The organism is Streptomyces sp. NPDC047049 (genome assembly GCF_040643995.1).
In the GTDB taxonomy this organism is placed as follows: domain Bacteria; phylum Actinomycetota; class Actinomycetes; order Streptomycetales; family Streptomycetaceae; genus Streptomyces; species Streptomyces mooreae.
Genome location: NZ_JBEYVM010000029.1, coordinates 1 through 57671, shown reverse-complemented (window position 1 = coordinate 57671; position 57671 = coordinate 1). Strand labels below are relative to the sequence as shown.

Genomic DNA, 57671 nt, shown 5'->3' with positions numbered 1-57671 from the left:
GTTCCCCGAAGCGCTGGGGCGAGCGCACCCTCCAGCGCTCCGTAGCACATCCGGGATGACCGCCGGCTGTGTGGCGGGCCGGCGGAGAGGGCCGGGTGGCCCGGCCCTCTCCGCCCGGCTCTGTTACGGCCAGCCCTGCTTCACCTCGGCGGGGGCGGTGTTCCAGCTCTTGGGTATAAACGTGATGACGTAGGCTCCGCGGTCGAAGTCCGCGTACCCCGCAGACCAGTTCCGGAACTTGCTCTCGTATACGTTCATGGGGCCCATGCCGCCATTGGGCGCGTGATAGTGGTTGGCGTGGGTCCATACGGTTTTGTCGGCATCCGCTTCTGCCTGAGCCCCGAACCAGCCGTAGTCGAAATTGACCCAACTTTCGCCAGGTTTGGCGGGACTGCGCGGAATGTTCCTGTCCCTCGACATGTCTACCAGGCCTGTGCCCTGGTCGGGGCGGAAGGCGTCCGGGTCGCCGTACTTTCTCTTGTCGGAGGAGCCCCGCTGGTCCTGCCCGCTCCAGAAGTGCTTCGAGTAGACCACCGCCTTCATCTTGGATGGGTCGTAGTTACCTCCATCCCTTTCCTTGAACGACGGCGTATTCCTCAGCGCCGAGTAAAAGCTCGAGCGGCTGTCCTCGTAGAGCAGAGCGTCGTTTTTGTTCACGAGCTCTGTCTTGAGGTGGTCGATGTAAGTCCCCTCGTCGTGCGCGTTATCCAGGGCCGCGTTCATGACGGACGCCACCTCACGCGCCCGCTTGAAACCCTTCCCCTCATCGAAACTGTCCTTGGCGATGCGCCCCTCAAACTCCGCCTGCGTCTCGTTGGGTTGCGGTCTGCTGTTTTCCAGATCGTTCTTGTACTTGTTCTCGTCGAAGAACGCGAACGCCAGTTTGTTCGTCGGGTAGGGGCCTGCATTGACCCAGGTGACGCCGACGCAGCCGTAGGACAGCTGCTCTCGCTGCTCTTCTGTCATTTGCTGTTGGTTGCCGCCGCGTTGACTGTAGACCTGCTGCCACTTGCGTATGTAGTTGTTGACGACCGTAGTGGCCCTGCCTCCGTAGGCCCGGTACGCGTCAGGCATCCGGTTGAGCGGCTCGGCGGGAGGGGTCACCCTGTCATCGACGGAGTCGGGGGCCCGGAAGAGCGCACTGGCACCCGGCGGCAATTCCGCCGGGGAATTTCCAGGTTGACCCGCAGTCAGAGCTCTTTTGTTCAGTGCGTTGATGTTCTTGACATCCTCCGCCGTCAGGCCGTGCGTTTCGGCGTAGGACCCCTCCCATTCCCCGTCGCCGCCGCTGGCGGCATGGCTGACCGACGGCATGACTCCGGCGGTGCATATCACCGCACCCACAGTGGCGAAGGCGAGCAAACTCCGGCGTTTGTACATGAAAATCAGTAACTCCCTTGTGGTGGATTCTCGTGAAACGAGGCATGCGAGCGAACGACGCAATGAGGGGTTTGCGGTAAGCAGCCGCGCTGTCCTGGGTCGCTGCGCCGGCGACAGGATGGAACGCCGCCACGAGGCGGAAGGAGATGCGGCAAAGGCGGGAGATGGCGGTGGCGGTGCGGTCGTCGCCGGCCATGACCTGGCGGCCGGCGAGCCGCCCGGGTCGGGCGGCACCGGTGCCTCGCTACATCAGCGTCGCCGCCGAGGGGACGCCGCGGGCCCGCTCCGAAGGGCCGGGGCCGCCGTAGCGGACCTCGACGCGCGGGTGGGAGCGGATGAAGTCCGTGCCGACCAGGCGGACCTGGCTGGGATGGCCGACAGCGGCGGTCGCCAGGGCGACGAGGGTCGGGACGGCCGCCTGAGCTCCCTGGGCGAGGGGCAGGGCAGGGGCCGCGGTGACGGCGACGGCAGGGAGAGTACGGAAAGCGGTGGGGCGTATCACGTGTCGGCTCCTGGATGAGTGATCAGGTTGATACGAGCAGTGATCATGTCCCCGCGCCGGCTCCCCCGGCAATGTCGCGGTCTTAAAGTCGGCCAATCTGCCACGTAGGCCTTATCTGGCCATGCATCCGAGCCGGCCCGTGGGGAGGCGATGCGGCGGCGTTTCCCCTGCTCGTGGCGTGTGGTAAGCGGCGAGGCGCGTACCGATGTCGTCGGGAATCCCACGGTGCGGTGGAAGCCGTCCTCGCCGACCGGGACGAAAAGCAGGGACATTCAGCGGGCTCAACCGGCTGCGGGGACTCCGTCAACACGCTCCGGGCCGCAGTCGAACGGGCCATCGCCCACCTGAAGTACTGGAAGATCTTCGCCACCCGCTACCGGCGGCCCCCTCGCCCGTTTGGGGTCACCGTCCCGCAGTGCTTCGCGCTCGGCCCGGGTCAGCGAGAACGGCGGAGATACGGTCCTTGCAGCTCTCGTCTGATGCACTGCGCTGCCGACCTGCGAACCGTGCAAGTAGGCGTGTGTCGGGCCGCAGGGGGATGTCGGAGTCACGCTCCAGCTTGCGGTCAATCGATGTGGCGCGGACCAGTACGTCGCGTTGGAACGTGTAGGGATGCCACAGTCCGATCTCGCTGCTGTAGAAGGGCTTTCGCTTCATCAAGAGGGCCTGGTCCCGATGGTCCGCGACCGGTTTCCATGTGACGCGGACGGTGTCCGCGTCGAGGCGGTGGACAGACGTCATCGCCGGTCCCTTGGGAATCACCGAGGTGGCGGCGGGCTTGAGGGCATCGCTGTGGATCGTCCGCGGTACGGACGGATCATAGTGCTCCGGGTTCTCCAGCTTTCCTGTGACGCGGAGCGTGGTGGGGCGCTGGCCCTGCTCGCCCGCGCACGCATCGGCTTGGGTGACCTTGCACCAGACGCCGGAGACGCTCACGTCGTCCTACGCTTGGATCTTCAGCTCGCGCGTGCCGCCGCCGACGGCCCCGATCACGGAGTAGGCGTAGCGGGAGTCGTGGGAGCGGACTATCTGGTAGCTGCACCGGTCGAGGGCCGCGCCGCGCGCGCCGGGGTCGCGAACATCGATGATGAGGCGGTGTTTGCCGCGATCATCTACGTCCTGGTCAGCGGCTGTGCCTGGCGGTCGTTGCCGCCGTGCTCCGGAGCGTCGAAGTCGGCCGTGCACCACCGCTTCGCCATCTGGTCTCGTGCCGGGGTCTGGGGCCGACCGCATCAGAAGGTTCTCCAACTCCTGGATGAGCAGGACCTGGTCGACCTGTCCGTGCGGTCCTCGATTCCGCCCACGTGAGGGCTAAAAAAGGGGGGGCGAACTTGCAGGTCCGAGCCCCGTGGACCGAGGTGAGCCCGGTTCCAGGATGCATGTCCTGTCCGACGCGAACGGACTGCCCCTACGGGTTGCGCTCTCCGCGGCCAACATCCACGACAGCCTCGCTCTGAAGCCGATGCCGTCCCATTTCCACATGGGACACGCATCCCACGCGGCCCACGCCAAACCCGCGCGCCTTCCTGCAGACAAGGCATACGACATCCCTCACCTGCCGCGTTGGCTGTCGGACAAACGCATCGGCATCCGCATCGCCCGCAAGGGCACCGACTCCAGCGAGCGGCTCGGCCGTCGCAGGTAAGTCATCGAACGCACCATGTCCTGGCCGACCGGCTACCGCCGCCTCAACCACCGCTACGAGCAGAAACCAGGCAACTACCTGGCCCTTAGCGGACTGGCATCCGCTCTCTGCTGCTACAAGCGGTTCCTCAAACTGACCATGTAGGACACGGTCTGAAGGGAGAGGAAGGAGGCCGTCACACGGCTACGCCGTGCTCTTCTATCTGGGAAGACCCAGCCCACGGAAGTGAGAGTCAGCACTCCGAGGAGACCCTCGCGTTCGCGTTTCCGCCCATCGGCACCGAGACACCCTGCTCCATCCTGGTCAGCGACGGCACGGCCGAGTGCAAGGTCATCGAACCGGCACCCCTTCTCGTGGCCGCCGGCTTCGTTCAAACGCTCGCGTCGCCGTCCATTCGAGGGGTGCGGGGCGGATTGTGCGGCAGCTTCCCGGCCAGCCGCAGGATGATCACCTATGGCGCAGCGTGGCTCGGCTGGCGGGACCCGGGGGTCCCACCTGGCGCTGCGGACTCACATTCATCGCCGGATCCGGGAAGGCCGTGAGCATTTGACTCCCCGAGTACAAGTACACCGGCTCGCCTCACGTGCGTCGGCCCAGAGGCGTTCTGGCTGCCTTCGTTGAGCCGGGGTCACCGGGGCCAGAGACGCCATAACCACCGTCGAGGAGCATGGATGCACCTGATTCCGTCGGAGCAGGAAAAGCTGCTGTTGTGCGTGGCGGGGATGCTCGCCAGCTACCGCAAAGAGCGTGGCATCAAGCTGAACTACCCCGAGGCTGTGGCCTACATCAGCTGTTGGGTCATCGAGGAGGCCCGGGCGGGCAACTACACCGTCGACCAGATGATGAGCGACGCCAGCGTTCCCCTGGAACAGCGGAAGGGCGACACCCAGGGCGCGGGCGAGAGCGTCCTCACGACAGCCCACGTCATGGAGGGCGTCGCCGAGGTGCTCCACGTCCTCCAGATCGAGGCGACCTTCCCCGACGGCCGCAAGCTCGTCACCCTCTACAACCCGATCCGCGCCCCGAAGGCCGACCCGACGCCCGCCCCGATCCGCTGAGGACGAACCCGTGCCCTACTTTCAGCCGCTGGCAGCGAAGCTCACGCCGATCGTGTGTCCGGGCGCGCGGCCTGACCGCCCTGCCCCTCCCGAGTCCCTGCCGCCCTCCGAGCTCGATCCGGGCCAGGTCCACGACTTCTCCCGGTACGAGGTGGGCGGAGTGTGGGTCAAGGCCCCGACCGCGGAGCACGTTCTCAACTCCGAAGAGGGCAAGACGACGGTCTACGTGGTCAACGTCGGTGACCGCGACATCCAGATCGGTTCGCACATCCACCTGGCCGACGTCAACGAGGACCTGCTGTTCTTCACCGACCTGGACACCGCCACCGAGGCCGAGGCCGTGCTGACCGACCCTGAGCGTGTGCGGTCCGAACAGATCGCCGCCGCCCGCGAGTTGGCGCACGACCGCTCGAAGACGCCGGGAGTGGCCCCTTGGGGTTACCGCCTCGACGTCGCTCCCGGGGACTCCATGCGGTTCAGCCCGGAGTACGCGCCCAGCGACGCGATCGAGGTCGTACCGATCGGCGGGCATCGACGTGTTCCGGGCCTGCGCAAGGACAAGCAGGCCGACGACGTCGATCTCGGCTGACCGGGCCCTCTTAAACCCAGCTGGAGTAGAGCAATGGCGAACATCACCCGGAAGCAGTACGCGAAGTCCTACGGCCCTACCGTGGGCGACCAGGTCCGCCTGGGCGACACCAACCTCTGGATCGAGGTCACCGACGACCTGACCTTCGGCGGGGACGAGGCGATCTTCGGCGGCGGCAAGACCATCCGCGAGTCGATGTTGCAGGGCACCACCACCAGCGCGCAGGGCGCCCCCGACACGGTGATCACCAACGTGGTCATCCTGGATGTCGCTCCCGCCCAGGAGCGGGGAAACAGTTACGCCGTCGTGCGTGCCGACGTCGGGATCAAGGACGGTCTCATCGTCGCGATCGGCAAGGCCGGCAACAGCGACGTCATGGACGGGGTCACCGACGGGCTGGAGATCGGCCCCTCCACGGACGTGATCTCCGGCGAGGGCAAGATTCTCACCGCCGGTGCCGTCGACACCCACGTGCACTACATCTCCCCATCGGCCGTCAGGGAGGCCGTGGCCACCGGCACCACCACGCTGATCGGCGGCGGCGTGGGCCCCTCCGAGGGGTCCAAGGCGACCACCGTGACCCCCGGCCCGCAGCACCTGGTGAACCTCCACCGCAGCTTCGACGACCTGCCGGTCAACGTCATGCTGCTGGGCAAGGGCAACACTGTCAGCAAGGACGGCCTGGACGAGCAGGCGCTGGCGGGCGCCGGCGGCTACAAGATCCACGAGGACTGGGGAGCCACCCCGGCGGCTCTGGACGCCGCACTGAAGGCCGGAGAGGAGTGGGGCGTGCAGGTCACCCTGCACGCCGACTCCCTCAACGAGGCCGGCTTCGTCGAGACCACCCTCGATGCCATCGGCGGGCGCGGCGTTCACGTCTTCCACGCCGAGGGCGCCGGCGGCGGGCACGCCCCCGACATCCTGAAGGTGGCCGCCGAGAAGAACGTTCTGCCCGCCTCTACGAACCCGACGCTGCCGTACACCAGGAACACCGTGGCCGAGCACATCGACATGCTGGCCTCCGCCCACCACCTCGACCTCAGCAACAAGAACGACCAGGCGTTCGCCGACTCCCGGATCCGCTCCACCACCATGTTCGCCGAGGACGTACTGCACGACATGGGCGCGATGTCCATCACCTCCTCCGACGCCCAGGCCATGGGCCGTATCGGTGAGGTCGTCACCCGCACCTGGCAGGTCGCGCACGTCATGAAGGAGTGGAGTCACAAGACCTTCCAGGACGCGAACTTCTTCTACCGGTCCCACCAGGGAACGGGTGACAACGCCCGCGCCCTGCGCTACGTGGCCAAGTACACGATCAACCCCGCCATCGCACACGGCATCGACGCGTACGTCGGTTCGGTGAAGGAGGGCAAGCTGGCCGACCTGGTGCTGTGGGACCCGCGGTTCTTCGCCGTACGACCCGAGATCGTCATCAAGGGCGGCGCCATGGTGCTCGGCAACCTGGGCGACCCCAACGGTTCGGTGTCGACACCTCAACCGACAATCCTGCGCCCTGCGATGGCCCACGCGATCGCCTCACAGCTGTCCTACTCGTTCGTCTCGGACAAGGTCCTCAACCCGCCCCCCGGCACCGACCCGTACGACCCGGTGAGGGGCAAGGGCGTGTTCAAGGACTCCCTGCGCGCCACCCTCGGACTACGGCGTGAACTGAAGGGCGCCAAGCCCGTCAAGGACGTCGAGAAGGCGGACATGGTCTTCAACGCCGAGCGATTCGGCATCGACATCGACCCGAGTACGTTCAAGATCGCGGTGGAGATCCCGGAGCTCGCCACGGCACAGAATCACAGTCTCACCAAGCACAAGAGCCGAGCTGGATTCTGGTATCTCGACCAGCCGAATCCGCCGAAGAACCTGCCACTCGCCCAGCGCTATCTGATGTTCTGAGGCGCCGGTGAGCACCTCCTCGCTCCTGCTCGCCCTGCTGGGCGACGCCCGGCTCCCGTCCGGGGGCCACGCGCAGTCCGCAGGTCTGGAACCGGCGTTGCGGGCCGGCATGCCATCGGCCCAGGTGCCGGCCTATCTGCGTGCCCGCCTCCGTACGGTCACGCGTGTGGAGGCGGGGGCCGCCGTGGTCGCCCGTGCGGTGGCAGCGGACGGCGGCGACCTTGCCGAGGTCGAGGCCGCCTGGGCCGCCCGGACCCCCAGCCAGGCGCTTCGGGCCAACGGACGGCGCCTGGGGCGCGGCTACCTGCGCGTCCTGCAGATGCTGTGGCCCGGCCCCGTCGACACGCGCGCACGCACATGGTCGCGCCCGGTCGTGCTGGGACTGCTCGCCCACCGCGCCGGGATGGGCCCCGTCGACCTGGCCCGCCTGGTCGGGTACGACGACGCCCAGACCGTAACGGCGGCCCTGCTCAAACTCGAGCCACAGGACCCGCTGCTCATCGCCGCGTGGGTGAAGGACCTGCTGCCCGACATCGACGGAATGGCCGCTCAGGTCGCCCACCTGCACACCCCCGAACAGATCCCGGCCCACGGCGCCCCCCTCATCGAGCGCTGGGCCGAGACCCACGACACCACCACAGAAAGACTCTTCAGTGCCTGAGAACACCACCCCCACCCGCGCCATGCGTCTGGGCGTAGCCGGTCCCGTCGGCACCGGCAAGAGCTCGCTGATCGCGACACTGTGCCGGGCACTCTCCGGCGAACTGCGCCTGGGTGTCATCACGAACGACATCTACACCGACGAGGACGCACGCTTCCTCAAGAGCGCCGGGGTGCTGGACCCCGAACGGATCCGCCCGGTGGAGACGGGCGCGTGCCCGCACACCGCGATCCGCGACGACGTGACCGCCAACCTGCTGGCGGCCGAGGACATGGAGGCCGACTTCGGCCCGCTGGACCTGGTCATCATCGAGTCCGGCGGCGACAACCTCACCGCGACCTTCTCCCCGGCCCTGGTGGACGCCCAACTGTTCGTCCTGGACGTCGCCGGCGGCGGCGACGTCGTACGCAAGGGCGGCCCCGGCATCGCCCGCGCCGACCTGCTCGTGATCAACAAGACCGACCTGGGCCAGTACGTAGGCGTGGACGTCGAGCGTATGGCCCGAGAGGGCCGCGAAGCCCGCCAAGATGCCCCGGTGGTGGCGCTGTCCCGACACGACGAGGCGTCCATCCGGATGCTGACCGGCTGGGTCCGTGACACCCTCGCCCGCTACCGCACCGGCGACCACACCCCCGTCGACCCCGGCCCCATGGCACCGCACTCCCACGCCGGCCGGGACGGCGAGGGCGGTCACACGCACACCCACGCCGACGGCGCCACCCACGCGCACAACCAAGCACCAGCGCATTCCGGACAGAGCGTGTGACCGGCCCGACCCGCTTGAGCGTCGCCCCCACGAGAAGCCGCAGCCGCGTCCACCACACGACCGGGCACCTGACGGTGCGGGTCATGGACCAGGACGCGGGCGGAGCCAGGGTGGGCCTGCTCGCCACCCAGGCACTGCTGCTGTCCGGCGACGACGTCCGCATCGAGGTGGACGTCGCTCCCGGCGCCTGGCTCGACGTCGTGGAGACGACCGGCACAGTCGCCTACGGAGGCGAGGCACCGTCGTCCTGGACAGTCGACGCAACCGTGGGCGACGGAGCCGTCCTGACCTGGGCAGGCAAGCCGTTCGTGGTCTCGGACGAGATCGCCACCCACCGTCACACCCGGATCCGGCTGCACGGCACCGGCAAGGCACTGATGCAGGAGAAGGTCGTACTGGGGCGTGCCGGGCAGTTGGGCGGAGACCTGAGCATGTCCCTGGAGGCGCGCGACGACACCGGGCCGCTGCAGGTGGAAAGCCTGGACCTGGGACAGCAGGCCCGTCAGATGCCTGGCGTCCTCGGAAACCTGCGCTCCATGGACACCGTCACCGCCCTGGGATGGAAACCTGAACCGACCGGTGAACCAGAGGCCGGCACCACCGGCCCCGGGGAAACCTACTTCCCCCTGGACCGGTCCGGAGCCGCACTGCGCTGGATGGGAATCGGCCGATTTCGTGACCAGCTGTGCGACGCCACCTTCGCCGCCTGGCACGAGGAAGCCATGCGCGACTACCGGCACCGACACGCCACACAGCACCTGAGTCACGCAGAGGAGGAGAGCGGCCTCGGAGAAGTTGATCGTGGCTCGGCCGCCCACGCCGTGGCAGCCATGGGCGGGCGGCCCCGTGCCGGTACCTGCGGCGCTCCCTAACAGGCCAAGGAGAGTACCGTCACGCCAAGCGCGTCCTGACGAACGTACACGCGATGGCACACCGATGGGCCAACCTGCTAATTCCCCCTGGAGATCACCTGATGGACGACACTCCCGCCGTCGACGCCCAGGGAACCGAAACAGCCGGGGAACGTACCGGCGGCTGCCTGTGCGGTCGCATCCGTTTCACCACCCGAGGTCCGGCCGTGTTCCCCCACACCTGTGTTTGCCGCCACTGCCAGAAGCTCGGCGGCACACCAGTGATGTGGTGGGTGGGATTCGAGACCGTCATCTGGACCGGCGAGGGCGGAGAGCCGACCTGGTACGAGACCTTCGAAGGCGAGGCGAAGCGCGGCTTCTGCCCGACCTGTGGCAGCCGCGTCGCGGCGATCGACAGCGATATCCAGGAGATCGGCATCAACGCCACCGCCCTTGACGACACCAGCGGCACAGACCTTGTGCCTATCCACGCGTCCTTCCGCGACAACGCCGCGTAGTGGCTGCCCCTGGTGCCGGAGACCGAGCAGAGTGCGGCCGGCTGACCGCCTGCCCGCTCGTCGGCGACTTCCCTCCTGGGTCTCCTTCCCGCTGAACGGTCTGGACTGGAACGGGGAGGGCGGCGAGCCGGCCTGGCATTACACGTGGCCCGACTCCCGGCGCGGATTCTGCCCGGACTGCGGAAGTCAGCTGTGCGCGCTTGACGACGGCGCCAGCAGTATCGCGATCACCTTCCCGGCGCTGGATGACGCCTCCGGCCTCGTGCCGGTCAACCAGGGCTTCCGCGAGGGCGCTGTCACCTGGCTGCCCCCGGTTCCGGACGCCCAGCACAGCAGCATCACCTGACCCACCCCGAGCACCGTTCGGCACAAGCCGGGAGAGCCTCCTGCCGCCCCGGCTCGGCGTGGTCCGCCGGCCCACGGCTGGGATGACCAGCGGTGGAAGCGGAACCTGAAGAAGAGCCGAATGCGCCCGGGAAGGCCCAGGATTCGTTCATCATCCAGGCCGCGCGCGGCCTGTGCCCTGCCCGCCCCTCCCTGTGTCCCCATGGACGCCGCAGCAACCGGCCCGTACCTTCGGCGCATGGTTGATTTCCCGCGATTACCGTCGACCGGCTCCTACAACCTGTCGGCCAACGAGAACCCCTTCGCCCCGCTGCCAGGCGTGCTGGAGGCCGTGCAGGAAACGTCCGGCGAGTTGAACCGGTACCCCGACCCGGCGTGCACGGAACTCCGGGCCGAACTCGCTCGTGAGCTGCGGGTACCGGCCGAGCGGGTGGCCGTCGGCGCGGGGTCCGTCGCGCTGATACGGGACCTACTGGCGGAGTACGCCGCGGGGCCGGATGGTGAAGTGGTGTTCGCGTGGCGCTCCTACGAGGGGTACCGCGCGGCGTTGCAACTCGTGGGCTCCATGCCCGTGCCGGTCCCGCTGCGCGCGGACCGGCACGATCTGGCAGCGATGGCCGACGCGGTCAGCGAGCGGACCCGGCTGGTCATCGTGTGCGACCCCAACAACCCGACCGGTACGATCGTCGGCCGCGCCGAGCTGGAGCGGTTCCTCGACCGTGTGCCCGGGCACGTGCTCGTCGTGGTCGACGAGGCGTACCGGGATTTCGCCCTTGGGCCAGACGTCCCCGACGCGGTCGGCACGGCGGGACACCGGCCCAATGTGGTGGTCGTCCGAACCTTCTCCAAGGCGTGCGGGCTGGCTGGGCTGCGCGTCGGTTACGCCGTGGCGCACGAACCGGTGGCCGCCGCGCTGCGGACACGCGCACTGCCGTACGGAGTGAGCGCCGCGGCCCAGCGGGCGGCCGTTGCATCCTTGCGTGCGCGTGAGGCGCTGGGCCAGCGGGTGGCGGAGCTCGTTCGGCGCCGGAGCCTGCTCGTCGACGGGCTGCGCGGGGTGGGCCTGCACGTGCCCGAGAGCCACACCAACTTCGTGTGGCTCGGCCTCGGCGAGCACACCAGGGTGTTCGCCGACGCCTGCCAGGAGGCGGGAGTGCGGGTCAAAGCATTCCCTGGCGAGGGCGCGCGGATCACGGTGGGTGAGCCGGAGGCCGTCGAGCTGGTGATCGCCATCGCGTCCCGGCTGCCGCTCACGAGCGCACACCGTGCCGCAGCGGACGCATGCCCGCAGGAGCGGTGACGATCAGGAGTTGACCGCCATCGTCCGCAGCGTTGACGTCCCGTCAGGATGCCCCCGGCTCGTGGGGATGACCACGGCTCAGGGGGCCAACCGGCCCTTATGGGAACGCGAAATCGACGGGCAGTGCCGCCCGCCGGGCCGGTGTCGTCGGGTCAGGAGGCCGCCCGGCCGTCCCGGGGGCCGAACGTGCGGACCGCCTCCGCGTCCGTGGTAACCGCCCGGACGTAGTGCTCGGCCCAGGCGCGGCAGTCGTGGTATCCCGACTCCCTGGCTACCCGGTCCACGGCTCCGTCGACGTGGAATGGGGTGTGCCGCAGCTGCACCTGCCCGCGGTGCAGCAGGGCCCAGGAGCTGCCGGCCCTGCCGTACGGCATGCCGATGCTGCCGGAGTTGACGACAAGGCGCTCGTCGACGAGGCGCATGAACGGCATGTGGGTGTGCCCGCACACCATGGTCCGTACGTCGTCGGGAAGTTCGGCGAAGACCTCCGCCCAGCGTTCCAGTCGTGTGTCGACGAGGACGACCTCGTCGTCGTCGCGCGGTGTCCCGTGGCAGAAGACCACCTTGCCGAAGCCGTCGACCTCCATGGTCACCGGGTGAGGGAGATCCGCCAGGAACTTCACGTCCTCCTCCCGCAGTTGCTCGGCGGCCCACAGGTCGATTTCCCACGCCTGGTCGGCCGGGAACTCGCCCCGCGCCATCTCGGCGAGCTCCCGGTCGGCGTTGCCGCGGACCAGGACCGCCCTGTCGCCGAGCGCGCGCAGCCGGTCCAGTACCTCGACCGGCTGCGGACCGGCGGCGTGGTCACCGGTGACGACGATCAGGTCGGCCGCCATGACATCGGGCTCGTCCAGGACCGCCTCCAGGGCCGGCAGCACACCGTGGATATCGGACAGGACAGCGACACTTGCGACCATCGGGTGACCTCTCGAAGACATCGGGTATTCGGGCGGCCGTCAGCCATTCGTCCGAGCCGACGACTACAGGGATCTTAGGGGTGCACCTCGGCGACCTGCAGCCGGAAACGGGACAGTACTTCCGCCATTCGTTCCCGCACGACGCCCGAGTTCTCTCCCTCGACGTGCACATGGCCGCTGGAGGCGTTGGAGGCCCGCGGCGGGTCGAGCCGGTCGCCCACCGCGGCGGTGAGCGCACCAGAGACCACGCCAGGCAGGGCCGTCAGTTCCGCCAGGGACGAGATGTCCGAGACGATGCCACGGCGGACCGGCAGCAGCAGATGGCCCACCGAACGCTCGCGTGTGTACGCCAGTGCCGGACGGCGCTCCACATACACGTCGGCCGCCGCGGCCAGCATGTCGAATCCGCGGGAAAGTCCGTGGCTGGTGGGCAATTCGGCACCGCCGAGACGCGCCGCCATCTCTCCCATGACGAACGATCCGTCGTGGCCGATGAAGAACTCGGCGTGCAGATAACCAGCGCGGAATTCGAGCGCGTCGGCAATGCGCTGGGCCACCGCGCGCCCATTGACCGGTTCCGGCTCCGACGGGGCCAGCGTGATGTCGGCGTTCATCGCCCCGTCCAGGGTGTCCAGCACGGGTGCCGGGTTGACCGCGATGTAGGCGTCCTGTACCTGGCCCTCGTGCACCAGTGCGCACAGCTGGTGCTCGGTGCCGCGTACGTACTCCTCGGCGATCCACCGCTGGTCCGGGCGGCTCCTCAGCGCCAGGTCCACCGCGGCCAGCCGGTCGGCGTCCACCTTCCAGGTGTCCACCGCCGAGCCGGAGACAGCAGGCTTGACGACGATGGGCCACCCGTACCGGTCGGCGAACTCCTTCACCTCCGTGGCCGAGGTGACCGCGCGGAACCGTGCTGCCGGCAGGCCCGCGGCAGCGAACAGTTCCTTCATGGCGAGCTTGTCGGTGGCCAGCCACACCTGCCGCGGGGACAGGTGCGGAAGGCCTGCGGCCGCCGCGAACCGGTGCGCGAGGGGCTGCGCCGCCTCGTCGGGGTTGCAGAAGAACGCCGGACGCGGCAGGCCCAGGCCGGAGAGCCACCGCCGGTAGCGTGCGGCCTCCTCGTCCGCCGGGACACCGGCGCGCAGGCGGAACGCGGGCCTGCCGTCCGGCACTTCGACCGTGGACGTCTCCGGGCGCAGCAGGACCGTGTCGATGTCCGGCCGGTCCAGCACGTGCCGGGTGAAGCGGCGACGCCGGCTGACCACCAGCAGCAACGTGGGACGCCCTGAGCGGGGGCCGGGTGCGCTCATGCCGCGCCCTCGCTCACTTGGGAGTGCTCCTCCAGCAGCCGCGCCAGCGAGCGCACCACCTCCGGCCGCCCCGAGATGTCGATCCGGGTGCGCCTCGGCGACCGCCGGTGCACCACGGTCCGGCCGCTCGCGTGGACCAGGCCGTGGCCTGCGGCCGTGTCCCACCACGGGAGCGCCACCGAGACGTGGGCGTCCAGGGCGCCGGTGGCCACCCGCAGCAGGTCGCACGCCGCCGAGCCGGTGCGCGCCACTTCGTACCGCTGCCCCACCAGAGCGAGGATCGCCCGGGCCTCGACGAGCTGGGCTGCACCGTACGGGAAGGCGACGGCCACCCGCGCGCCGGTGGCCACGGCGGGCGGGTCCTGGGTGAAGTCGCCGTCGAGCGCGCCGTCGCGCAGGGCCATCCACTGTCCGTCGGCCGGCCGGACGATCGCGGCGGCCAGGCACCCCGAACCGGACACCGCCGCAACGCTCACCGCGTAGTGCGTCGAGGCGCGGACGAAGTTCGCCGTCCCGTCGAGCGGATCGACCACCCAGGTCACCCCGGTGCGGCCGGGGCGGTAGCCGGACTCCTCTGCGAGGACCGCGTCACCTGGCCGCGCCCTGCTCAGGATGTCCGTGATGACCGACTCTGCCCTGAGGTCCGCCTCGGTCAGTAGATCTTCCGCGCCGCTCTTCCGGCGCACGCCGTACCTCCGGCGGGCCGTGGCGCGGATCTCCGTCGCCGCGCGCCGCGCCATCGTGATCGCGAGCCGTTCGATCTCCGTCACGGTCACCTCACCCCCACTTCCCGCTCCTGCCGCGCAGCCTGTCCTGGAGCATGTCGATCACCTGGTCGAGACGGGACGTCACCTCGGCCTCGGACTGCCCTCGTACGGTGACCGTGGCCGCCGCCTGATTCCAGCCCGTGGGCCGCGGCATGACGTCACCCACCTGGAAACGCAGCTGGGTGTCGATGATCCAGTCGGTGGCGGGCGGCGTCAGGTCGGTCTCCAGACGGCCGGGCGGCGCGTACACCAGCGCGTACCCGGTGAGGTGGTCGGACGGGGGCGCAGGCCGGGCGATCTCCTCGCCCAGGTGCGCCCGGACGGCCATCTCGTCGAGGTTTACGCCGGTGCGCGAATGGAAACCGGGGATGATGCCGCCGCCGCCCGGACGGCCGCCGATCTCACAGAAGACCACCTCATCCTCGCTCAGGAATGCCTCGTGGTGGGTGACGCCGCTGAAGTGCGGCAGGCAGGCCAGCACCTCGCGGTTGAAGCGCAGGAGCCGGTCGAGCGTCTCCCCGGGTCCGACAGCGACGTCCCGGAAAGCGCCGAGGTGCCGGTAGGACGTCGTCTCCTCGATGCTCCGGCCAGCGGTCGCGGCGAGCGGCACGCCCTCGCTGACGACGCTGTCGATGTGGAAGAGGGTGCCGTCGATGCGCTCCTCCACCTCGTAGGCGTCGGGGGTGACGTCGGCGTGGGCCGCCCCGGCGAGGAATCGGCGCAGGTCGTCGGGGCTGTCCAGGAAGGCGATCCCGACGGAGCTCTCGCCACGGCGTGGTTTCGCCACCACCCTGCCGTGCCGGGCGAGGAGGCGCTGTGCGGCGCTCTCGGTGAAGGGCGCGTAGTCGGGAACGCGGATGCCGTGTTCCCTCAGCCGGTCCTTCATCGTGACCTTGTCGCGGTAGCCCAGGACGTGCTGTTCCGTGGGCCCCGGCACCCCCAGCTTGTCCCGCAGCCTTGCGGCGGCCAGCAGCAGGCCCTCGCTGATGGCCACGACGCGTTCCACAGGGTGACTGGAGGCGCCTTGGTGGAAGAGCGCCGCGGCTTCCAGCAGCGCGTCGTCACCACGGGGGATGCCTACGACCGCGGCCAGCTCGTCACCGCGCGCCTGGTCCAGTTTGCGGATGTCGGTGACGAGGTGGACGCGGTTCTCGTCCGCCGGCAGGAACTTCCGGCCGTCGGTGTCCTGGTAATAGTGGTAACCGATGTGGTCGATCACCAGCACGTGCCTCGCCCGGCCGCTCATCATGGGCAGCACTCCGCGTAGCGCGCGGCCAGCTCGTCGGCCGCCTCTTCCACGTCGGCGAGGGCCAACTGTTTGCAGTTGTAGCCGAGTTCCTCCCGCATGATTTCCACGGACTCGTCGGTAAACTCCACGAGCCCGTCCTCCGCGATCCGGGCGATCCCGTCGTAGCGCTGACCGTCGCGGTTGATCTCCGCGACGTCCCGTTCACCGAGCCGTGGCGGCAGGTCGAGCGCGGTCCCCTCCCGGGTGATCCGTACCGGGCAGCCGCCGGGCAGGCCGTGCCAGCCGGGTACGTGCGCGGTTGCCTCGGCACCGGTGGCCAGTGGTTCCAGCACACCGAGCGCGGAGGCCGCGGTCATCAGCTGTCCCTGACGGCCCCCGGTCCTGCGGTACTCGGTGCGCATCGAGTGGAACATGGTGTCCACCGGCAGCCGGTCGGTGACCTCCGTGCCGCCCTGCCAGAAGGTCAGGTCGTAGGCCGCGCCGCCGTTGTCGCCGGTACGGGAGATCCGGTGGCTGACGAAGTGGTGTGCCACGAAACGCGGCTGCACCTCGGCGGGCGCGCACCCGAGATGCCGAGCCGCGATCGTCCTGAGCGCGGGTACGGAGTTCGCCACGTTGCCGATGCCGAGCGCGGGGCTCAGGCCGGCCCCGGCGAGGGCGGGGTGCACCGCGTCCGGGTAGGCGGCGTTCACCACGACCGCGCCGGTACCCGAGGCGCGTACCGCCTTCATGAGCTTGAGTACCGGGTCCAGGTGCATGGGCAGCCAGGGCCCGAAGTGGGCGGCGCTGACACGTGCGAAGCGGTCGGCGGGGAGTTCGGAGATGACGTACCAGGACTGCCTGCTGGCCGCCGAGAAGATGATGTCGGGGTCGAACCGCGCGATGGCCTCCGCGGTGCCCGGCACGTCGGCGAGGTCCCGCACGAGAGGGTCGACCGGGCAGTCCCGGCCCAGCTGCGTCGCGGCGAGCGACACCATGTTCGCGGTGCGGACGACCACTTCCCCGTCGCGCCCGAGGAGTGCCAGGTGCCGGGGCTGCGAGGTGGCGGTCAGCCCGTGCAGGACACGCGCCGACAGGTCGCCGCAGCCCACGACGAGGATGCGGACGGGACGGCCGTGGTCCCGCCGTACGCGGTCGTTGGAACCCACCGTCAGCGCCGAGCTCATGACGTCGCCCCGGACAGGCCGGGGACGAACCTGACGGTGTTCGCGGCCAGTTTCTCCGGCGGGCAGAGGTCGGAGAAGCCCGCCAGCCAGTCGGCGGCCTCCACGGTGTCCCAGTGCGGGTAGTCGGAGCCGAACAGCACGGAGTCGGCGCCGAGCTGCCGCACGGCCCAGGCCACATGTTCCTCGTCGGGGTCGGGCACCACGGCGAAGTGCCGGCTGAAGATCTCGCTCGGGCTGGCCACGGTGCCGGTAAGCCGCCGGGTGTGGCTGGTCAGCCGCCCCAGCACACTGGGTATCCAGGCGATGCCGGACTCCAGCATGACAACGCGCAGGTCGTCGGGGAGTCCATCGTGCCGGGTGACCAGGTCGGCCAGGGCGATCATGTGCTCGCCCATGTGGCCGAAGGCGTGGGTCATGGCGTAGTCCTCGTAGGCGTCGGCCAGCGGGGACCATTGGAAGCAGCCGGTGCCCCCGTGGATGAACAGCGGCAGCCCCAGCCGCGCCGCTGTCCGCAGCAGCGGCGTCACCGCTGGGGAGTTGAGACGGACCGATGGGGTGCGGCCGGTCGGCCGGACCACCACGGCCACCAGGTTCTCGTCGCGCTCGTCCTCGGCGTACCTGAGCAGGGCCGCCTCGCTCCACCGCGGGTCCTCGACCGAGGCGAGGAAGGCCCACTTCAGCGAGAGGGGAGAGCGGGCGCAGGAGAGCGAGGCCAGCCGGTTGTAGCCGTCGAACAGCCGGAGCCTGGTCGTCTCGTCGTCGACGGCCTGCACCGACAGGCCGACGAAGCCGGGCTGGAGGACGGCGGCGGCAATGTTGTGCTTGGCCATGAAGACGGCCCGGTCCTCGTCCTCACCGGGGCCGATGAGGTGGCCGAGGCCCTTGGGGTTGCCATGCCCCGGGCCGCTCGGCCGGGGGAACAGCCGGTCGCCGAGCCTGAGCCGGGTGGTGCCGGCCTCGGTGACCACCTCGGGGGCCTCGGCTGGGGAGAAGCCGATCTCCGACCAGAGCTCGGGCAGGTGGTCGGTGAAGTGCGTGTCGCAGTCGTAGAGCTGAATGTCCGGCATGGTTGACGCCTTCCTTCTCGTTCTAGCAGTTGCCGATACGCGCGAGGTCCTGGCCTTGGCGGCCGGGGCCCATGTGCTCGCCCCTGGCGAGCCAGTCGAGTCCGTCGTCCACATCGACTTCCAGGTCGTCCGCGACCTGACGCACCACGGCCTCGGTCAGCCGGCCGGCAGACAGCCCGGCCAGGCGCTCGCGTGCCCTGGGGTCGATGACGCCGGCCTCGTCGAGCAGGCGTTTGGTGATGGGGTACCAGCGACCCCGTGAGATCAGCCTGGAGTGCGCGACCGAGGTGGCCGCGGCGAGCACGTGCTCCAGAGCGCCCAGCGGTTCGCCCGCTGCGACATGGTCGATCGCCAGCAGCAGGGCGCACGAGGCGCGCCCCCGCCACCACGGCCCCGCGGCGGTGACAAGCGCATCGGGGCAGGCCGGGGCACCCACGTCACCGTGGACGGGGGCCGAGAGCGCGGCCTCGCTCAGCAGGATGTACGAGGGCACGCCGCCGGCGGTCTTGGGATAGGAGTGCACGGTGAATGTCCCCCGGGCGGCCCGGCCCTCCTCCTGCCGCAGATGGACGAGCGGCCGGAGGCAGACGTCAATCCTGGGCGAGACCGGGACCGTGAACTCCGATTCCTGGAAGGGGTGCCCGGCGTTCGCGGTGTGCAGCTCGAACCGGTCCCCGGATCCGGCACCCGGCGGCAGCAGCCGCCGCAGCTCGCCGGAGGCCGGAAGCGTGTCCGTATAGGCGAGGATGTCCCAGTCGCTGTCGGGCCTGGTGGGTTTGCCTCGTGCGCGCGAGCCGGCGATACGGACCGACCGCACCGCGGGGAGCGCGGCCAGGCCGTCGACGACGTCACTGACCGTGGGGGGAAGGGCGGGGGCCTTCAGCTCGGCCGTGCTCATTTCTGCGCCTCCCAGACGTGGCGCTGTCCTGCCCCGGTGTGGTCCCGGGCTCGTACGGGGCCGTGCTCCACCTCGGCGCGGCCCTGTCCCGCCAGGTACTCGGCGGCCGTGTGGCCATGTGGGGCGGCGCCGAGCCCGCGCAGCAGGTCGGCGGAGCACTCGTCGAACCGGCTGAAGAGCGCGGGACCGGGCTCGGTGCCGTGGTCCAGGAGGTTCCCGGCCTCCTTGAACAGCCGTGACGGTCGAGCCCCGGCCGAGAGGACGGCGCCGATGGTGCGGCCCAGGTTCTTCACCTCGTGCAGGACGCGGCCCTCGGCGGCCAGCGCGCTGATGAGGAGGTGTTCGACGGCCAGCCGGAACAGAACCGAGGCGTCGAGCGGCAGCCGGTCGGCATGGGCCGTCATCGCCTTGCGGCGGAAATGGTCGGCCGTGAGGTAGGTGGTGGCACAGTGGAAGGCGGGCAGCCACCGCACGCCCGTACGCTGCCGCCATCGTTCCACCGTCTCTGGTCCGTGGAGCACCCGGCCGCCGCGGAGCCGGGAGAGGAAACGGATCTCCAGCACGTCGAGCACGGGGAGTTCCAGGTCGGGGGTGCCCGGGTCCTGTATCCGGGACATGCCGGAGGCGAGCTCGGCCAGGTCGCGCAGGGGGCGTGGCCGCAGGACGTCCATGTTGACCACGGGGTCGCCGGAGAAGAGGTGGTTGCGGGCCAGGCTCATCGGCCGCAGCACCGGCCCGGTGCCCTCGTGGTCCGGTGTCCAGTCATCGGGCGCGTCGAGTACCAGCACGTTCACGTTGGAACCGCGCATGGCCACGCCCTCGGTGGTGGACCCGGCCAGCAGGACGCCGCTCTCCTCCGGCCAGGGGAAGCGCCGTCCAAGCAGCGCGGCGACGTCGTCGGTGGCGGCGCCGGTGCCGCCACCCCGGGCGGCTGTGGTGATGTCAGTGTCGTCGTTCAAGGGTTCCTCATCTCCGGTATGCGCCGTGCCTGCCGGACGACCAGCACGGCCGGGACACAGATCAGCCCGCCCACGGCGGCCACCAGCAGCGTGGTGTCGGTGGAGGTGATCCCGGCGAACGTGCCGGTCAGCGAGTAGGAGATCGGCACCAGTACCTGGGACAGCGCCCAGTCGATCCCGAACATGCGCGCCACGTAGGCGCGTGACACGGCGCTCTGGAGGAGCGCCCCCCAGAGAACCGCGGAGACGGCGAGCGCCGCGTTGATCACGAAGCTCCCGATCAGTGCGGGCACGAGCGAGGCGTCGAAGGCGAACCCCACGAGCCCGCCCGCCATGCCGCCCCACGCCAGGTAGAGCCAGAGCAGCGTCCGCCGGTCCAGTGACCTCCCACCGACGAGGAGCGCGCCGCTGATCTGGCCGACCCCGCCGACGGCCAGCACCAGCCCGTAGGTCTCCGCGCCGTGCGCTGCGTCACCGTGGAGGATGAAGGGCACGAGAACGTTCCACGGCCCCATCACGCAGATCACGGTCACCGCTCCGGCGGCGAACGCGTAGAGCAGCCACTTGTGCCGCCACACGTAGCGGAAGCCGTCGAGGCTCTCCGCCAGCAGGCTCCTGGGCTCCTGTTGTTCCAGCGGCTCACGCTCGGCGCCCACCTTGAGCAGGAAGCCGAACGACACGGCGAAGGTCAGCGCGTCCGCCACGAACACCCAGTCGGCGCTGGACCTGGCGACCAGCACGCCGCCGAGGGCCGGCCCGATCAGCCGCCACATCAGGGGGCGGATGACCTGGTCAACGGAGTTGGCGCCGACCAGATGCTCCGCCGGCACCAGCGACTGCACCATGGTGTTGAACGCCGGTACGAAGGCGGCCTCCGAGGCGGAGAAGGCGGCCAGTCCCACGTACAGGTACCAGGGAGTGAGGAGGTCCGCCAAGCTCAGCAGCCCGATCGATGCCAGCACGACCGCGCGCAGCAGGTCCCCGGCGAGCATCACCCTGCGGGCCCCGTACTTGTTGACCCAGGCACCGGCGAGGAGAGCGGCGGGCAAGGCGGTCACCGCCATCACCACGCCGATCGCGGCCAGCGCCGTGGTGGTGTCGCTCAGCGACAGCACCAGCCACGGCAGGGCGACGAACATCATGCCATCACCGAAAAGTGAGACGGCGAACCCGGCCCACAGGTACCGGAAGTTCTTCTCCCTGAACGGCTCGAGCTGCGCCGGGCGCCCGATCCGCGCCAGCAGCGCCGACCGGCGTTCTCGCCTCACTCGGTCACCCCTGCCTCCCTGGACAGCTCGAACACGCAGTGCCAGTGGAACGATCCGGGGGCCGAGTGCTCCTCGTCGTGCGCCTGGAGCAGCGCAGCCGGCTCGTTGATCGCGATCAGCTCCGCGGCGTCGGAGTAGAAGTGTGGATGCACCTTGTCGTCGGTTGCCTCCGGCTGCACGAAGGCGCCCGGCCCGACCTCGATCCCCTTGCCGTGGTTGTGGTTGCGGCGCGAGAGCATGGTCAGCTGGTACAGACCCCCGGGACGCAGCACCCGGTGGATCTCACGTACGTGGCTCCGCACTGCGTCCCGGTCTCCGTGGTAGATCGCGTTGTAAGCCAGCACGTAGTCGAAGTAGTCATCCGGATAGGGCAACTGGTTCATCGGCCCGATTCGCAGGTCGACGTCCACGCCCGCCTCCTCGGCCGCCGCACGGCTCTGCTCGATCGCGGCGTCGCTCGCGTCGACCGCCCAGCTGGTGAAGCCGGACCGGGCGAAGAAGACGGCGTGCCGCCCGACCCCGCAGGCCAGGTCCAGCACGTCCCGTACCTTCCGGTCGCGCAGCAGGCCAAGGGTGTCCGCGACCCAGGGGTCGACCGTGGACCAGTCGGCGCGGCCGCCGCTGGTCTTCCAGACCTCGTCCCAGTGGCGGTGCGCCGTGGTGCTGCCGCTCATGTTCGGTGTGGTCATGCCTGCTCCCGTGAACCGGTCGGTACGTGACCCAGGTCGGTGACGGCGGGGGCCCCGAGGAGGGCCATGGTGTGGTCCAGCTCGGTCAGCAGGGAGGCGAGCGCCTTCCCGGCGCCTTCCCGGCCGCCCGACGCGAGACCCCACAGCACCGGTCTGCCGACGAGGACAGCGCTCGCGCCGAGGCTCAGCACGGACGCGATGTGCGCCCCGCTGCGCACGCCGGAGTCGAACAGGACGGGCACCCGGTCGCCCACCGCCGACACCACGGCGGGCAGCGCGTCCACCGACGCCACGTGCCGGTCGGACTGCCGACCGCCGTGCGTGGACACCTGTATCGCGTCGGCGCCCGCGTCCACGGCGCGTTCGGCGTCCGCCGGGTGCAGGATTCCCTTGACGACCAGCGGGAGACCGGTACGCGACCGCAGGCTCCCCAGGTCCGCCCAGGAGACGGCAGGGTCGGGAAAGAGCTCCGACACGAGGTCGGCCGCGGTGAGCGAGGGCGTGCGCTTCCTGCGGTGCTCGAGGAGGCCGAGGAAGGACGGGTCCCGCACGATGGCGGGCGGTGCCGTGTCGAACCGGCTGAACTTGTTGCGCGTATCCCGGCTGCGGCGGCCCACGACCGGCACGTCCACGGTGCAGACCACCGCGCCCGCCCCGGCTTCCTCGGCCCTGCGCAGCATCGACCAGCTGACCTCGCGCTCCCGCAGCAGGTAGATCTGCTGCCACAGGCCGGGGGCGGCCGGTGCGACGTCCTCGACGGGTCGCGAACTGAACATTGACAGGGTGAAGCCGAGGCCGAGCGAGTCGGCGGCCGCCGCGGTGGCCACCTCGGCGTCCGGGTGGCACAGGGCCTGGAGCCCCATGGGTGTCACCAGGACCGGCGCGGCCAGCCGCCTGTCGAACAGCTCGGTGGTGGTGCTCCGCTCCGAGACGTTACGCAGGACCCGCGGGGTGAGCGTGATGGCGTCCAGACGCTCCACGTTGCGCCGCATCCCCGCCTCGTCCCCCGCGCCGCCCGCGCAGTAGTCGAAGGCCGCCCCGGCCATCAGCGACCGGGCCCGCTCACGGTCGGTCGGCACGTCCGTCACGGCTTCGGCGCCGGGTACGGAGCCCTCCGCCGCGGTGACGGCGCCACCGGGCCGCCGCTCATCCGCCGCCGGACCGGCCTCGGGCCCCTGACCTTCCAGTGCCTGCCCGGCGGGCCTTTGTCCACCCGGTGCCTGTGCGCCGGGCGCCTGCCCGTCCGATGCCCGCGCGCCGGACCCCGGGCCGCGCCCGGCCACCCGGCCCCGCTCGGTCAGCTCGAACAGCCGCTCCACGCCGACGAGTTCCGACGAGACCGAGGTCAGCTGCCGGGAACTCATCACCTCCCGCAGCACTCGGGAGGCCCCCGCCACCAGGCTCCGCATGATCACATTGGCGAAGAGAACCGTCACCGGGCCGTACGCCGAGAACGCTTCGGCATCGGTGTCGGGTAGCACCGTAGGCGCCAGCACCATGGGACGCAGCGGCGCGATCTTCTCCACCACCGGGAGCAGCTGGTCGGCGCTCGCCCGGTTGGCCTGCGCGAACAGGGCATCCGCGCCGGCGGCCGCGTAACGATGCAGCCGCTCGACTGCCGCGTCCGTCCCGTGGCCGGCCACCAGCGCTTCGGTCCTGGCGATAACCTTCAGTGAGCGGCGGGCGGCCGCCATGGCGGAAATCCGACCGGCGAAGGCCTCCGGGTCCAGCAGCTCCCGGCCGCCAAAGCGGTCGTCGAGCGAATTCCGCTTGGGGAAGAGGTTGTCCTCCACGCAGATCGCATCGGCGCCCGCCTCCTCGTACAGCTTGGTCGCCAGGACGGCCAGTTCGTCGCTCCCCCGGCCGGTGTCGGCGTCGACGTAGATCGGCAGTGAGGTCACCGCCCGCACCGAGCGGACTATCCCGGCGATCTCGTGCGGATCCAGGACCTCCCGGTCCGGTACTCCGCGGCTGGTGGACATCTCCAGACTGCCGAGCCAGAGGACGTCGGCGCCGGCCTCCTCCGCCAGCAGCGCCGTGATGGGGCTGTGGACACCTACGCCCATGCGCAGGTCGTTCATAGGGTCACCTCGTTTCGTCAGGTGTCGCATGTGCGGTAGCGGGCGGTGAACCGGGCCGTGATGTCCGCCGGGTGGTACGGGACCCGGGGCGGTGGCGGCCCGGAGTGGGCTGCTGTGCGTACGTGAATGAAGCCGGGCTGCATTGCGCCGACCGCCTCCGAGAGCGCTTCGGAGAAGGCCTCGGGATCCGTCACCGACACCGCCGTCGCGTACCGGGCGGCCCGGGCGACCCCGACGAAGGAGAAGCCGGGCGCGGGCGACCGCTGACCACCGGTGCTCTCGTAGACCTGGTTGTCGAGGACGATGTGCACGAGCGGCCCGCGTGCGGCCGGGGCCAGCGCCATGGCGGACATTCCCATGAGGGTGTTCCCGTCGCCCTCGACCGCAAGCGCGGTCCTGCCCGACCGCCGGGAGAACCCGATGGCCAGGGGCAGCGCGAGGCCCATGCTGCCCATCATGTAGAAGTTCTCGTCGCGGTCGGCGATCGCGTGCAGCGCCCGCGGGTTGAGCCCGTTGCCGACGAACACCGCCGCATTCTCGACCCCGGCCGTGCGGGCGACCCGGGCGAGAGCATCGTCTCTGGTCAGCATCCGTTCTCACTCTCCTTCGGGCGCGCACAGCACCGCCACGGGACCGCGGACGAAGACCGCTTCCTTCAGCGCCGCGCGCAGTTGTTCCGCGATGTCCGCGGTGTCGCCGAACCGGCAGCGCAGGACCGGGATGCCGAGGGCTTGGAGCACGGCGGGGGCCGGCCGGCCGATCACGTTGTGATGGGGTACGTCGCGGCCGTCGTGTCCGGCCCAGGAGACCAGCAGCACCACCGGGACCCGGTAGACCAGCGCCAGGCTGGTCAGGGCGTCGACGCAGGTCCCGAGCCCCGCGCTCTTCATGAACACCAGCGGTGTCGCACCGGCGAGGTGAGCTCCCACCGCGAGTCCCACGCAGTTGTCCTCGCGTGTGCCGGGCAAGAAGCACTCGCCGGCCCGCTCGTGCGCGGCCAGCGCGCTCAGGAAACCGGCCAGACAGGAGTCCGGCACACCCGTGATGAAGTCGTATCCCGCTGCGAAGACTTCATCGATCAGCGCAGAGTTCTCAGCTGCTTGCTGTGTGGCCCTCACGTCCAAGACGACCTCTCCAGTCGGCCGGCGATGGCTTCGATGACCCGGCAGCGGTGTTCGCGCCGGCTGTCGGTGTTCCTTCCGAGCCGCCCCGGGCGGCGGGCTCCAACCAGCGGGTGAGGTCCCCGCCGAGGTCGGTGACCCAGATGTCGCGTGGCGCGCCGTGGCACCCCCGCCACTTCTTGCTCTTCTCGTAACCGAGGCCGTAGTCGATCACCCGGGCCCCCTCGGTCTGCGCGACGCGCACGGGCGAGTAGAACATCGCGTCGAAGTACGTCCTGCGCGATGCCGGGTTTTCGTAGTCGAACCCGCACCAGAACACGTGCCACTGATCGCCGTATGCGATGAAGAGGCTGAAGGCCACCACGTCTCCGTCGGCCGTGGTGCAGTGGAACAGGCGGAGGCGGTCCGCGGGGAAGAGCGCGACCAGCCGCTCCAGCCTGGATCGCTCCACGTCCCAGGCACTGTATTTCCCGTACTTGGCGACGAGGTTCATCCGTAGCTGTACCTCCGTGGCCCCGAGTCCGGCCGCGTCGGCGCGTATGGTGCGGACCCCGGCGCGCGCCAGGTCGCGCAGGTCCCAGCGCACCTTCTGGCGGCTGGTCTTCGGCAGCCCGGCGACGTAGTCGTCAAAGCCTCCCGCGGGTACGTCGAGGACGGACCGTACAGTGCCGCGCCGTCGGCGCCAGGCCGTGTCGGCGTCGAGCGCAGCGGGCAGCGCGGAACCGGCCGCGTAGAGCACGGCCGCGCAGACCGCGCCCGCCCGGCGCGCCCACCGGGTGACCTCGGCGAGGAGGCCACGGACCGTTTCCTCCGCAGACGGCACCCCGGTGACCACCTCGCAGTCGTAGCCGGGCTGCACGATCGCGAGGAAGGGGAAGAAGGCGGCCCGCTCCGGCACCCGGGTGGGCGGCCTCCCCTGGTCAGGGAAGACGGGAGGGTCTCGCCACAGCAGGTCGTGGATGTTGAACGACTCGTAGCAGTCGGGGTCCTTGATGAGGTAGCCGCTGGTCGCGGCGACGGTGACGCCGTCCTGTACGAGCCGGAAGAAGTAGCCGCGGCCGGGCGGCCGGTCTCCCATCATCTTCAGCCACGCGGGCGAGGTGAGGAAGGTGCAATCGGGCCACCGGTCTGGAAGTTCCTCGTCGACCAGGAGAACCGGGGCCTGGGCGCGGACGGTTGCCGTCTCCTGTTGTTTCACTGTTTCTCCCACTGGACAGGGCACTTTCCGCTCAGCGGTTGGCCGTCGACCTCGGGGAAATACTGTTTCCACTTCTCTGTGGTGGAGCCCTGACCGTCCCCGGCGTCCGCGAGCAGGGGCACGTCCTCGTACTCGGCGAGGCTCCGGCGGATACGCTTCTTTGCCACGCGCCCGGCCGCCGTGGAACCACTGATGGACTTGAAGACGCTTCTGCACTGCACGCCGATCACCAGGCATTCGCCGAGCGTCCGGCTGCGGCGCGGACCGTAGGGGGGACAGGTACCGAAGGTGAAGAGCGGTTCTCCCGCGAAGGTGAATTCCCACTTCGGGTCCTCCGGGTCGTCCGGTACACCGGCGGGCCACGGGTCCCGGTCGTGTTCATGCAGGGCGGAGAGTATGCGCCAGAACCAGCCCCGGTACCAGGCGAAATCCCTGTCTGCCCGGGGCGGTCCGGCCATGATGAGGAGCGAAAGACGCTCTTTTGGCAGAGCGCGCTGTATCCCGACGAACGCCCCGAGATCACGCGCCACCGCCTCCGCCTCGCTCGCGGAATTCTGACGCAGATCCCAGTAGGTGTAGTGGTTGGTGCCCCTGTTCTCACCAATGGCCCCGAAGTGGCAGGGATACGGGGCGGGGTGGGCACCGAGGAGGGTGCCGCGCACCTGTCGCCGTTCTTCCACGGCCCATCGCGGGGTGCCGTGTGGGGCCGCCTCCTCCCCGCCGGCCCAGAGCCGTGCTGTCGCCGTCTCAGCCATGAGCGGCGGGCTCCGTGCCGGAGTGGGCGAGCCGCGGAGCATCCACGGGGGGCGCGGAGTCCCGCGGGTCCTCGGCGTGGGTGAGGGGCGGGAAGTACTGGCAGGTCGTGAGCACGGCGCGGGCCCAGGGGTCGACCGTGATGCCGTGGCCCTTCAGCGTCCGCCACAGTCTGCCCGTGTCCAGGGGCGGTTCATCGGGGGTGAAGGACGCGGTGAGTGCCCGCCGGAGCAGGAGATCGGCGGCTCCGTCCAGGCTCTTCGCCATCCGGGAGACGAATTCGCCGCTCAGCGGGGCACTGTCGAGCGCGGCCAGGCGCCGGGCCATGGGGGCGGCCTCCGCGTGTGGCAGGAGTTCCCACAGGTGCGCCACGAGACCGCGCCTGAGCTGGTCGCGCACCTGGAGGAATCCCCGGCTCTCCCCGGTGCCGGGCGGGCTGTCGAGGAGGCCGGCGAGCACGCGCGCGCCAGGGGTGCCCAGGCGGGTGGGGGACCCGGGCAGCTCGCTGGGGCCCGGGTTGTTCCAGTCCCTGACGAAGAAAGTCTTCCAGTCGAGTTCGGCCTCTTCGGGGCTGTCCGAGACGTGCAGGAGCCCCAGGATCGTGTTGACGGCGGCGAACCGGAGCCGGAGGGAAGCACGGGAGGCTTTCTCCAGTGGACCGGACCCCTTGAGCTCGGTGAAGTGCTGATGGATACCGGGCGAGCCCCGCAGGAGGAGCGCCAACGAGGGGCCGAGACCGTAGAGGGCGTCGATGGCGCGGTACCGGTACGTGCCGAAATATATTCGTTTCCGGGCGAGATCGTCGTAAATGGTGTCCAGCAGCAGACTGCCTGGTTGCACGACCCGGGCCGCGATTTCTTCGCAGCCGGAGATCAGCACTTCGTCCACGATGCGGCGGCCCACACCGCGAATGAAGGAGTCTGGGCTCACCACCACCACTACGCTGCGGGACCAGTCCACGGTCTTTCACATCCTTTCACACTTGCGTGAACGACTTGCGATAGCGCGTACTCTGCTGACAGATTTGACTGGCAGGTGCAGTCGAGGACGTAGGTACGGTCCGTATCGAATACAGATCGGTGTTACGGAGGAACGGTGTCCGGTGCTGGCTCGTGGCACCTGGGGCAGCCGTCGAGCACATGGCAAATATGACGCTTATCCTCTGGCGATGCCTGGTTATTTCGCCTTATCGGCATCCGCTTTGCAGTGGATGCGTCACGCACCGAAGTACACGAAGCCCTGTGGCTTGCTCAGCTTTCACCGTCAAGGTGGCGGCTCGCCGTTCCGCGTCGGACCCATCCGCGCAGCGCCGGCGCGGCCAGTGCAGCATCCACAACACTCATCAACTCCGCGGGCGAGAAGTTCCCAGGCAGACTGACTTCGAGCGTGGCGGTGTTCCCAGTGCAGTCGAGCAGGGAGGCACCCCAGCGCGTGGGGAGGCTGGCAATTAACCGCACTGCGGCAGTCTCGGGCACGGCTCCGGAAGATCCGCTGATCTGCACTAGATACGTGGTGGACAATGGTGGATTCCTCAATGCATCACCAGGGGCTCGAGGCATCTATCACGCCAGTCATCTTGACTGGAAGGTGTGCCGGTGGGCGTAGGGCATCGCGACGGTGCGCCCCACAGGGCTCGGACTCAGCCCCAGTCGTTGACGTCGCCCGTGGAAACCACGGCCGGTGTGGGCCTCTGAGCCTCAGGCATGCCGGCGCGCACCGCGCCCGTACTGAGGGGTGTGCGGCAAGCCGCTTCCAGAATCGAAGTAACAGCGAGGGGAATTACCTTGCCTGTGCGTTGCATAGAGGAACAAGCCAGCCTTTGCATCATGACTCCGTCTCTCGGTTATTCACTGCTCCTTGCTCTTGCCTCGAGGACAACCCTGCCTCCGATCAAGCCGCTGATCGATAGGCCCGCAACTCATCTTCCTGTACCCCTATGAAGCCACTTACTGCACATTGCAACGTCGACGTGATCTTGTGAGTGTGCTGGCTACGCGCAGGACAGGCTGGTGACCCACCCGCCTTCGCGGACGCAATAGCTTGCCTGCGTCCTCTGCCGCTCGCTCACACCGGAGTTCAAGGATGAGATCGTCGAACTGCGCCCGCACGGTGAGCGCGCTCGATGGGCCAGGAATTCGACCTGACGGGACTTCGGCATGGTTCTGGGTCAGCCAGGCCGAAGCCAACGCAGGTCGCGGCCCGGAGTGACCGGCAGGGCATGGGAGGAACTGCCCGCCTGCGACGGGAGAACCGGAGCCTGCGGGAGGACGTGGAGATCCTCAAGCAGGCCACGGCTTTCGTCCCCAGAAGAACCGATGAACGTGCACCCGTTCATCAAGACGGAGAAGCAGGACGGCCATAGCGTCAAACACGCCTATGAGCTGCGAACTCCCAAGCCGCCTTTTATGCCTGCCGCGCCGGCGCCTCCCGACCCCGTGTGGTGCCCGATGCGCCGATGACCACGCCTGATGCCGAAGGCCGCCTTGTGGGTAGCAGCCTCCGACGGGCTTGTCCCAGAAGACCTGCGCGCCACCTCAGATCCATCCCCGTTCGCGGGCCAGCAGGGCAGCCTGGAAGCGGTTAGAGGCACCTAAACGCCGCATGATCGACGCTACGTGTTTTCGATATGTACGGACGGCAATGCCGAGCTCACGCGCCCCGGTCTCGTCCTTTTCCGCCGCGTAGAGAGAGCGGAGGATCTGCTGCTGGAAGGAGTTGGCGAAGCCGGTTGTCGTGGCCTCGCCGTCGTCAGACGAGGGGAGGTCGCGCCCCGTCTGCCACATGCGCTCGAACAGCGAGACAAGGGCAGCTACCAGGCCCGGGTCACGGGTGAGGATTGCCCCCTTGGGGGTGTTGGCAGGGTCGATGGGTGTAAGTGCGGCGGCTCGGTCGCAGATGATGAGGCGCTCGAGAGGTTCGTAGGAGATCCGTATGTGCGCCCCTTTTGAGACGAGCTCACGCAAATAGTTCATTGTGGTGGGATCCTCAAGTGCTCGCGCAGCCATGAGAGTCCGCATGTGTACATTGCGGCGGAGGATTCGGCTGTCCAACAGCCGTGCATGATCGATGCTTTCCTCGCTGAGGACACCGGTTGGGCTGGTTGTCAGGCTCTCCGCCCGAGTGAAGAACGTGAGCTCGTCAATAGCGGCTCGTACGGAGGCCATGCCCTCGATGTGCTGGGTTGTGCTGTTGCTGTTGGGGGCTTGAGCTCCACCGTCCAAAGACTTTCCATGCTCGGCGAGCAGCCTGTCGACGATTCTCCTGCTGGTGGCTGCCTCCTCCAACTGATGTCGGAGGCAGTCCACTTTGCTCTCCACGAGTCCCTCCACGGCCTTGGCCGGCGAGACAGGCGCCAGGACCCCGTCTGAAGTCTCGGTGGCCAGCCCGGTTTCCGTCAGTCGACGGTAGATGGCCTGCGAGTCTTGTACGACGTCTTCGTCTTGTACGTCGTCGGCCAGGTGGCGTGCCAGTTCCACCTGGCTGAAGCCTCCGCGGCGCAGCAAGAGTCTGTAGATCTCTTCAACATCGGGATCAACACCCAGGAATCGGAGGGTCGCTTGCGTCACTGTTCCTCCTTACTGCTGGCGAGTCCCCGCCTCGTCCGCGCGAGCGGATATGTGCGGCCGACCCGCAGCGCTCGCCAGACAGGCGTGTTGCCGTAGAGCCCGTTCGCCTTTCCTCGGACGTCAGCAGTGGACCGGGACATAAAGGTGTGGGAGCTGCGCAGGGAGGGAGGGACCGAGTAGTCGATCTGGGACTCGGAGACGCCCAGCCGGCGTCCCAACTCGCCTGCCTGGCCAGCTGCGTGGTCTGTAGCGGCACTGGCCTTGTCGGCCAGGAAGACCGCGGTCAGTCGCGTCGCATCAGACTGGTCGACCAGAGGCGCGTCATGGAGCAGGGCAAAGACAGCGGTACGCAGACGATGACGCATGCCCAGCCCCAGCAGCGGGGGATTCCCGGGCCGTAGCTTGACCGCCGCCGGTGTGTCCGCCCGGAGGGGACGGTGGGCGCTCCCGGCCTGGTGTGTCGTACGCCCGGCCGCGATGCTCATCGCGCCCTCCCGTTGGCCGCCCCTACTCCTGGCAACCGCACGGCACTCGACGGGGTATAACAGGTGCTTTGGGATCCTTCGAAGAGGGGTGAGCTGACAAACGTCAGGGCAATGCTGCTGCTCCCCCGAGGCTTGATGGACTGGCACCCTCGGGGGCTACCGCCTTGCGACGGCCCACTCCCGGCCCAGTAGCAGTCTTGCTTGCCGGCGCGCTGGCGTCTGTTCAGCATGCTTCAGCAACTCCCCGTTGAGTTCACTCCCCCTCACAAGGGGGACACTGGATCCCACCCCTGGCACAACAGCTGATCGGTCGAGCAACCACGCCTTGAACCCTGATGGCGTCAAGACACAAGCTCACATAGGTAACCGGCCCTCAGGGTGTTCATTTCAGCTAACGTGATCGACGCAAGAGAGGACCCTAGCTTGAGAGTTGATGCGGTACCACAAACTTTGAGACAAGCCTGCGGTCGCACGATCCTCTCCACTCCCGCCTTGATCTTGGTGACGGGCCTGGCATAACAAGATCACCTGCCGGCCTGGTGATCGCTCCATGAGCGCTCCACCGGGAAGAGCCTCAGCGTCACCGGCAGATTCGAGGCGGACCCAGTCCGCGTGTGTTCCATCGCCAACAGATCGGCGTGCCATCAGGGCGCCTGCCCGGACTGGCGAACTACAGGCCCTGCGAGCAGACGGCTCCGTGGGTGAGCAACTAGTGTGAGCAGTCGGGAAGCATCACATCAATTCCAGCTGATGCCGTTTGCGGAGGACTCGAAGAGGGCCCCAACGCGGGCGCGTTACATAGGGGGTTAGGCGATGAACGGCGACGAGGCCAGCGCGTCCCGGCGTCAGCTATCCATGGCAGAGAAACTCGATCATTTACTCACGCTTCACGCCGATCCAGGCAAGGCCGACAAACCGTCCTACAGAGCGTTGGCGGCTGCGATCGCCGCGCAGTCGGGCGAGACGTTCTCCGGCGCGTACCTATGGCAGCTGCATCGTGGCGAGCGCACTAATCCGACGTTGCGACATCTGAGCGCTCTGGCCAGGTACTTCGGCGTACCTGTGTCGTACTTCACCGACGATGATGTAGCCCGAAGGGTGATCGACGAGGAAGGCCTGGCCCGCCGTGAGTTAGATGAGTCCATGGCCGAGGCCGGGGTAAGTGCGGTGTACCTGCGCGGCGATCTCTCTGCCTTGTCCCCCGAGGGGAAACGGATGGCTGCGGACATGATCCGCCAGATTCGCGAACTGGAGCAAGGCTCGAAACAGCCTCCGTCTCCGCCACGCACATGAGCCCGCCCGACAACCGGTTGCGACTCGAGTACCAGGTCATGTGCCCTCCTGCCCCGCCAAGCCCTGGAGATTCGACCGAGATGCGCTGGAGGCGTCTGCGCCGCCGTTGCCAGAAAGTGATCGGCGGTATCCCTTTGCCTGAGCCCTTCTCCGCAGAAGAACTGTGCAGCCGACTGGCAGAGGAGCGAGACCGCCCGCTGCATCTGCTCCCGTTACCCACTCCAACGGTTCCCGGCACACCGTCGGGTATGTGGCTGGTCGCTGAGCGCGGCGACTATATCTTCTACGACTCGCAGACCAGCCTCTTGCATCAAGAGCACATCATCGTGCACGAAATCGGGCACATGGTGTGCGGCCACCGGTCAGCAGGCGATGACCAGCAGCTGTACCGGTTGATCGACATCGCGGACCCAGCGTCCATCCGGCAAGCGCTACCTCGCATCCGGTACTCCGATGAGCAGGAACAGGAAGCGGAGATGATGGCCAGCCTCATCCTGGAGGCTGCTGGTCGCGTCCCCGCCCCGACTCTGCTCTCCGGAATGCTGGGCGGGCTGGAGTCCGCCATGGGACTGCGGGCAACCCGGCACCCAGGAGCATCATGCCGCCGTGGATAGAGACCGCCGGCATATCCGCACTGTGGGTCGTAGCGGTCGTCCGTGCACCACAGGGAATCCGTGACCGGGAGCAACGGCCCTTGTGGTTCGCAGTCATCATGATTGCTCTCGCGATGTCGACGCACCTCGAACCCGTTACCGCCGCGCTGGCGCACGTGGTCCCAGACGAGCACTGGATCGACTTGACCACGCACACCTTCGGCATCATTGACGCAGCCGCAGTGCTGTGGTTCATGTGTGGGGCCGCAGGACGACACCGTCACACTGCTCTGGTGTTCGGTGCCGCCATCACGGTCATCACCATTCTCGTGATTCTGGACGCCAATGCTCCCCCGCACGCCCGTACCGTGATCACTCCTTCATCAACGACCCCGAACGTTCCGGACACCTACTGGTGGATCTTTTTCTCCTTTCACCTGGTCGCGGACAGTATCTGCGGGTTCGTGTGCTGGAGCTACGGCCGGCCCGGCACTCCTCGGCTATTGCGCTATGGATTACGCCTGTTCGGTACCGGCATGCTTCTCGCGGACTTACTGTGGGTTCTGAAACTTGCGTATGTGCAGACGCGCTCGGCAGCCTTCGCTCCGCTGTTCTCGCCCGTCACAGGCATCGAAGCTCTGTTCATGGCAGTGGGGGTGGCACTTCCCGTCCTGGCACAGGCACGCGATCGCTGGCGCGATGGGAAATCCTACCAAGAACTTGCCCCTTTGTGGCTGGACCTCACCACTGCCACCCCCGACGTCATCCTGGGACCGAAGCAGCGCTTCCAGGGCGCGGCGATCCCTCTCCAGCTCCGTCTTTACCGGAGAGTGATAGAGATCAGGGACGCGATGATCGTCCTGCGGAACTACGTCACTCCTGCTGCACTCGATCTGGCGCACCACCACATCACTCACCAGTCCGTCCCGTCACACTTGGGCGATGCTCACCTAACCGCCTGCTGGCTCACCGCTGCCCTACATGCGAAGGACAGCGGCATGGCTCCTCAGTCCCAGATGGCCAACCTTGCCGGCCCCAGCTCGAACGGCCTCACCGACGAGATCAACCACCTGCTTCAGATCGCAGAAGCCTACAAGTCGCCGGCTGTCCATGCTTATAAAAAGTCACTTACCGGCGTGATCTAACAAGAGGAAGACAGTTATGCTCGTCGCCTTTTCTCTCACACCTATGGGCGTGGAAGCAGGCGTCGCCGAATACATCGCCGACGCTGTGAAAATCATTCGCGAATCGGGTCTCCCGAATCGGTCGGATTCCATGTACACGATGATCGAGGGTGAATGGGATGAAGTCATGGACGTGATCAAGCGGGCAACGGAGGCCGTTTCCGCCAAATCGCCCCGCGTCCAGCTCAGCATCAAAGCAGATATCTGGCCCGACATGCCTAACCCTCTTGACGGAAAGATCGGCCTCCTTGAGCAACGAATCGCGGACGTCACTTCAGGCTCGACCTCACCCACTGCCTAAGACCGTGTCCTATGTGGTGAGGCGGACGAGTCGCTTGTAGCAGCAGATGGCGGCGGCGAGTCCGAGAAAGGCCAGGTAGTTGCGGGAATGGCGGTCGTAGCGGGGGCTGAGTCTGCGGTAGCCCGACAGCCACGACATGGTGCGCTCGATCACCCATCGACGCCGCCCTAACCGCTCGCTGGACTCGATGCCTTTGCGGGCGATCCGCACTCCAATCCGCTTACCACGCAGCCATTTCCGCAGGTCGGGCCGGTCATACGCCTTGTCGGCGTGCAGGCGCTGAGGTTTGAAGTACCGGCCGTGGTGGGGGTCGTGTCTCGTTTGGTGACCCTCGACCATCGGCGTCAGTCCTTGGCTGTCGTGGGTGTTCCCAGCTGAGACGCCGACGACCAGGGCAGTCCGTTCGCGTCCGGCAGGATGTGCATCTTGGAACCCGGCTTGCCTCGGTCCACGGGGCTCGGACCTGTGAGTTCGCCCCCTTTTCAGCCCTCACGTGGGCGGAGTCGAGGACGACGCGGGTGACGTCGACGAGGCCGGCATCGTCGAGCCGGTGCAGCACGGCCTCGTGCAAACGGCCCCAGACGCCGGCTCTGGACCAGATCAGAAACCGTCGATGGGCGGTCGACTTCGAGATGCCGAAACAGGGCGGCAGAGCCCGCCAGGCGCACCCGCTGACCAGGACGTATATGATGGCCGCGAACAGCGTCTCATCAGGCGTGTCCTGTGTTCCCCCACCCTGAGGCCGCACCTTCGACAGCGGAATCAGCGGCTTCGCGATCTCCCACAACCCGTCCGGAACAATCCAACTCCATGTACCCCGCCCCATACCGAGGCCAACGAAGCCTCACCACATAGGACACGCTCTTAGGGCGGCCTCCGCGGACGCAGCCCCCACTGGCCTCCGCGCAGGAAGTGGCACAGCTCTTCCACGGAAGCGATTACTGGAGAGCCATCAGAAGGGCCCTAACGCCGCCCGCACGGTTCGGGAGGGGGCCGACGGAAAAGAACCCGAGCCATGGGCACCTCGCCGGCGGCCTACCTCGCCGACATCCATCATGTCGACGCCGCGGTGCGCGAGCTGATCGACAGGCTGTCTGCCTGACTGACGGGTCTTCCGTTTCTCCTCCTGCACGCCCGGTCTCGACCCGGCCGAAGGTGTGCGGGCGCGGGTGAAGGACAGTCTGGGCAACCTGGCCCCGTGCAGCATCGCCGAACTCGCCACCATGACTGGCACACGCCTGAAGCAGATCCAGTACGGGCCGAGCTTGCTCGACGGCTTCCTCACCGAGAGCGGATGGGGCTTCGCCTCGCCCTGGTGATTGCCCCGGCGAGACGGGCTCAGTTGGCCGGGGTTTGCCTCCAAACCACCTCTGGGCAGGCGTCTTGCGGACGGTTGTCCCGGCTTCGGAGCGAGGAGTCACCTCAGGAGTGGCCCAGCCCGGCATGTCATGAGCTCGCATCGGATGACTGATTCAGACCGCTTTTCTGGCACGTTTTCGGTTATGGCAGGTACATCCCATTGTGCCAGGATGTCCCTCGCCGGTTTGATTCCCATCGCCGAGGAGTGCCTGAACTCCGGGCAGAGGGGGGCCTCATGGAGAGCGCGGAACGGTTCAGGTGTGCCGTGGCGGTTCTGGCCGCAACCGTGCTCCGGGAGACCCGGGTACCGGCGGCCGGCCGTGTCCGCAGGGACGCGGCCGCCTCCCCGGGGGACGCTCCCGGGGACCCGGCCGCGCTCGTGAGGGATCCGCGGCGCGGCGCGGTGTCGGGGGAGGAGAAGAGAGAGGGCGGTATGGCGGGCGGGCCCGGATGGCCGGGCCGGGAGAACGGAACGGCCCCCAGGGCCCCGGTGTCCCCATCCCCGCCGAGCCCGCGGATCCAAACGGTCCGGGACGCGGATCGCGGTCCGTCCCCACGGCGGCTGGTGGCGGTGTTCTTCGGGGTTCCGGATGGGGCCGCGGCGGTTTACCGGCTCATTCGTCAGAGCAGAGGGAGAAAAACGGGTGTTCACACAGGAGAAGAAGAGGCGCGGGTTACGGGCGGTGGTGGCGAAACGGCCCGCCGCGGCGGCTCTTGCGCTGGCGGTCGTGCTGGGGTCGGGTGCGGCAGGCGGGTTTACCGCCAGCGCCGCTACTAGCGCCGCCAGCGGTACGACGTATAACAGCTCGGCCTCCGAGCCGGACACCTGGATTCAAGGTCAGACGCAGATGCCGATCCTGAAGCATCTCATCAAGGGCACAACCTTCCTGGACTGGTCGCGCCCCGGCCTTACACAGACCGTGAAGATAAAGAACATCACCGGCCAGAACATCTACGTCCTCCACAGGACGAAGGCGCTGTTCGTGATCGCGGACGTGGCGGCGGCGAGCACCAGCCTGGCTACTGCCATAGCGTCGGGAGGCTTCGGTATCGCAAGCGAAGCGAGGGCACGCAACGCGCTGAATTCGATCGAGCGCTGGAATACGGACCTCGAGGCGAAGCTCAAGTCGCTGCAGGACAAGAACTACACGGACCAGCAGAAATCCGATGGCCAGGTCCAGACCGATGTGGCGAAGGCTATTTACGACGCCGCTACTTCCCTGAACGGGGACGCCAAGACACTCTGCGACGGCGTGCTCGACCTCTTCGGCAGGATGAGTACGGACAACGCCCAGAGCGCTCTCGACGATGGCAACAAGTTCGACCAGCTCTTATTCGAGAAGATCAAGGACCAGGCGATCACGATCAAGAACAAGGAGACGGAGAGCGTCAGATCGGACAACTACTGGAAGAATCTTATTACCTGGGGTTTGGTCAAGGCCAACGATGTCATAACCGGGAGCCTTGCAGCCGACTTCGAGGTGAACCCGGTCGCGACCGTAGCGAACGAACTGCTGGGTGTCGTCAACATCTTCGGGGTCAGCGGCGTGGCGGGCCAGCTCGGCTTCCCCACCGTCGACATGTACGTCATCCGGGAAGACAAGCACGGTGTGCACATGTCCACGGCCCCGAACATCTCGTGGATCGCCTCCCTCAAGCTGATCGCTCCCGGCAAGAAACACTCCCGCGGCGACATCTCGCCGCTGCCGGGCATCGGACACTACCTGTGGCGCGACATGACGAAATCGACCGATAGTCTCGACGGCCAGTCTCTCTACAGTGTCGACGACCAGACCCTCTACAGGAGGGCGTACAACGCGCTGGAGTCGGACGGGTTCGACGCGGCCGCCGCCACCAAGATCATGAGAGGCATTCTGGCCGGCTTGAAGAAGGGCGCGGGGGCCACAGCCGAACAAGCCGGCAAGTTCACTGAACAGACCGCCGCCCAGCTGGTGCTCAAGCCTAATTTCCGCAAGCTCGTGTGGCTGGAGTACTACGCGAAGACCACCGCTACCGGCCCCGACCAGGCCAAGCAGGGCGGGAAGCAGGCGGTAGCGGAGGCCATTGCGAAGGTGCCCACGAGATGGGCTGAGTATCCCGTCTTCTGGCTGGAGCTCTCCGCGGCGTATGGCCTGTGGCAGGGCAGTGGCGGCTTCTCGGCGTGGAGCCAGGAAGCTTCGGCCATGTACGACGCCTGCGTCAGCGCGACGTGGTACGGGGCCAACTTCTGGGACGCGCGGAAGCTCTTGCAGCGCATAGGGAGAGATTTCGATTTCGGCACGCGCGACGTCTGGACCAGTTCGGTGCCGAAGGACAACCTCGCGAGTGAGTACGTGCAGATCGTTGCCGCCGTTCTCGCCTCGGCGGGCCACGTGAATCACGCGTTCAGCAAGATCGACGCTCTGTCGGTCACCTTCGGCGGCGCCCCGGGGCAGGTGAAGGTGCCCAGCTCCCGCCTTTTGGAATGGTGGACCCAGGACGGAGACTTCCCCGCGCCCATGCCTGTGGACGCCGATAATGTCGCCCACAAGATCAAACTCGGCTCGCACCCGGAATACTGCCTGACTATCCTCAACGGGCGCTGGTACGACGGCAGCGAGATTATCATCGATAAATACTCCTGCAATACACCCGACTACAACACCGCGGAGGAGTGGACCTTCGCGACCAATGGCCAGCTGCAGGCGGGCGGCGGTGACGGAAAATTTTGCCTCACCGGCGCCGACCTGGGCGCAGTTCAGCTGAAATCGTGCAAATCAGATACTTCCGGCCAGCAGTGGCGGAGATACTCGGACCAAACCGTCCACCTCCACTCCGACGCCGGAACGGATACCGGGTACTGCCTCGCCTCGCCAACCGCCTCTCCGGATTCGCATGTCTATGCGAAGACTGTGAAGTGCGATGCGGCGGATCCCAAGCAGTCGTGGACCTTCAGCTACTACTCGAACATCCCCACTATCACCTTCAATAGTGCCGCCGTCGCGAAATCCAGAGACTCGGTCGGCGTCAAAATCACCTACACATGCACCGGTGACGTTGCGAAGATCACGGGCTATGCGAGTGATTACGGCCGCTTTGTCTATGGCGGCGGGCAGATAACGCCGACCTGTGACGGCAAGTCGCACTCCGACACCATTACCGTCCCGTCCGCGATTCATGCGTACTTCACAAGTAATCAGGACGGGTATGCATGGGCGGTCATGGAGGACGCCCACGGGCAGCCATTGGCCAGTACGCCTTCTCAGGACGTGATCAACTTCTCGTGACTGCCCGGGGCAGGTCGGCGACCGGGGCCGTGCTCTTGCAGGGCCGGCGTGATCCTGTGAGCGGGCCGGCCGCCGGGGGCGCGACCGAATAGACCGAAGCCCCGTTGGAGCGGCGACCCCAAGCCGCCCGCCACCAACGGGGCTTCGGTGCACCATGAGGGCATTGCCGCCTCGCTGTCCGCACCGCAGCGGGACAGCCGACCGTTCCCGATCGCGACCACTGAGGAATTCGGTTCGGGCTGACGCCATGACGAAGCCGGGATAAGACCGTGTCCTATGTGGTGAGGCGGACGTTGGTCTGTGTATGGGGCGGGGTACGTGGAGTTGGATTGTTCCGGACGGGTTGTGGGAGATCGCGAAGCCGCTGATTCCGCTGTCGAAGATGCGGCCTCAGGGTGGGGGGAACGCAGGACACGCCTGATGAGACGCTGTTCGCGGCCATCATCTACGTCCTGGTCAGCGGGTGCGCCTGGCGGGCTCTGCCGCCCTGTTTCGGCATCTCGAAGTCGACCGCCCATCGACGGTTTCTGATCTGGTCCAGAGCCGGCGTCTGGGGCCGTTTGCACGAGGCCGTGCTGCACCGGCTCGACGATGCCGGCCTCGTCGACGTCACCCGCGTCGTCCTCGACTCCGCCCACGTGAGGGCTGAAAAGGGGGCGAACTCACAGGTCCGAGCCCCGTGGACCGAGGCAAGCCGGGTTCCAAGATGCACGTCCTGTCGGACGCGAACGGACTGCCCCTGGTCGTCGGCGTCTCAGCTGGGAACACCCACGACAGCCAAGGACTGACGCCGATGGTCGAGGGTCACCAAACGAGACACGACCCCCACCACGGCCGGTACTTCAAACCTCAGCGCCTGCACGCCGACAAGGCGTACGGCCGGCCCGACCTGCGGAAATGGCTGCGTGGTAAGCGGATTGGAGTGCGGATCGCCCGCAAAGGCATCGAGTCCAGCGAACGGTTAGGGCGGCGTCGACGGGTGATCGAGCGCACCATGTCGTGGCTGTCGGGCTACCGCAGACTCAGCCCCCGCTACGAGCGCCATTCCCGCAACTACCTGGCCTTTCTCGGACTCGCCGCCGCCATCTGCTGCTACAAGCGACTCGTCCGCCTCACCACATAGGACACGGTCTAAAGGCGTTTCGCCCCCACACAGGACCCCCGCTGTCGGCGTCGGCTGAACTCTGGTTCTGGATCACTTTCAGTGCCGGGGCCACGGAGGGGCACCGAAACCGCAACCATGAACGGCCTCGCGCGCTGAGCAGTACCCGTTTGCGGAGCAGGTCGAAGTTGGCGCGGCCGAACATCTGCCTCATCAGCGTTTTGATCTTGTTGTTGTGGCCTTCGACGGCGCCGGAGCGGTAGCGGAGACTGAGTCCGGCGACGACGGCGTCGAGGTCCTGGCCGAGGCCCGTGACGAAGGTGTGCAGGGCGGGCAGGTCGTCGGCCCGTGACCAGGTGGATTTCCGATCCCGGCTTGCCACGGTCGGTCGGATTCGGTCTTGCAGTGGCCCCCTTTTGCCGCCCGGACGCTGACAGAGTCGATGGCGCAGCGTGACCAGTCCAGCTCTCCCCGGGCCCCGAGTTCGTCGAGGACCACGCGGTGGAGTCTGGCCCGGACCCGGTCCCGGCTCCACCGGGCGAAGCGCCGGCCGACCGCCTCGGCCAACTTGGCGCGGATACGGACGCGTCGGCGGGTCCGGCCTCCTTGAGCCAGCGCCCCCGCGCCGGGGCCGATGCCCACGAACGCGATCTCCGCCTTCGAGCGCGGCTGCAGCCTCGGCTGGTCGACGCTGCGGCCGTCGGCAGGGTCGGGGTGATGGGCGTCGATGGTCTACGGATCACCTGGGGGGGAGAGCTTGTGGCGCCAAATCTCAGAGAGATAACCGGAGTCGGTGCGGGCGGTGATGGACAGTTCCTCGCTGACCACCTGGCACCACACCCAAAATCGCGGGGGAAGTCGTGATGCTGGACGGTTCATCATCTCGGCCTGCGCGGAGAGCACGTTCACCGTGTCACCGTCAAGACCGCTTCGCACGGCTCACCTCCGCCTGCGCGCAGCGGACCAGAGGCGGACCGTCCTTACCCCGTGCCCTGTCCTGTTAGTGAGGCGGGGCGCCGGCGCCCAGGGCTGGGCGGTCTGACGAACGATGAGTGGGCACGACTCGTACCCCATCTACCGAAGACCGGCCGCTGGGGCAGGCGGTGTATCACCGGAACGCTGGTCGACCACTCGCTGTGCGCCATGAAGGAGTGAATCGAGGGGCGGATGATATGCGCCAAGTGCGGTGTCCCGCAACGGACTTGCCATGCACTGTGCGAATGCGTTGGACCTAGTTATTTTCTGTTCGTTCTGCAACCGTCCCGCTTTTGTTTCCGTCTACACCTACAACCCCTTCCGTCCCACCGAGCACACAACTCAGGGGGACGGATCCGTGGGGCGACCGAGGTACTACCCGTTGGAGGATTTGTGCGCAACCGAACCAGGAGCATGGTGGCAGGCGCTCTGGGAGCCGCCGTGGTCGCGGCCGCGGCCGGCGGCGCCATGGCAGCACCGACGGACGGCAGCGGGCGGGGCCAGGACCAGCCCTCCACGAGTGCCGCCGAGCGGAGCAAGATCACCCAGGGCGACCTCGACGGCGACGGCCACGCCGACCTCGGCGTGGGAGCGCCCGAGGGCACCGTCTCCGGGAAGTCCAAGGCGGGCTACGTGGGCGTGACCTACGGCGCCAAGGGTGGCGTCGACACCAAGCGGCACAGCACGCTGACGCAGGCCAGCGCGGGCGTGCCCGGCACCCCGGAGGCCAAGGACGGCTTCGGCTCGACCGTGGTGCGTGGCGACGTGGACGGGGACGGTTACGCCGACCTGATCGTCGCCGCGAACAACGAGGCCATCGGCAGCACTGCGCAGGCCGGTTCCGTCACGATCGTCTTCGGCTCCAAGAGCGGCCTGTCCGGCGACGCCATCGCCTTCCACGCGCCAAAGGTCGCCGCCAACGCGCACTTCGGCGACCAGATAGCCGTGGGCGACCACAACAAGGACGGCCTCAGCGACCTCGCCATCTCCGACGGCGAGAAGGTACAGCTCGTCAAGGGCGCGAAGAACCTGCGGCAGACCGCGACCCCGAAGATGACCAGCGTCACCCCGCCCGGCGGCGGCGTCAGCGTCGAACACCTGGCCTCCGGCGACATCAACGGGGACGGCTACACCGATCTCGTCACCGTCGCCTCCCAGGACTCGCCCTCCGACGAGGGCACGCTCGGCGTGCTGCCCGGCTCATCCGGGGGCCTGAAGAAGACGCCGCTGGGCAAGGACATCCCACTGCCGTTCGCGCAGTACCGCCCCGTGGTCGGCGACATCAACGGCGACGGGAAGGAGGACGTCGTCACCGACACCGGCTTCTCGGACGGTCCGCAAGAGCAGAAGCTGCGCACCTACCCCGGCACCGCCGACGGGCTCGACTCCGACAAGCCGGTGGACTGGAAGGGCAAGGCACAGGAGGGCGAGGCCATCCGGCTCGCCGACTTCGACGGCGACGGCCACGACGACCTGGTGATCAGCAACACCGGCGCCGAGGCGCCCGGGGGCTACAACGACGCCGGTGCCATCAACGTGCTCAAGGGCACCGAGAACTGGCTGACCGACAAGGGGGCGCAGACCTTCTCGCTCGACACCGAGGGCGTCCCTGGCTCCATGGCGGGCAACGACAAGTTCGGTACGTCCGTCTCGCCGGCCGATTACAACGGCGACGGCAAGGTGGACCTGGCCGTGGGCATTCCGAACCGCACCGAGGGAGTCGGCGCTGCGGCCCTGCTGTACGCGGGCACCGAGGGGCTGAGCGCCAAGGGCTCGTCACTCATCGACCCGAGTGACCTGGGTTCCCCGGCGACGAAGGGCCGCTTCGGCACGGAGCTGACGAACCCGGCGAAGTAGGCCCGCACGCCGGCCCTGTTCGGCAGATCACGTGCCTGTCGGCTGGTGGGCTCGTCTTTGCCGACATGGGGCGAGGTGAACTGCCAGATGCCGAGTGGGAACGGCTGCGGCCGTTCCTGCCGGTCAAAAACCGGCGTTGTGGACGGTGGCGGGATCACAGGCTGGTGCTCGACGGGACTCCCCACCGGGTGCGAACCGGTGTGCAGTGGCGTGGCCTGCCCGAACGGTTCGGCACAGGGAAAACGGGCTGCTTCAGGTGTTCATTCGGCCGGGGTGGCGCGGGCTGGAACAGACCGCTCGGTCGCCGGGAAGCAGCGGTCGCGGTGCGCCGGAACTCGCTTGGGTTTGCGCCTCGGACCCGGTGCGTCGACGCGGACCCCGGCGGCGAGGTGGTCCAGCACCGGGCCGGCCGTGTCCCCGCCACCCACGCGCAGCACGGCGGGCAGCGCGGCCAGCAGCCGGCGGCTGATCTCGCCGCGCACCGGATAAGCGCCGACGATCAGGGTCGTCGCACCGCCGCCGTCGTACCCGCCGCAGTCGTGCCAGCCGCGCCGGTGCCGGGCCCCGCCCTGCTCGGGTGTCGCGCAGTGCTCGCCGCACGCGAGCGGTTCGGGCCGGGTGCCGACCTCGTCGACGAAGGTGGCGGTTTCAGGAGTCAGAACAGGTTTTCAGCGGCCGAAACGTGACTGCAACTGCTCAGGGAGACGTTCGCCCTGGATCCGGATGTTGGCCGCGGCCTCTTCGATTCGATGTAGGTCGCCGGTTGTCAGCTCGACGTCGAGTGCGCCCAGGTTCTCTTCCAGGCGGTGCAGCTTGGTGGTGCCGGGGATCGGCACGAACCACGGCTTCTGCGCCAGCACCCAGGCGAGAGCGATCTGGGCCGGCGTGGCTCCTTTGTCGTCGGCAATCTGCTGCAGCAGGTCGACCAACACCTGGTTGGCTTGCCGTGCTTCAGGGCTGAAGCGCGGAAGCAGGCGGCGGAGGTCGTTGTCGGCAAGCGACGTGCTGGAATCGATCTTGCCGGTCAAAAATCCTTTGCCGAGCGGGCTGTAGGGCACCAGACCGATGCCCAGTTCCTCCAAGGTCGGAATGATTTCGGTTTCGTGCTCGCGCATCCAGAGCGAGTACTCGCTTTGCAGTGCCGTTACTGGCTGCACGGCGTGGGCGCGACGAATCGTCGCGGCACCGGCCTCGGACAAGCCGAAGTGCCTTACCTTGCCTTCGGCGATCAGCTCCTTGACCGTGCCGGCCACGTCTTCAATGGGCACGTTGGGGTCGACGCGGTGTTGATAGAGCAGGTCGATACTTTCGGTTTGAAGACGCTTGAGCGAGGCCTCGGTCACTTGGCGGATCTGCTCGGGTCTGCTGTCGACCCCGGACATCGGGGTCGGCCCGTGCTCGCCGTGCTTGATTCCGAACTTGGTGGCGATCACCACCTGGTCGCGGACCGGTGCCAGCGCCTGACCGACCAGGTCCTCATTGGTAAACGGGCCGTAGACTTCGGCGGTGTCGAAGAAAGTCACGCCGTGGTCAACGGCCGCCCGCAGCAGCTTCGTCATCTCGGCTGTGTCTTGTCGCTGACCGTAGAAGAAACTCATGCCCATGCAGCCGAGCCCGAGAGCCGAGACTTCGAGGTCTTTCCCTAGTTTGCGTTGTTGCATGAGAGATGCTCCTGGGATATCGATCGTCTGGCTCCCACTTATTTCGTGTTCAGCGGGGAGTCGTTAGAGAAGTTAGGCAGCCTTCCGGGACGCCGGCGAGACCCTAGTGATACAGGCATGCCCTCAACGCTATGACCTTGGAGCGCACTCCAAGCAAGCGGAACCGGTAAGAGGGCGTTTCTCCCGTTGTTTCATCCCGAATTAGCTTGTCACTTAACGATCGGTGTTGGCTCTCCGTGGTCTCGTGCCGACTCTGTGATGGTCGGGGCGGCTGTATGCCTCGCCGGTGGCGAGGACTCTGCCGACGTCGTGCCGGGTAGCGGGGCGGTGGTTCTTCGAGCCGGGCGGCCTGCCTGGTCCGGGGCGGGACGGTTTCGGTGCGACGGCCGGAGAGCCGGTCTTCGCGTGCAGGTTCCTGAACCCTCTGCGGACGCGGGCGGGTGTCAGTTTGTTCGGCTCGGTCGGCTTCTCCCAGGGCCGGCGAAGGTCGGTGGCCAGAGGGCGGGCGAGCCGGAGCTGGGTGTGGGCGGCGATCACGAGCCAGGTCGACCCGTCGGCCGCTTCCGAGCTGCGAAGCCGGGGCTTGGTCCAGCCGAGGGTTTGCTTGAACAGGCGGAATGTGTGCTCGATGTCGAAGCGGCGGAGGAAGGACTGCCAGCAGCGGTCGACGTCCGCTTCGGTGGCTCCGGTGCGCGACCACCACAGCCAGGCCGGCCTGTTGACCCCGCCGCTGGGCAGCTTCTCCACGACCAGCCGGATGACGGTGCCCTCGATGACGGGCAGCGGGCCGTCATGGTCGAGCCATGCGGCCCGGCGGGTCAGCCGCGGGGGCAGCCGGTCCCACGCCTGCGCGGTCGCCTTCCCGTAGAGCCGGGTGTCAGTACCCGTCACGGCCTGCGCGGTGCCCCAGGTCGCGGGATGGCCGAAGACGAACTCGCCACCGTGCTTGGGCGGCCGGCCGCCCTTGGGGTTGGCCAGGTGGAACTCCCCGCGGGAGGGCGTCGGACGCCGCATCACGCGATCGGACCGGAGTCGGCCGAGGATCTCGACGGGCAGGCCGTCCAGCAGGTGGGCGTTGCGCGGGGCGTCGTATCCGGCGTCCAGCACGACCTGGACCTCCGGGTCGCCCGGCTTCCACTGGCCGGCGGCAACCAGCCGCTCGATGACCTCGCGGATCTGCACGGTGGTCACCGCGGCGACATCGGCGCCGGGCTGGAGGCGGACCGCGTCCGGCACCGCCGTCCAGGACGTGCGGCCGGTTTCGAGCGCGGCCACCACCGCGTACGGCCAACCGGGCACCATCTGATGCTCGCCCTCACCCCGCCCGAAGGTGTGGCAAAAGGCCCGGTCAGCACACGTGTTGGCGTCCGGACGCAGCCACGGCGAGACCTCCACCGCGAGCACCAGCCGACCGTCCGCCGCCCGCAGGAACGACACCCCGGCCAGGGTCCGACGCAGCCGGGCCACGTCGGTCCGGCCCTGGTTGAGCCCGCCCTACAGAGCTCCATGCCCACGGCGGTGTTCAGGCGCGAGCGCGAGATCAACCAGCGTCCGAACCGGCCCGTCCGTGCACAGCAGCGCATCGCACGACTCCAACAAGGCGTCGCCCCGCGCGGTCAGACACGCGTACAGCTCCGACCGGAAGTGTGACGCTTCCGCGAACGCATGGCGCAGGACGCCCTGATGCACCAAACTCACCAGCACGGCCTTCACGCTGATCCACTCTGTGACGGAGCACAGGATCAGACGGAGGCCGCCTACGTGTCCGCTGAACTACGAAAGCGTTGATCAAGTACGAGCCGCGTTCGACGCCTGCCGTTAAATGACAAGTTAAGGTCACGCGCATGGAAGAGCAGCAGCGCACGGATGAGAAGGAATGGGCGGACAACCCACGGCTGAACGCATGGACCGCCACACAAGCTGCCTCATTCGAAACGTGCTCCCCGTTCGACATGGGCGGATGGGACCTCAGCGTCGAATCCCTTGACGAGCTCGAAGACCTGCTGCGCGGCCGGTTCGCCTCCTACCAGGACATCAAGGCGGCCCATGGCAGCCAGCTCGTCACTCTCGCCGCCTGGTACCTCGGTGAAGTCCACATCCGCCACCACGGAGCACAGTGGCAGTGCCAGCCCGAACCCGACCCCCACGGCCTCGGGCACGATCAGCCCTACGTCACCATCCCCTTCGACCGCGCCGACGCATACCCCCCGGCCGACGACGACCCCGACCAAGACGGCCGCCCCCTCACCGTCCCCGCCGACGAACTGCGAGCCCTGTTTCTGCGCGGCCCCGATCACCATCTCCGCGACACACTCACCCGCTACCGGCCCCGGGGCTGATGACCGGCACGCCCCTCCCTGCCCGGCTCACCGACATGACCGGCAGTGACGATCTGGCGAGCTTCGGAGCGCCACTGCGCCCGCCAGCGACTCCCTGCTGCCCGACGGACCAAGTGCGGCTCCACGGACGGGGGATGCCGCGGAGCCACCCTCGCATGTGGCCATGAGTGGCGCTGGAAGGAAGTGATCGACGTGGTCTCGACGTGGCGTGCACCGCCGCAAGGAAGCGGCCTGACGGCCATTCACTGCCACGGTGAAGTAGTCGTGCCGGCCGGACATTTGACGGCCAGGACGACGATGACGCTGGCGAACCAGTCCCATTTCAGCTCGCCGAGATACTCGTGCAACGGTTCCCATGACGGGTCGTGCCGGATGGATGCCCAGCGGTCGGGCACCACGACCGGCCGGCCCTGCTCGAAGGCGTCCATCATCGTCAGGACGGCCCCGCGCTCGCGGCACTCCATGAGCCGGTGAAAGAAGTCCGGCCTCGGCTGGACATCGGCTCTCCTCCCGGATGCGGCTGTCCGGCCAGCATGCGCCCGGCCGCACACCGCCATCATCGGACGCCCCGCACATTCCGTCTACGTCATCTGTCGTAGACACACGGGGACGGACAGGCCAGGGCGACAGCGCCAGGACCGGCACCGTCTTCCGCACCGCGGACGGTGTCCGCCATGCCGTCGCCGCCGACCTCGGCCGGACAGCCGACGCCGGCCGTCAGGCGACGCTCAGCCGCTGCGTTCGGTGTCCACCCCGGCAAGCTCTCGCAGCAGCGGCAGGAGCTCCTCCAGTCGCCGGGCGCCGAGCCGCTCGACCGGCCAGCTGTTGACGCGGGCGGCCGCGGGGGCGACACGACGCAGGAGATCACGGCCTTCGGAAGTCAGCCGGACCTGGTGCCGGCGGCGGTGGGCGGGGTCGACCTCGCGAGTGACCCAGCCACGTGAGGCGAGCCTGTCGAGCATGGTGGCCATGGTGGACCGGTCGATCGCGGTGGCCTTGCACAGCTCCACCTGGGTGCTGCCGGGTGAGTCGACGAGAACGGTGAGGACGGCGTACTGGGGGGCGGTGAGGTCGGGAACCTCTGCTTGCCAGACCGCGGTGAGCTGTTGCAGCGCGCGACGCAACAGGTGCATCGGAGTGTCGGCGAGGGACTGCTCGGACATGGCCGCGGTGTCTCCGAATCATTACAGCGCTGGCGGGTGGCGAGTGGGGCCACGCGGTGGGGCTCCGGATGAATCTTGGCACAGGCCGGGCGGTCCCGACCGCGTCACGAGCGGGTGGACCGGTACCTGAAGGCCGCCGCCCTGCCCCTGCCCACACTCAGCTGCCGGTGGCTACGGCATCACAGCTGTGGTTCGGACCACGACCGGGCGGGGCGGAGAGGCGCGGGACGCTGTCGCCGCGCGCAGTGGAAGGTCCCTGCCAGCGCACCGCGCGTTGGCTGTCGAGGCCGAACTGGTCCATGACACGGGCCACGATGTGATCCACGATGTCGTCCACGGATGCGGGCTTGTTGTAGAAGGCCGGCATGGGCGGCAGGATCGTCACTCCCATCCTGGAGAGGGCCAGCATGTTTTCCAGGTGAATGGCCGACAGCGGGGTCTCCCGCACGCCGAGCACCAGGGGACGCCGCTCCTTGAGCGCAACGTCTGCCGCCCGTGACACGAGGTCGCTTCCGTAACCGGCCCGGATCGCCGCGAGCGTCTTGGCGCTGCACGGCAGAATCACCATGCCGTCGGTGCGGAACGAGCCGCTGGAGATGGCGGCCGCTTGGTCCTCGGGGCCGTGAACCGCATCCGCCAGTTTCGCGACCTCCCGCGCCGTCCACGAGGTCTCCAGCTCAATGGTCGCCCGCGCCCAGCGGCTCATGACCAGGTGTGTCTCCACGTCCGGCTGCCGCCGTAGTTCCTCCAGCAACCGGATGCCCAGAATCGCGCCCGTGGCGCCCGTCATCCCGACGACCAACCGCATGTACGTACCTTTCGCTTGAACTTGACCGAATGCCCTGGGAGCCGTGGCGTGGGACGCAGGGCGGCCGGCCCGCGGCCCGGGCCGGGCACGGCCGCCCCGCGTCCCCTCGGCGTCAACGCTGGTGCCGGGCCAGCACCTTGGCCCGCACATCGGCGGGGTAGTGCTCGAAATTGGAGGTCACCTGGCGCTCTCCGGGTGCGGGGAGCAGCGCCTCGTGCACCACCTTGGTGGCACGTCGGGCGCGCCGCTCTTCCTCTGCGTAGCAGGCGAGCAGCGGCAGGATCGGACCGTCTTCGAAGTGGACCGTGCGGTTCACGGGGTGGACCCGGGTGGCCAGGGCCCACATCAGGGCATGCTCGTCGGCGGGATCGATGTCGTCGTCGAGCAGGAACACCTGCGGCAGGCAGTGGCCGAACTTGGTGGAGAAGACGGTCTCACCGACCCGGCGGGCGAACTCCTCGGGCGTGGTGCCGGGCAGTTGGTCGCGCCAGTCGGCGGGCACGGTCACCGCATACCAGTGGCCGGCGCTGTACATCGAACCCCAGGCGGTGGTGACCGGAAGGCCCGCTGCGCGCAGCGCGGCCACTGCGCCGACGGCCATGCCGATGCCCTGCGAGGTATGGCACTCGTCGACGGGTGTGCCTTCCGCGACAATGGGCCAGATCGGGTCGTCGCGGTAGGTGATCGCCTCGACGCTGTAGACCGGCTGGAGGCTCGTCCCGGTCGGAATGTAGCCTGCGTATTCCCCGAACGGCCCCTCCACACCGGAGCGTTCGACGGAGAGGTGGCCCTCGATGACGATCTCGGCACTGGCGGGGACCAGCAGATCCGACAGTTCGGCCTTGACCACCTTGAGCGGCTCACCGATCAGTGCGCCGATGTAGTCGGCCTCGTTGACATTGTCGGGCAGTGGGACACCGCCGATGAACGGAATGGCCGGGTCGCCGCCCTGCACCAGGGCGTACGGCATGGGCTTGCCGAGGTCGACCCACTGTTGCCAGACCTGCGCGATGTGCTGAGGGTGCAGGACCAGGCCGGTCATGTGCTTGCCGTCGACCATCATGATCCGGGCGATGGACCAGTTGGTCCACGACCCGTCCGGGGTCTGGGCGATGATCACGCCGTAGGTGTTGGCGTAGCGGTTGCCATCCCCGTCGTGCAGGAACGGCACCGGGAAACGGGTCAGGTCCGCGTCGTCGCCGAGCAGCACGTTCTGCTTGACCTCGGCCTCTTCGCGGCCGACCGGCTTCGGGGGGATGCCGGGGCGGCTCCAGGTGTCGGCCAGGTGGTCCACCACATCGCGGCCGGTGGCCTCCGGCGGCAGGCCGATGCTCAGCGCGACGCGGGCGAACGGCTTGTCCGGGGCGGCGCTCAGCGCGGCCGGCGAGCCGATCAGGCGAAAGCCCTCCTCGACACCGCTCACCTTCTCGAACAGCGGCGCGGGAAGCCGGCGCTCAACGCTGTAGCGCGTGTGCGCGGCGGCTTCCAGGTTCCAGTCGACCTCCGTATCGATGCGGTCGAGGTCGCCGAGGGCTTCCAGTGCCGCAATGTGTTCGCGCAGGTCCGAAGGGTGATGCATACAGACTCCTCCCAAAGCTCAGTACACGTAATGTCCGTGTACTGACTATCAGCGTACGCCCAAAAGTTGCCTCGGGAAACCTGATGCGTGTCGGGGGCGTGCGGATGCCGGGGCTGCGGCTTCGTCGTGGCTCCCCTTCGCAAGCGGCCGGCGCCATGTGGAGGCCGCTGTGATGCCGCCCGCGGGGCGCGCTGCCCGCATGTCAGCGCGCGGTAAGGGGCGCATCAGCCCGCCGGTGAAGCATGGCTCGTGTCCGCATCCAAGGAGCACGAGTACGGGGAGGCGGGGAAGATGAGTGAAGCGGTGAACACAGCACTTCGCGTGGACGAGTCCGCGCTCGACGCCCTCCGCTGGGCGAACGGCCCGGCGGCGCCCCCGGTGCAGCGCGTGCGGGCCCGGCCGTGGCGAACCAAGGACCGCGCCGGGAAGACGGCTCCCCGGGCCGTGCTGGCCGTGCCCTCGCGCGAGCCGTTCGTGCGCACCTGCCGGGCCTTCGCGACGCAGGTGCTCAGCCGCTGGGGCGTTTCCGGGGCGGCACAGGACTCCGCCGTGCTGGTCGTCGACGAGCTCGCGGTCAATGCCGTCCAGCACGGCCACGCCGACACCACGGTCGTCCTGAGCCGGGTCGGGGACATCCTCTTGATCTCGGTCACCGACTCCGGGGCCGCGGTGCCCCGTTCCCGGGGCGACACGGACAGCGATGAGCACGGGCGCGGTCTGGCGATCATCGAGTGCCTCGCGGAGTGGACCGAGGTGCACCACACCACGGCAGGACGTCGTGTGCACGCAGGTCTGCGTCTCCAGGCCCCGTGACCACCGGGCCGAGCCCGCCGCCCGGCGGAATCCGCGGCGTCAGTCACGTGTCAGTGCCGCGTCAGCGCTTTCTCAGGCCGGTCCTGACGAGGGGCATATCCCCGGACCCTCGGCACATCACCCTGGCTCGTCCGCCAAGCTCCGCACCTACCTGCGCAGACGCGGGATCAATGCCGCGATTCCGGAACGGATCGATCAGATCAACGGCCGCATCCGCGGAGTGCTTCCGCTTCCGCCCGGTCATGAACTGGGATCGCTTCCACAAGACCCGGATGCGGCTGAGCGCAGGGCCGGCGACGAGCGGCTGAGCCGGACCTCGGGTACTCCCGCTGCCCACTGAAAGCGAGCCATGTCGGTGGCCACCGCTATCGTGCCAGGCGTGGTGGGAACTGAAGACACACGCCTCCTCGTGATCCGCGGCAACAGCGCCTCGGGTAAGTCGTCCGTCGCGGCCGGCTGCGCGAGAAGTTCGGCCGCAACCTCGCGATCGTCGGCCAGGACAACCTGCGCCGGATCGTGCTGCGCGACAGCGGCCTGGACAGGGTGCTCCCGATCGACCGCTGACGCGAGATGTCACCCGGCTCAGCCGGATGCGGGGCCCCGGCCCACGAGACCCGGTGATCGCCTCCCGGTCGGCGCCCGAGGGGGCCAGGATGAGCGCACGACTCGCGGCCGATCCTGCCCTCATGACCTTGCTGTGGGGCTGCCATCGTTCGCCCTGGTGCGATATCGCTCCCCAGCCGTTGCTCGGCAGGCAACAGCTGCCACAGTTGGGGGATGAACGGAAACTTCTTGGCCCGACACCATGACCAGTTGGCTGCGTGGCTGAGGGACGGAGAGGCCGAAAGCCTCAGCGCATTCCTGGGCGCACACCACGAGTCCTTCGTGCTCGTGGCGACAGATGGAACGCTCCTCGGCCTTGAGACGCTGCGAGAATCCCTGCGTAGTGCGGGCGGCACCCAGCCCGGCCTGTCGATCCAGGTCGAGGATGTCACCAGCATTACCCCCGAGGTGTACCGATTCCAGGAACGCCACATCGTGGACGGCTCCGTCGTGGGCGTGCGGGTGGTGACCGCCGTAATGAAGGACGGGTTGCTGCTCAGCGTGCAGGAGACCGCCCGTCAGTAGGGACGCCACTTCTCCACGCACAGGTCCCGGGCGGTCGGGAGGCTCCAACCGCCGAGTTCCGGCTTCGGCGAAGCGGATGGCATACCGATACCAAGAAGGAGATGCCGGACGCGGGCGGGGCTGAGCGGGGGGCCACATCCCCACCCGCGTCGGGCACGGATCCTGCAGCCGGGGGGACCTTGGATCCGTCGTGTGCCGACGATCAAATCGGCACACTCAGTTCTGCGCCGTCGGCTCATCAAATGTCACACCCTCTACCTGCTCGAAGCCCAGCAGGTGGGCATCTTCGTCGAGTTTGTGAAAGGCATGGCGGATGCCCTGACTGATGGTCACAGGACATTTTCACCATGCACACAGAGGGCATTCGCGCCCTCCTCAATTACGCCCTGGCGGCCGTGACCTATCCGCTGGCCGGACGGGGAAAGGCTGCACGGCTGCGCCGCCTTCACCCTGTTGCGTCAATCCAAACTTGTAAAGAAACAAAGGTGGTTCAGCAACAGTTCCGAAAGCGGGCTGCTTTTGGGTGGAGGACCGATAGGTGACCGCAACACCACGCCCTGTCGGGCGCCTGGCCGTGCGGGTATAACGAGGAATTGACCGGTGACGCAGTAGAAGTAGCCGACTGGTCATCGGCCCATGCCTGCTGCCGGAGCTGCTTGGCCGCGGCGCAAGGGGGCCGATGCCTGCCGTGTGCTGCCGGCACGAAGGAGAGCGGTCCGTACGGAGCGCTCCGCACGGACCGCTCGCGGCAGGTCCGATGTCGAGTCGGTCAGCGGTCGCTGGTGACGGTGACCGGGGCGTCACTCTTCAGCTCGTTCACCAGCTGCTTTACCTTCGGCCTGTCCCACTGGAGGTTGCCGCCGATGCTGCCGGAGACCGGCATGTTCAGGGACTTGCCGTCGCCGTTGGAGACATCCTTCATGGCGAAGAACATCTTGGCGAGCAGGTAGGGGTTCATGTCCTTGTCCACGACGAGGGTGTCCAGGCCCGCGCTCATGACCGGGTAGAGCGTGAACGGGTTGAGGAGCGTGCCGGGTGTGGCCACCTGGCTCGCGAGCGTCGAGAGGAACTTCTGCTGGTTCTTGGTGCGGTCCAGGTCGCTGCCGGTGAAGGCGTGCCGGGTACGGACGTACGCGAGCGCCTGTCCACCGTTGAGGGTCTGCTCGCCGGCCTTGAAGTCGGCTCCCGACCACTTGTCCGTAAAGCCCTTGTCGAGGTTCATCCGGACGCCGCCCATGGCGTCGACGATGTCGGCGAAACCAGTGAAGCCGATCTCGGCGTAGTGGTCGATGTGCAGCCCGGTGTTGTACTCGACGGTGCGCGCCAGCAACTGCGGGCCGTCGTAGGCGTAGGCGGCGTTGAGCTTGTTCGCGCCCATCGCGGGCCTCATCTTGCCCGAATCGGAACCGCGGAACTCCGGGATGGTCACGTTCGAGTCGCGCGGCAGGGAGATCAGCGTCGGGCCGCCTGCGCCGACGTGCAGGATCATCATCGAGTCGGTCCGCTGCCCGGCCTCCGCACTGCCGCCGGTGTGCAGGCTCTTGCGCCGGGCCGCCGACATGCCCTTGCGGCTGTCCGAACCGACGATCAGGTAGTTGGTGCCCTCGCCCTGGGCCGGGCGGTCGATGACCTTGCCGAGGTCGACCTCCTTGCGCAACTTGGAGTCCGCCCAGAAATACGTACCCGCCAACACCACCAGCAGGACGACGAGGATGGATATCAAAATCCGCTTGCCCTTACCGCGGCGGCGCGGAGACGGCCCGGACTCGTACGGCACGCCGCCTGCCGGCCGGTACGGCACGGAAGGACGCTGGGCGGGAATGACGCGGGCGGAATTCGGCGGAGACGCGACACTTCCGCGCTCATATCGGTCCTGGAAGTCGGCGTACCTGCCGTCGGGCCTCTGATTCATGCCCGGCAGTCTGCATTCCCCGGCTCCCCCGAAAGCAAATCGAGGGCAGAGCTGCGGTAAGAATGTTGCACATCTGATGCACGGCGCCTGAGGGAGCCGCCTGCTATGTCCTGCCAAACATGCAAGGGGGCGAACGAACGGGCAGTCGCGGCCCACTGCCATAATTCGGGCACACCGAATCGGCCCCATCTACCGAACGGAGCGTCACGTCACGCACCATGACGCGTCCGAGGGCGCAGGAGGCGCATGCGGCTCTGACTGTTCAAATGTACCTATCGGGATGCGTATGAGAATGCGTGTCAGGAGGAATTTTCGGTGCACGGCGCATGGTTCTCCGGTGGACACGACGCCACGTTCGACGGCGAAGATGGACATGCGCCTCCCTGCGCCTCGCAGCGAGATCAGGCCGGCGCACCGCGCCGAAGGAGGGCTCGGGCTCAGGGGACACTGGCAGCCAACACCCCCTGAGCTCGGAGGATGCCCGTCAGAGGCGGCGCAGCCAGGCGGCCGCGCCATGGCCGACGCCAAGGTAAATCAGCGCGGGCAGGGCGCAGTTGAAGAAGACGCGCAGGCCCTCCGTGTCCATGACGAAGATGTCCTGCGACCAGCCGGCGAGCCAGTCGGCCACACCGTGCACGAAGTCGACAAAGACGTTCGCCTGATTCGCTTCGAGCAGATACAGCAGGATCCACAGCCCGAGAAATGCCGCGGCGATATCCGCGAGGCTGTGAATGATCAAGGCGAGTCGATCGGCGCCGACGCCTCTCCGGTTGCCGCTCGAACTCCTTCCTCCGTGGTAGGCCGCATCCGGGGCGTCGCCGTACGGGGCAGCTGCGGCGGAGTTATGGAGAGGAGGTGAATTGCTGCGACGCGGGGCAGGCGCTTCGCCAATAGGCGGCAGCGGTGCGGTATCACCGGCATCCGGCGCGTTTGATCCGCCGTAGCGGGGAGGGTTTGATCTGGGGCCGTATGGGCGATTTTGCGGTATGCCGTCATTGGGGTAACTCACGGGCCTGCACATTGCCCAATGGTTGCTTTCGAAACTCCCTTCACCGCTATTTCACATCGGCATCCTCGGACCGCCACTTCGGAGCCGACAGCCGTCCGCTCCGCCGGAATGAATCAGCGGTGCGGGTACCGCCACGGCGGGGTCGCTGGTGAAGGGCATGACGGGCCTCTCCTCGAAGGCTTCGTCAGGTGCGGCACGCGAGCAGCAGCCCTGAGATCCTGTGCGTCACCCACTCTGCTCTGCCGTACTGCCCTGCGGCTAATTTGTGTGCAGGAGAGGTACGCAGGGCCGTGGTGGCAGAGGCCCACGGGGGACGGGAGGTCGGGAAGAGTGTCGCTGCGCGCAGGTGATCCAGCCGAGATCGGCGGATATCCGCTTGAGGCGCGACTCGGCTCGGGTGGCATGGGCACGGTCTTTCTGGCCCGTACGAGTTCGGGGCGCCGTATCGCGATCAAACTGATCCACCCGCAGTTCGCGGCGGACGACGAGTTCCGCATCCGCTTCCGGCAGGAGGTGGCGGCGGCGAGGCAGGTGAGTGGCGCGTTCACCGCCGCCGTGGTCGACGCTGCCCCTGAGGCCGAGCAGCCGTGGATGGCGACGACCTACATCCAGGGGCACACGCTCTCCCGGCGTATCGGCACGAAGGGCCCGCTGAGCGGAGCGGAGCTGAGAAGGCTCGCCATCGGGCTGGCGGAGGCACTGCGGGACATCCACCGGGTGGGGGTCGTCCACCGTGACCTGAAGCCCTCGAACGTCGTACTCTCGCCCGAGGGCCCACGCGTCATCGACTTCGGTATTTCGCGCGCCGTGGACCAGCAGACGCTGACGATTACAGGGCGGGTCATCGGTACACCGCCCTTCATGTCGCCGGAGCAGTTGCAGGCGCCGCGCGATGTGGGGCCGCCGTCCGATGTCTTCTCGCTGGGGACGCTGCTGGCCTACTCAGCTACGGGCCACGGGCCCTTCGACGCGGAGAGCCCGTACATAGCTGCGTATCAGGTGGTGCACGGGGAGCCGTCGCTGGAGGATGTGCCGGTGTCCTTGCGCACGGTCGTCGAGTCGTGCCTGGCCAAGGAGCCCAACGGGCGGCCCTCGGCGGACGAACTCCTCGTGCTGCTACGGGACCTGCCGGCCGGCCTCGGCCAGACCGACGCGGGGGAAGTTGGCGCGGGCCGCACTCGCGACATGGTCACCGAGCATCACTTCGCGACGCCGGCCACCCCGGCGCCGGCGGCCCCGACCATCACCCCGGCGCCGGCGGCCCCGACCATCTCCCGGGCCGCTCCCGATGCGGGGAGCGCCGACACCTCCATCGGACGCCGACGGCGTCGCCGATGGCGTCCCGTGTTCGCGGCCGCGGTCGCCGTCACGGTGGCAGCAATCGGTGGAGGAGTCGCCGCACTGACGGCGGGCGGCTTCGGGGGTAACAGTGGCGGCGACAAGGGGAACAGCCCTGCGGTGCAGGGTGCCGCACTTCCGGACGGCTTCAAGCCGTGGCACGAGACCGTGCCGGGCGGTCGCGAGGACATCCCCGACGAGCTGCGTTGCCTCGCGCACGGCGACGCGCTGTTCTGCGGGGGCGGCGGTGTCGTCGCGACCCGTATCAGAGCCAGGGACGGCTCGCGGGTGTGGACGGCGAAGAGCCCCGGCGTCCCCGTCAACGGCATGCACCTGGTGGGCGCCACCGACGACACGGTGCTCGGTTACCGCTTCGCCGCCCAGAACGCCCCGCAGGACCCTCCCAGCGAGGTGGTGGCCCTCGACGCGAACACCGGACGGGAGCTGTGGTCCGTACCGTCCGGCGCCCAGTCGACGGCCGTCACGGGTCGGACTCTGGACGCCCTTGTGACCGGTTCCGTCGTCGTGACGGTCGACGCTTCCAACTCCCGCTTCGAGGCCCGCAACGCGCACAGCGGGCAGGTCATCTGGACCTCGTCATTCCCTGCGGGTACGCAGTGCGCTCCCGTCCCGGTGGGGCCGCGGCTCTTCGCGATGTGCGCGACGGATGCGGAGGTGAACGCCTTTGCAGTGCGCCACCCCACCCTGTACCCGGTCGACCGTGCCTCGGGGGCACTGGGCAGGCCCATCGAGGTCAACGGCCGCTCCGTGCCGATGAGCGTCGCCAACGGCAGGCTCGTACTCCTGCAAGTACACATGGAGGGAACGGATCCGGCCGGCTACAACGGGGTGACGCGGGTCGACCCGGCCTCCAGGAAGGTCACGTACTCCCGACTGGCCAAGACATACGCGGGGACGCCCGGCATGGCGGACAGCACCGTCTACGTGAGCGGGCAGACCGGTCTCGTCACAGC

48 protein-coding genes and 10 pseudogenes are annotated in these 57671 nt (G+C 68.1%); 25 read left to right on the top strand and 33 right to left on the bottom strand.

The genetic code is table 11. From position 1 onward, the window contains the following. Positions 1-123: 123 nt before the first annotated feature. From ABZ851_RS35535 to ABZ851_RS35525, 3 genes are all read right to left on the bottom strand, one after another. Positions 124-1380, bottom strand: a complete 1257-nt coding sequence (locus ABZ851_RS35535) for a protein-glutamine gamma-glutamyltransferase (RefSeq protein ID WP_361136584.1) — start codon at positions 1378-1380, stop codon at positions 124-126. Between the two features lie 244 nt (positions 1381-1624). Next, the gene (locus ABZ851_RS35530) at positions 1625-1882 is read right to left on the bottom strand and encodes a hypothetical protein (protein WP_361136582.1); all 258 of its coding nucleotides are present in this window, start codon (positions 1880-1882) and stop codon (positions 1625-1627) included. A gap of 402 nt (positions 1883-2284) precedes the next feature. Beyond that, positions 2285-2818, bottom strand: coding sequence for a hypothetical protein (locus ABZ851_RS35525; protein WP_361136580.1), 534 nt, complete (start codon positions 2816-2818; stop codon positions 2285-2287). 150 nt (positions 2819-2968) lie between these two features. On the opposite strand from ABZ851_RS35525, the pseudogene ABZ851_RS35520 reads away from it, so the two are divergent. From ABZ851_RS35520 to ABZ851_RS35475, 10 genes and pseudogenes are all read left to right on the top strand, one after another. After that, positions 2969-3671 (top strand): annotated as a pseudogene (locus ABZ851_RS35520) (IS5 family transposase); the annotation flags it as partial. A gap of 527 nt (positions 3672-4198) precedes the next feature. Then, positions 4199-4585 carry an urease subunit gamma gene (locus ABZ851_RS35515; RefSeq protein ID WP_361136578.1) on the top strand — a complete coding sequence of 129 codons (387 nt, stop codon included), beginning with the start codon at positions 4199-4201 and terminating at the stop codon, positions 4583-4585. A gap of 10 nt (positions 4586-4595) precedes the next feature. Beyond that, entirely contained in the window at positions 4596-5174 is a 579-nt protein-coding gene (locus ABZ851_RS35510) for an urease subunit beta (protein ID WP_361136576.1), read from the top strand. A gap of 33 nt (positions 5175-5207) precedes the next feature. Continuing rightward, positions 5208-7082: an urease subunit alpha gene (ureC, locus tag ABZ851_RS35505; RefSeq protein WP_361136574.1), complete on the top strand. Its 1875-nt coding sequence runs from the start codon at positions 5208-5210 to the stop codon at positions 7080-7082. A gap of 7 nt (positions 7083-7089) precedes the next feature. Further along, entirely contained in the window at positions 7090-7743 is a 654-nt protein-coding gene (locus tag ABZ851_RS35500) for an urease accessory UreF family protein (RefSeq protein WP_361136572.1), read from the top strand. 22 nt (positions 7744-7765) lie between these two features. Further along, positions 7766-8356: pseudogene (gene ureG, locus ABZ851_RS35495) on the top strand (urease accessory protein UreG); the annotation flags it as partial. Positions 8357-8592: 236 nt separating this feature from the next. After that, positions 8593-9381: an urease accessory protein UreD gene (locus ABZ851_RS35490; protein ID WP_361136570.1), complete on the top strand. Its 789-nt coding sequence runs from the start codon at positions 8593-8595 to the stop codon at positions 9379-9381. Positions 9382-9482: 101 nt separating this feature from the next. Beyond that, on the top strand, positions 9483-9878 hold the full coding sequence (locus tag ABZ851_RS35485; protein ID WP_361136568.1) for a GFA family protein: 396 nt from the start codon (positions 9483-9485) through the stop codon (positions 9876-9878). A gap of 31 nt (positions 9879-9909) precedes the next feature. Further along, positions 9910-10224, top strand: a complete 315-nt coding sequence (locus ABZ851_RS35480) for an aldehyde-activating protein (protein WP_361136566.1) — start codon at positions 9910-9912, stop codon at positions 10222-10224. Positions 10225-10461: 237 nt separating this feature from the next. Next, positions 10462-11523 (top strand): histidinol-phosphate transaminase, encoded by a 1062-nt coding sequence (locus ABZ851_RS35475; protein WP_361136564.1) that lies wholly within the window; start codon positions 10462-10464, stop codon positions 11521-11523. A 152-nt stretch (positions 11524-11675) separates the two neighbouring features. Here ABZ851_RS35475 and ABZ851_RS35470 read toward each other — a convergent pair whose 3' ends face one another. From ABZ851_RS35470 to ABZ851_RS35385, 18 genes are all read right to left on the bottom strand, one after another. After that, positions 11676-12440 carry a metallophosphoesterase family protein gene (locus tag ABZ851_RS35470; protein ID WP_361136562.1) on the bottom strand — a complete coding sequence of 255 codons (765 nt, stop codon included), beginning with the start codon at positions 12438-12440 and terminating at the stop codon, positions 11676-11678. 74 nt (positions 12441-12514) lie between these two features. Continuing rightward, entirely contained in the window at positions 12515-13750 is a 1236-nt protein-coding gene (locus ABZ851_RS35465) for an ATP-dependent carboxylate-amine ligase (RefSeq protein ID WP_361136560.1), read from the bottom strand. Beyond that, complete coding sequence (locus ABZ851_RS35460; RefSeq protein WP_361136558.1) at positions 13747-14520, bottom strand: inositol monophosphatase family protein; 774 nt, start codon at positions 14518-14520, stop codon at positions 13747-13749. The genes ABZ851_RS35465 and ABZ851_RS35460 overlap by 4 nt, the downstream gene beginning before the upstream one ends. A gap of 7 nt (positions 14521-14527) precedes the next feature. Next, a complete protein-coding gene (locus ABZ851_RS35455; protein ID WP_361136556.1) occupies positions 14528-15736 on the bottom strand; it encodes an ATP-grasp domain-containing protein in 1209 nt (402 codons plus the stop codon). Positions 15737-15762: 26 nt separating this feature from the next. Next, a complete protein-coding gene (locus ABZ851_RS35450; RefSeq protein WP_361136554.1) occupies positions 15763-16932 on the bottom strand; it encodes a hypothetical protein in 1170 nt (389 codons plus the stop codon). Then, complete coding sequence (locus tag ABZ851_RS35445) at positions 16929-17999, bottom strand: amidohydrolase family protein (protein ID WP_361136552.1); 1071 nt, start codon at positions 17997-17999, stop codon at positions 16929-16931. The genes ABZ851_RS35450 and ABZ851_RS35445 overlap by 4 nt, the downstream gene beginning before the upstream one ends. A 22-nt stretch (positions 18000-18021) precedes the next feature. After that, positions 18022-18897 (bottom strand): nucleotidyltransferase domain-containing protein, encoded by an 876-nt coding sequence (locus tag ABZ851_RS35440; RefSeq protein WP_361136550.1) that lies wholly within the window; start codon positions 18895-18897, stop codon positions 18022-18024. Next, positions 18894-19856, bottom strand: a complete 963-nt coding sequence (locus ABZ851_RS35435; protein WP_361136548.1) for a hypothetical protein — start codon at positions 19854-19856, stop codon at positions 18894-18896. The genes ABZ851_RS35440 and ABZ851_RS35435 overlap by 4 nt, the downstream gene beginning before the upstream one ends. Beyond that, positions 19853-21124 carry an MFS transporter gene (locus ABZ851_RS35430; RefSeq protein WP_361136546.1) on the bottom strand — a complete coding sequence of 424 codons (1272 nt, stop codon included), beginning with the start codon at positions 21122-21124 and terminating at the stop codon, positions 19853-19855. Before ABZ851_RS35430 ends, ABZ851_RS35435 begins: the two co-directional genes overlap by 4 nt. Beyond that, on the bottom strand, positions 21121-21813 hold the full coding sequence (locus ABZ851_RS35425; protein WP_361136544.1) for a class I SAM-dependent methyltransferase: 693 nt from the start codon (positions 21811-21813) through the stop codon (positions 21121-21123). The genes ABZ851_RS35430 and ABZ851_RS35425 overlap by 4 nt, the downstream gene beginning before the upstream one ends. After that, positions 21810-23894 (bottom strand): alpha-hydroxy-acid oxidizing protein, encoded by a 2085-nt coding sequence (locus ABZ851_RS35420; protein ID WP_361136542.1) that lies wholly within the window; start codon positions 23892-23894, stop codon positions 21810-21812. The genes ABZ851_RS35425 and ABZ851_RS35420 overlap by 4 nt, the downstream gene beginning before the upstream one ends. 17 nt (positions 23895-23911) lie before the next feature. Further along, the gene (locus ABZ851_RS35415; RefSeq protein ID WP_361136540.1) at positions 23912-24484 is read right to left on the bottom strand and encodes a thiamine pyrophosphate-dependent enzyme; all 573 of its coding nucleotides are present in this window, start codon (positions 24482-24484) and stop codon (positions 23912-23914) included. A gap of 6 nt (positions 24485-24490) precedes the next feature. Next, the gene (locus ABZ851_RS35410) at positions 24491-25012 is read right to left on the bottom strand and encodes a thiamine pyrophosphate-binding protein (protein ID WP_361136538.1); all 522 of its coding nucleotides are present in this window, start codon (positions 25010-25012) and stop codon (positions 24491-24493) included. Next, a complete protein-coding gene (locus ABZ851_RS35405) occupies positions 24987-26213 on the bottom strand; it encodes a GNAT family N-acetyltransferase (RefSeq protein WP_361136536.1) in 1227 nt (408 codons plus the stop codon). Before ABZ851_RS35405 ends, ABZ851_RS35410 begins: the two co-directional genes overlap by 26 nt. Further along, on the bottom strand, positions 26210-26875 hold the full coding sequence (locus tag ABZ851_RS35400; RefSeq protein WP_361136534.1) for a YqcI/YcgG family protein: 666 nt from the start codon (positions 26873-26875) through the stop codon (positions 26210-26212). Before ABZ851_RS35400 ends, ABZ851_RS35405 begins: the two co-directional genes overlap by 4 nt. Positions 26876-26960: 85 nt before the next feature. Next, positions 26961-27926 carry a nucleoside-diphosphate kinase gene (locus tag ABZ851_RS35395; protein ID WP_361136532.1) on the bottom strand — a complete coding sequence of 322 codons (966 nt, stop codon included), beginning with the start codon at positions 27924-27926 and terminating at the stop codon, positions 26961-26963. A 1574-nt stretch (positions 27927-29500) separates the two neighbouring features. Continuing rightward, positions 29501-30532, bottom strand: a complete 1032-nt coding sequence (locus tag ABZ851_RS35390; protein ID WP_361136530.1) for a LuxR C-terminal-related transcriptional regulator — start codon at positions 30530-30532, stop codon at positions 29501-29503. Continuing rightward, positions 30529-31017, bottom strand: coding sequence for a hypothetical protein (locus ABZ851_RS35385; RefSeq protein ID WP_361136528.1), 489 nt, complete (start codon positions 31015-31017; stop codon positions 30529-30531). Before ABZ851_RS35385 ends, ABZ851_RS35390 begins: the two co-directional genes overlap by 4 nt. A gap of 813 nt (positions 31018-31830) precedes the next feature. Between ABZ851_RS35385 and ABZ851_RS35380 the strand changes: the two genes are divergently transcribed. The 4 genes from ABZ851_RS35380 (at position 31831) to ABZ851_RS35365 (ending at position 34388) form a co-directional block, all read left to right on the top strand. Then, positions 31831-32310: an XRE family transcriptional regulator gene (locus ABZ851_RS35380; RefSeq protein ID WP_361136526.1), complete on the top strand. Its 480-nt coding sequence runs from the start codon at positions 31831-31833 to the stop codon at positions 32308-32310. 248 nt (positions 32311-32558) lie between these two features. Beyond that, entirely contained in the window at positions 32559-32924 is a 366-nt protein-coding gene (locus tag ABZ851_RS35375; protein ID WP_361136524.1) for a hypothetical protein, read from the top strand. After that, a complete protein-coding gene (locus ABZ851_RS35370) occupies positions 32909-34048 on the top strand; it encodes an MAB_1171c family putative transporter (RefSeq protein WP_361136522.1) in 1140 nt (379 codons plus the stop codon). Before ABZ851_RS35375 ends, ABZ851_RS35370 begins: the two co-directional genes overlap by 16 nt. 16 nt (positions 34049-34064) lie before the next feature. Further along, positions 34065-34388, top strand: a complete 324-nt coding sequence (locus ABZ851_RS35365) for an MTH1187 family thiamine-binding protein (RefSeq protein ID WP_361136520.1) — start codon at positions 34065-34067, stop codon at positions 34386-34388. 9 nt (positions 34389-34397) lie between these two features. Here the strand turns inward: ABZ851_RS35365 and ABZ851_RS35360 are convergent. Then, a pseudogene (locus ABZ851_RS35360) lies at positions 34398-35214 on the bottom strand (IS5 family transposase). A 343-nt stretch (positions 35215-35557) separates the two neighbouring features. Here ABZ851_RS35360 and ABZ851_RS35355 point away from each other — a divergent pair. The 3 genes and pseudogenes from ABZ851_RS35355 (at position 35558) to ABZ851_RS35345 (ending at position 40136) form a co-directional block, all read left to right on the top strand. After that, positions 35558-35707: a hypothetical protein gene (locus tag ABZ851_RS35355; protein WP_361136518.1), complete on the top strand. Its 150-nt coding sequence runs from the start codon at positions 35558-35560 to the stop codon at positions 35705-35707. Positions 35708-36391: 684 nt separating this feature from the next. Continuing rightward, positions 36392-39013 (top strand): RICIN domain-containing protein, encoded by a 2622-nt coding sequence (locus ABZ851_RS35350; protein ID WP_361136516.1) that lies wholly within the window; start codon positions 36392-36394, stop codon positions 39011-39013. A gap of 304 nt (positions 39014-39317) precedes the next feature. Then, a pseudogene (locus ABZ851_RS35345) lies at positions 39318-40136 on the top strand (IS5 family transposase). Here the strand turns inward: ABZ851_RS35345 and ABZ851_RS35340 are convergent. Together ABZ851_RS35340 and ABZ851_RS35335 are read right to left on the bottom strand one after the other, a co-directional pair. Continuing rightward, complete coding sequence (locus tag ABZ851_RS35340; protein WP_361136514.1) at positions 40126-40497, bottom strand: transposase; 372 nt, start codon at positions 40495-40497, stop codon at positions 40126-40128. The pseudogene ABZ851_RS35345 and the gene ABZ851_RS35340 sit on opposite strands and share 11 nt — an antisense overlap. Beyond that, positions 40466-40625: pseudogene (locus ABZ851_RS35335) on the bottom strand (IS5/IS1182 family transposase); the annotation flags it as partial. The gene ABZ851_RS35340 and the pseudogene ABZ851_RS35335, both read right to left, overlap by 32 nt. Positions 40626-41504: 879 nt before the next feature. Here ABZ851_RS35335 and ABZ851_RS35330 point away from each other — a divergent pair. After that, positions 41505-42947 carry an FG-GAP-like repeat-containing protein gene (locus ABZ851_RS35330; RefSeq protein ID WP_361136512.1) on the top strand — a complete coding sequence of 481 codons (1443 nt, stop codon included), beginning with the start codon at positions 41505-41507 and terminating at the stop codon, positions 42945-42947. Between the two features lie 65 nt (positions 42948-43012). Continuing rightward, positions 43013-43180: pseudogene (locus ABZ851_RS35325) on the top strand (transposase); the annotation flags it as partial. Positions 43181-43297: 117 nt separating this feature from the next. On the opposite strand, the pseudogene ABZ851_RS35320 reads toward ABZ851_RS35325, so the two are convergent. From ABZ851_RS35320 to ABZ851_RS35310, 3 genes and pseudogenes are all read right to left on the bottom strand, one after another. After that, positions 43298-43600, bottom strand: a pseudogene (locus tag ABZ851_RS35320) (cupin domain-containing protein); the annotation flags it as partial. 15 nt (positions 43601-43615) lie between these two features. Continuing rightward, entirely contained in the window at positions 43616-44608 is a 993-nt protein-coding gene (locus tag ABZ851_RS35315; RefSeq protein ID WP_361136510.1) for an aldo/keto reductase, read from the bottom strand. A 213-nt stretch (positions 44609-44821) separates the two neighbouring features. Further along, positions 44822-46306: pseudogene (locus ABZ851_RS35310) on the bottom strand (NF041680 family putative transposase). A 146-nt stretch (positions 46307-46452) separates the two neighbouring features. Here ABZ851_RS35310 and ABZ851_RS35305 point away from each other — a divergent pair. Beyond that, positions 46453-46947, top strand: coding sequence for a hypothetical protein (locus tag ABZ851_RS35305; RefSeq protein WP_361136508.1), 495 nt, complete (start codon positions 46453-46455; stop codon positions 46945-46947). 242 nt (positions 46948-47189) lie between these two features. Here the strand turns inward: ABZ851_RS35305 and ABZ851_RS35300 are convergent, their stop codons facing one another. The 4 genes from ABZ851_RS35300 to ABZ851_RS35285 form a co-directional block, all read right to left on the bottom strand. Then, positions 47190-47411, bottom strand: a complete 222-nt coding sequence (locus ABZ851_RS35300) for a hypothetical protein (RefSeq protein ID WP_361136507.1) — start codon at positions 47409-47411, stop codon at positions 47190-47192. Positions 47412-47675: 264 nt separating this feature from the next. After that, positions 47676-48110, bottom strand: a complete 435-nt coding sequence (locus ABZ851_RS35295) for a MarR family transcriptional regulator (RefSeq protein ID WP_361136505.1) — start codon at positions 48108-48110, stop codon at positions 47676-47678. Positions 48111-48267: 157 nt separating this feature from the next. Next, positions 48268-48918, bottom strand: coding sequence for a non-oxidative hydroxyarylic acid decarboxylases subunit B (locus ABZ851_RS35290; RefSeq protein WP_361136503.1), 651 nt, complete (start codon positions 48916-48918; stop codon positions 48268-48270). 112 nt (positions 48919-49030) lie between these two features. Then, entirely contained in the window at positions 49031-50497 is a 1467-nt protein-coding gene (locus ABZ851_RS35285) for a UbiD family decarboxylase (protein WP_361136501.1), read from the bottom strand. A 303-nt stretch (positions 50498-50800) separates the two neighbouring features. Between ABZ851_RS35285 and ABZ851_RS35280 the strand changes: the two genes are divergently transcribed. The 4 genes and pseudogenes from ABZ851_RS35280 (at position 50801) to ABZ851_RS35265 (ending at position 52438) form a co-directional block, all read left to right on the top strand. After that, a complete protein-coding gene (locus tag ABZ851_RS35280) occupies positions 50801-51310 on the top strand; it encodes an ATP-binding protein (protein ID WP_361136499.1) in 510 nt (169 codons plus the stop codon). Between the two features lie 127 nt (positions 51311-51437). Then, positions 51438-51527: pseudogene (locus tag ABZ851_RS35275) on the top strand (IS5/IS1182 family transposase); the annotation flags it as partial. Positions 51528-51659: 132 nt separating this feature from the next. After that, positions 51660-51838 (top strand): annotated as a pseudogene (locus ABZ851_RS35270) (kinase); the annotation flags it as partial. Positions 51839-52087: 249 nt separating this feature from the next. Further along, complete coding sequence (locus ABZ851_RS35265) at positions 52088-52438, top strand: hypothetical protein (RefSeq protein ID WP_361136497.1); 351 nt, start codon at positions 52088-52090, stop codon at positions 52436-52438. Positions 52439-53207: 769 nt separating this feature from the next. Here ABZ851_RS35265 and ABZ851_RS35260 read toward each other — a convergent pair. Both ABZ851_RS35260 and ABZ851_RS35255 read right to left on the bottom strand, forming a co-directional pair. Further along, positions 53208-54350, bottom strand: coding sequence for an LCP family protein (locus ABZ851_RS35260; protein WP_361136495.1), 1143 nt, complete (start codon positions 54348-54350; stop codon positions 53208-53210). A 484-nt stretch (positions 54351-54834) separates the two neighbouring features. After that, positions 54835-55089, bottom strand: a complete 255-nt coding sequence (locus ABZ851_RS35255; protein WP_361136493.1) for a hypothetical protein — start codon at positions 55087-55089, stop codon at positions 54835-54837. 600 nt (positions 55090-55689) lie between these two features. Here ABZ851_RS35255 and ABZ851_RS35250 point away from each other — a divergent pair. After that, on the top strand, positions 55690-57671 hold a 1982-nt coding region (locus ABZ851_RS35250), incomplete at its 3' end, for a serine/threonine-protein kinase (RefSeq protein ID WP_361136491.1).

Coding starts and splice junctions, on each gene's coding strand:
- ABZ851_RS35535 (WP_361136584.1), bottom strand. CDS start 1,380: ATGTACAAACGCCGGAGTTTGCTCGCCTTCGCCACTGTGGGTGCGGTG.
- ABZ851_RS35515 (WP_361136578.1), top strand. CDS start 4,199: ATGCACCTGATTCCGTCGGAGCAGGAAAAGCTGCTGTTGTGCGTGGCG.
- ureC (WP_361136574.1), top strand. CDS start 5,208: ATGGCGAACATCACCCGGAAGCAGTACGCGAAGTCCTACGGCCCTACC.
- ABZ851_RS35490 (WP_361136570.1), top strand. CDS start 8,593: ATGGACCAGGACGCGGGCGGAGCCAGGGTGGGCCTGCTCGCCACCCAG.
- ABZ851_RS35485 (WP_361136568.1), top strand. CDS start 9,483: ATGGACGACACTCCCGCCGTCGACGCCCAGGGAACCGAAACAGCCGGG.
- ABZ851_RS35475 (WP_361136564.1), top strand. CDS start 10,462: ATGGTTGATTTCCCGCGATTACCGTCGACCGGCTCCTACAACCTGTCG.
- ABZ851_RS35470 (WP_361136562.1), bottom strand. CDS start 12,440: ATGGTCGCAAGTGTCGCTGTCCTGTCCGATATCCACGGTGTGCTGCCG.
- ABZ851_RS35465 (WP_361136560.1), bottom strand. CDS start 13,750: ATGAGCGCACCCGGCCCCCGCTCAGGGCGTCCCACGTTGCTGCTGGTG.
- ABZ851_RS35450 (WP_361136554.1), bottom strand. CDS start 16,932: ATGAGCTCGGCGCTGACGGTGGGTTCCAACGACCGCGTACGGCGGGAC.
- ABZ851_RS35445 (WP_361136552.1), bottom strand. CDS start 17,999: ATGCCGGACATTCAGCTCTACGACTGCGACACGCACTTCACCGACCAC.
- ABZ851_RS35440 (WP_361136550.1), bottom strand. CDS start 18,897: ATGAGCACGGCCGAGCTGAAGGCCCCCGCCCTTCCCCCCACGGTCAGT.
- ABZ851_RS35425 (WP_361136544.1), bottom strand. CDS start 21,813: ATGACCACACCGAACATGAGCGGCAGCACCACGGCGCACCGCCACTGG.
- ABZ851_RS35420 (WP_361136542.1), bottom strand. CDS start 23,894: ATGAACGACCTGCGCATGGGCGTAGGTGTCCACAGCCCCATCACGGCG.
- ABZ851_RS35415 (WP_361136540.1), bottom strand. CDS start 24,484: ATGCTGACCAGAGACGATGCTCTCGCCCGGGTCGCCCGCACGGCCGGG.
- ABZ851_RS35385 (WP_361136528.1), bottom strand. CDS start 31,017: ATGAGCATCGCGGCCGGGCGTACGACACACCAGGCCGGGAGCGCCCAC.
- ABZ851_RS35380 (WP_361136526.1), top strand. CDS start 31,831: ATGAACGGCGACGAGGCCAGCGCGTCCCGGCGTCAGCTATCCATGGCA.
- ABZ851_RS35375 (WP_361136524.1), top strand. CDS start 32,559: ATGTGGCTGGTCGCTGAGCGCGGCGACTATATCTTCTACGACTCGCAG.
- ABZ851_RS35370 (WP_361136522.1), top strand. CDS start 32,909: ATGCCGCCGTGGATAGAGACCGCCGGCATATCCGCACTGTGGGTCGTA.
- ABZ851_RS35365 (WP_361136520.1), top strand. CDS start 34,065: ATGCTCGTCGCCTTTTCTCTCACACCTATGGGCGTGGAAGCAGGCGTC.
- ABZ851_RS35330 (WP_361136512.1), top strand. CDS start 41,505: ATGGTGGCAGGCGCTCTGGGAGCCGCCGTGGTCGCGGCCGCGGCCGGC.
- ABZ851_RS35315 (WP_361136510.1), bottom strand. CDS start 44,608: ATGCAACAACGCAAACTAGGGAAAGACCTCGAAGTCTCGGCTCTCGGG.
- ABZ851_RS35305 (WP_361136508.1), top strand. CDS start 46,453: ATGGAAGAGCAGCAGCGCACGGATGAGAAGGAATGGGCGGACAACCCA.
- ABZ851_RS35300 (WP_361136507.1), bottom strand. CDS start 47,411: ATGGAGTGCCGCGAGCGCGGGGCCGTCCTGACGATGATGGACGCCTTC.
- ABZ851_RS35295 (WP_361136505.1), bottom strand. CDS start 48,110: ATGTCCGAGCAGTCCCTCGCCGACACTCCGATGCACCTGTTGCGTCGC.
- ABZ851_RS35290 (WP_361136503.1), bottom strand. CDS start 48,918: ATGCGGTTGGTCGTCGGGATGACGGGCGCCACGGGCGCGATTCTGGGC.
- ABZ851_RS35285 (WP_361136501.1), bottom strand. CDS start 50,497: ATGCATCACCCTTCGGACCTGCGCGAACACATTGCGGCACTGGAAGCC.
- ABZ851_RS35265 (WP_361136497.1), top strand. CDS start 52,088: ATGAACGGAAACTTCTTGGCCCGACACCATGACCAGTTGGCTGCGTGG.
- ABZ851_RS35260 (WP_361136495.1), bottom strand. CDS start 54,350: ATGAATCAGAGGCCCGACGGCAGGTACGCCGACTTCCAGGACCGATAT.